A 57,671-nucleotide genomic window follows, 5' to 3' on the forward strand; every position below is an offset into this window, starting at 1 on the left:
GGGCGCCAGCGCCATCATCGCGATCCTGCTCGGCGCCACCATCCTGACGCCGGGCACCGCCGACAGCGCCTTCAAGGCCGCCCAAAGCTGGACCATCGACACGTTCGGCTGGTTCTACATCGCCTCGGTCGCCGCGTTCCTGGTCGTGGTGCTGGTGCTGGGCTTCGGTCCGGCGGGCAAGCTGAAGCTGGGGCCGGACGATGCCGAACCCGATTTCCCCTATGTCTCGTGGCTGGCGATGTTGTTCGCGGCGGGCATGGGCATCGGCCTGATGTATTTCGCGGTCGCCGAGCCGATCCAGCATTATATCGCACCGCCCGAAGCGCCGAGCGGCACGATCCTGGCGGCGCGCGAGGCGATGGCCATCACCTTCCACCATTATGGCGTCCATGCCTGGGCGATCTATGCGCTGGTCGGGTTGAGCCTGGGCTATTTCACCTATCGCAAGGGCCTGCCCCTGACCCTGCGGTCGGGCCTGTCGCCGATCCTGGGCAAGCGGATCAACGGCCCGCTGGGCGATGCGATCGACATCTTCGCGGTGTGCGGCACCGTATTCGGCGTCGCCACCTCGCTGGGCTTCGGCGTGTCGCAGATGACGGCGGGGCTGAGCTATAATTACGGGCTGGCCGACGGCACGACGACCAAGATGGTCGTGATCGTCGTGGTGATGACCGCCGCCACCCTGTCGGTGCTGAGCGGGGCGGATCGGGGCATCCGCCGCCTGTCCGAACTGAACCTGATCCTGGCCGTCCTGCTGATGCTGTTCGTGTTGGCGGTGGGGCCGACCCTGTTCCTGCTGCGCGCGCTCGTCCAGAATTTCGGCCTGTATCTCGATCACTTCGTCAAGCGCACCTTCACCCTCTATGCCTATGAGCCGCGGGCGTGGATGGCGGACTGGACGCTGTTCTATTGGGCGTGGTGGATCGCCTGGTCACCCTTTGTCGGCATGTTCATCGCGCGCATCTCGCGCGGGCGGACGATCCGCGAGTTCGTGATCGGCGTGCTGTTCGTGCCGACCGCCTTCACCTTTCTGTGGATGACGGTGTTCGGCAATACCGCCATCGCGCTCGACCTGGGGGCAGCGGCGGGCGGCATCGCCGATGCCGTGCAGGCCAATCTGTCGACCGCGCTGTTCAAGTTCCTGGAATATCTGCCCGCCGCGCGGTTCACCTCGGGCCTCGCCATCCTTCTGGTGTGCGTCTTCTTCGTGACCTCGGCCGATTCCGGGGCGCTGGTCATCGACACGCTCGCCTCGGGCGGCGTCGAGGATACGCCGCGCTGGCAACGCGTCTATTGGTGCGTACTGATGGGGACGACCGCCGCCCTGCTGCTGCTTGCGGGCGGGCTCGGCGCGTTGCAGGCCGCGACCCTGCTTGCCGCGCTGCCCTTCTGCTTCATCATGCTGCTGCTCGCCTTTGGCCTGGTCCGCCAGACCAATGCCGATCTGTCGGGCGAGACCCTGGCGCAGGACGCCCCCGCCATCGGCCAGCGCCTAAAGCGCCTGTTCGTGCCCGCGACCAGGGCCGAGATCATGCGCCAGATCGCGGCGAACGGCATGCCCGCGTTGGAGGCCGTCTGCCTTCGGGTGCGCGAGGAAGGCTGGGCCGACAGCCAGGTCGACCAGGACGAGAGCGGCGCAACCCTGACCATCCGCTTCGGCCCGGACCGTCAGCTTCCCTATCGCCTTGAGGCACGGTCGCGGCCGCTGGCGGCCTATAGCGCGCTGGAGGCCTCCGAACAGCGGCGGACCTCGGCCTGGTTCCTGGGCGCACGGGCCAACGACACGGGACGCTTCGCCGACCTGACCGGCTTTTCCACCGACCAGATCACGCAGGATGTGCTCGCCCAGCTGGAGCGCTGGCGGGAGCGGTGATCGGAGCGGATCGCGTTGACGGGATGGAATACGGGGCGCAGGCAGGGCGCATCATGAGCGATCCGCCTGCCCCTCTCCTCAAGGATATTCTCGGTCCCCAGGCCGTGACCGTCATCGCCGATGCCGGTGCGGCGGCGTCGGCGGATTTCGACCACACGGCCTTTTCCGACGCCGCGCTGGCCGGGCTGGACAGGTTGTCGATCATGGAGCGGGTGCGGCACATCGCCGACGCGCTCCACACCGCACTGCCGCCCGACTATATGACCGCGCTGCCGATCGTCCGCGCGATGGGGCCAAGGCTTACCCATGGTTTTCAGGCGATCGCCGTCACCGAATTCGTCGCGCGCCACGGTCTTGGGCATGTCGATCTGTCGATGGCGGCGCTGGCCGACCTGACCCGCTTCGGCTCGGCCGAGTTCGCCATCCGCCCGTTCCTGGCCCAAGATGACGACCGCACGTTGGCGCAGATGCGGCGCTGGACCCGCGATGACGACCCGCATGTCCGGCGGCTCGCCAGCGAGGGCAGCCGCCCGAGACTGCCCTGGGCGACGCGCGTGCCGGGGTTGAAGGACGATCCCACCCGCGCCGCGCCGATCCTGGACGCGCTGAAATCCGATCCCAGCCCTTATGTCCGCAAGTCGGTGGCCAACCATCTCAACGATATCAGCAAGGATCGCCCCGACTGGTTGCTGGACCATGTATCGGCCTGGCCGACCGGCGATCCCCATACCGCCTGGATCATCCGCCATGGCCTGCGCACGCTTATCAAGCAGGGCGATCCGCGTGCGCTGGCGCTGGTCGGGGCCCGACAGGACGTGGCGGTGCGCGTAGACCAGTTCACGGTCACGCCACCGATCGTGCATCTGGGCGAGCCGATCGCGATCATGGTCGCGCTTTCGTCCCTCGCGCCGGTCGGGCAGCGCCTGGTCGTCGATTACCGCGTCCATTATGCGCGCGGCCAGGGCAAGACGGCGGCCAAGGTCTTCAAGCTCAAGACCTTCGATCTCGCCGCCTCGGCATCGGCGGCATTCGGCATCCGGCAGGTAATTCGGGACTTCAGCACCCGGCGTCATCATCCCGGCCGCCATGCGGTCGAATTGCTGGTCAACGGCCAGACCATGGCACACGCCGCGTTCGAACTGGTCGTGCCGCCGCCCAATAACAACACGCGCCACTTGTGTAATGTCGGAGTTATCCGCTAGCGACATCGCCTTCGCCCCGCTCTATGGAGGGGGTCGAACAATAGGGCTCGACCGATCCTCTACTGGGGGCATGGCGGGCGATGGCAGAGGATGGAAAGATGCTTACCCGACGTTCATTCCTGGCTGGCGCGACGACGGCCATGGCGGTGCCGGGCATCGCAAAGGCGGTTACGGCCCCGACGATCGTCAACCCGGTGGTCCGCCAGCGCGCCGATGCGCAGGTGTTCCGGCACACCGACGGCTGGTATTACATGACCGCGTCGGTGCCCGAATATGATCGCCTGGTGCTGCGCCGGTCGAAGACGCTGGAAGGCCTGTCGACCGCCCCCGAGCGGGTGCTCTGGCGGCATCTGGCGAGCGGGCCGATGTCGGGCTTCATCTGGGCGCCGGAGATGCACCTCGTCGACGGGCGCTGGGTCATGTATTTCGCGGCGGGCCCCAGCGGCGGTGGCGAGGACGTGTTCCGCATCCGCACCTATGCCGTGGTCTGCGACGGCCCCGATCCGATGAAGGGCCAATGGTCGGTGCTGGGCCAGCTTCAGACCGAATGGGACACATTCAACCTCGACTCGACCAGCTTCATTCATAAGGGCCAGCGTTATCTGGCCTGGGCGCAGCGCGAACCGGGGATCGAGACCAACTCCAACCTGTATCTCGCGCCGCTCAAGACCGCCCTGACTCTGGCGGCCAAGCCGGTGCGGCTGTCGGTCCCGACGCTGGAATGGGAAATCCAGGGGTACAAGGTCAACGAAGCCCCCGCCCTGCTCGCCCGCAACGGCAAGCTGTTCATGACCTACTCCGCCAGCGCGACCGATTCCCGCTATTGCATGGGCATGCTGACCTGCGACGCCAAGGCGGACATCATGAACGCGGCGAACTGGTCCAAATCGCCCGAGCCGGTGTTCAAGACCTCGGTCGCGCACAAGGTCTTCGGGCCGGGCCATAACAGCTTCACCGTCGACGAACGGGGCCGCGACATTCTGGTCTATCACGCGCGCGACTATTCCGAGATCAAGGGCGATCCGCTGTTCGACCCCAATCGCGACACGCGGATGCAGTATTTCCGCTATCGCCCCGACGGCACGCCCGACTTCGGCGAGCCGGTCGCGAACGGCCCGTTGCGCCGCATTTAAGCCTTAATCAAGTAAAATACTCTGACAATTAACGCTAACATGACATGGGCATGACACGCCCATGTCATACGCGTCCTGCTTTGTCTGTCTGCCGAACTGCGATATTTCGGGCACATTGCGCAGAGAATATGGACTCCTCGCCCATATTCCACACAGCTCTCGGTGATTTTTGCTTGTCCGCCGCGACAGGCCTGCTACATCCCCTTTTCAACATGTCCGAGTAATGGGCGACATCAGAGCGCATCGGACAGGAAATATAGCCCAGGGGGAGGAATCCAGATGGCGTCCAGACTGCCGCTTCTCGCATCCGTTTCTGCCATGTCGTTGCTTGCCGCACCGGCCTTTGCCCAGAGCGATCCCGCGCCAGCCACGGTGCAGAACACGACGGCCGGCACCACCGCCGACACCAACACGCAGGACGCGGCCAGCCAGGACATCGTGGTCACCGGCGTCCGCGCCTCGATTGTCGGAGCGATCAACCGCCGCCGTAACTCCACCCAGATCGTCGACTCGGTCGTTGCCGAAGATGTCGGCAAGCTGCCCGACAACAATGTCGTCGAGGCGTTGCAGCGCGTCACCGGCGTCCAGGTCACCGATCGCGGTCAGGGCGAAGCGGCGGGCATCCAGATCCGCGGTCTGCCCGATGCGCTGACGACGCTGAACGGTCGTAACATCTTCACCGCCGCCGGTCAGTCCTTCTCGTTGCAGGACGTCTCGGCCAATCTCATCAAGCGGGTCGACGTGTACAAGACCCGCGCCGCCGACCAGATCGAAACCGGTCTGGCGGGCCAGGTCGATGTCGTCACCCGTCGCCCGTTCGACTTTGACGGTTTCGCCGTTTCCGCTCTCGCGCGTGGCATCTACGACCAGGAAGCCGACAGCTTCAATCCCAACGCCGCGCTGCTGGTCAGCGATCGCTGGGAAACCGGGATCGGCGATGTCGGCCTGCTCGTGAACGGCAGCTATACCCGCTCCAAGTTCCGCACCATGTCGACCACGGCGGGCGCGTTTGTCCCCTTCGCCACGCTGGCACCGCCGGCGGGCACGGGCCTGTCCGGCTTCCAGCGCATCTTTCCCGCGCCGACCGATCCGCGCACCGGCGCGTTCATCAACACGCCCGGCCTCGGCAACTGGCAGGTCGGCACCGAGACGGGCCTGCCCACCGCCCCCGGCTCGACCATTTCGGTCAACGGCATCGACACCCCCTATTGGCTGTCGCGCGACGCGGTGTTCAGCTCCGACCTGTACGGCAAGCGTGAACGCCCCTCGGTCAATGCGGCGCTGCAATGGGCGCCGAACAGCAGTTCGGTCTATACCGCCGAAGTCTTCTATTCGGGCTTCCGTGGCGACACGTTCAACAGCCTGCAATTCAGCTTCGTCGACTTCTGGGCCAATCCGCAGGCGCCGACCCTGTATGACGGCACCAACATCGTGAAGTCGCGCGTCGCCAACAGCGTCTATGGCTTCAACAGCGCCGATTATACGCGCAGCCAGACCGACAGCTTCGTCTATGCGCTGAACGGCAAATGGGACCTGGGCACGCGCGGCGGGATCGTCGCCGACGTCGCGTACCAGACCAGCCAGTACAAGACGGCCTTCTTCGCGATGCGCACCGACCGCGTCGCCAACCAGATCAGCGCGACCTTCAATGCGGGCGGCGGCATCCCATCCTATCATTTCGACAATGACGCGCTGCTGACCGATCCGAAGGTCTGGAACGTCGCCCAGCTCTACGACAATGCCAACCGCGACAAGGGCAGCGCGATCACCGGCACGCTCGATGCCTATTATACCTGGGACTCGGGCTTCCTGCGCCAAATCAAGGGCGGCTTCCGCTTCGACGATCGCCGCGCGTCGAGCGACATCCGCACCGCCGATGCCAATGGGCTGGGCCGTCCGCTGTCCAGCCTTCCGGCAGGCGCGACCTTCACCAATTCGGGCTTCTTCGAAGGGCGCGGCGACGTACCGACCAGCTGGGTGTCGGCCAACGGCTATTATAATTACGACCATGCCGACGAAATCCGTTCGCTTTACGGCTTGAAGACGTCCAACCAGCTGAGCATGACCCGCGTGTTCGACGTGGATGAGATCACGCTGGCCGCCTATTTGCAGGCGGATGGCCAGATCGACATTTTCGGCCGCCCGCTGAAGCTCCAGGGGGGCTTCCGCTATGTCACGGTCGATACCGACGCGATCTTCCGCGACCGCTTCAACAACGGTTCGATTTCGCGCGCTTCCTTGGGTTCGGAACGGCTGCTGCCCAGCTTCACCGCGCGCTACGAGATCACCTCGAACTTCCGGGCTCGGTTCAACTATGGCGAGACGCTGCGCCGTCCGAGCTTCAGCGACATCAACCCGAACTATTCGCTGACCGGCGACCTGACCAATGTCGGCTATGGCACCGGCACGGCAGGGACCGCCAATCTGAAGCCGACCACGTCGAAGAATTACGACGTCGCACTGGAATGGTATTTCGGCCGCAACAGCGCGATCACCGTCACCGGCTTCCGCCGGGACATCCAAGGGCTGGTCGTACCCATCCGACAAATGCAGTTTATTCCCAATAACGGCATCGAAGCGGGTAAGACGGACAACTTCGTCATTAATCGGCCAGCCAATGCCTCGAATGGCGTGCTGAAGGGTGTGGAAGTCGGCCTCACCTATTTCCCCACCTATCTGCCTTCGCTGTTGGACGGCCTGGGATTCCAGGGCAGCCTGACGGTGCTTAACTCCAGTCAGAACGTCCCGGTCTTCAACCTTGCGGCGCAGCAGATCGGCGAGCAGCGGTCGAGCTTCTTCGGCGTGTCCAATTTCTCGTACAACGCCACGCTGGCTTACGATAAGGGCCCGATCGGGGCACGCCTGTCCTATGTCTATCGCAACCCGTGGCAGGCTCGGTACGAGGCGGCCCTCTTCGCCAACCCGCTGGGCGTCTGGCGTCGGGCCGAGGCGAGCCTCGACTTCCAGCTGACCGCACGTCTGACCGATCGGCTGGGCCTGACCTTCGATGCGGTCAACCTGACGCGGATGAAGCAGCAGGAATATTATCGCTTCGGCAATGTCGGCGACAAGGATCGCTACAATCTGGGGACGGTGCTGATCCCGCGGACCTTCGCCATCGGCGCCCGCTACAGCTTCCACTGACATCATCACGGGCGGGCCGAACGGTCCGCCCGCTTCTTTTGGCAAGGATATCGCCCATGAAGCGCGTTTCCCCGATCCTGTTGCTGCTGCTCGCCTCGTCCTGCGGTTCGGGCGACGGCAACCTGTCCGCCTCACCCGCCATCTCGACCGTGCCGGGGCCGACGCCGACCCCCTCGCCCACCCCGTCGCCGACGCCCAGTCCCACCCCGACACCGACCGGCGGTACGCTCGCGCTGTCGGGGAACATCAGCGCGGTGCACGACCCCGCGATCCTGAAGGACGGCAACACCTATTATCTGTTCACCACCGGCAATGCGGGCGACACCGAGGGGCTGTTGGCGCTGCGCACCTCGACCGACCTCAAGGACTGGACGTTGCGCGGTGCCAGCTATCTGTCGCTGCCCGCCTGGGCGAAGGCCGCCGTGCCGGGGGCGACCGGCATGTGGGCGCCCGACATCTCCAAGGTGAACGGCCAGTATCGACTGTATTACTCGATCTCGACCTTCGGGAAGAACCAGTCGGCGATCGGCCTGGCCACGGCGACCAAGATCGATCCGAGCGCCCCGGCGGCCAATTGGGTCGACCAGGGTCCGGTCATCCAGTCGCAGACCAGCGACAATTTCAACGCGATCGATCCGATGGCCTTCACCGATGCGGATGGCCGCTATTGGATGGTCTTCGGCAGCTATTGGTCGGGGATCAAGCTGATCCGCCTCGACCCGACGACCGGCCTGCGGCTGGCGGGCGATCCGGCCCCGCGCGCGCTGGCCGAGCGCCCTGCCCCCGATGCGGCGGAAGGGCCGTATATCATCCGGCACGGCGACTATTATTATCTGTTCGTGTCGTTCGACGCCTGCTGTCAGGGGGCGAAGAGCACCTATTACACCGTGGTCGGCCGCTCCTCCGCCCCCGACGGCCCCTATGTCGATCGCGACGGCACACCGATGCTGAAGGGCGGCGGCACCGTCGTCCTCACCAATGGCCAGAGCGACGGCAGTCGCTTCGTCGGACGTGGCGGCGTCGCGGTGCTTCAACAGGCGGATGGCGACTATATCGTCTATCACGCCTATGACACGCAGCGGAACGGCATCCCGACGCTTCAGATCCAGCGACTGGGCTGGACCGCGGATGGCTGGCCCGTGGCGCAGTAACCGCGCGATTTCCATTGCGCCGACCCACCACATCGATAGCAAAGCGGTGTGGGGGCGGCGCAGGCCGAAGCATCGTCCCGTCCGGGAGAGACGATGCACCGCAATCTGATTATCGCCGCTTCGTTGCTGCTGACCAGCGCGTCCCTGCCCGCCCAGAGCGCCCAACCGCTGGGGGCGGACGTTGCGGCGGGACGGCCGCTACCGCTTCATATCGGGGGGCGCGTGGTTCGGACGGAGGACCCGGTCGGCTATCGCCGCCAATGGCCGGGCACCTATATCGAGGGGGCGTTCCAAGGGCAGGCGGTCGATCTGGGCGTCGGCCCCGGCGCGGTGTCGCTGCGTATTCGGGTCGATGACGGTGCCCCCATCCCGCTCGTCCGTCCCGCCCCCGGCCTGTACCGGATCGCCGCGAAAGGCGCGGGGCGACACCGCATCCGCGTCGACGTCGCCAGCGAAAGCCAGGACGGCGCGACCGAACTGCGCGGCCTGTTCGCGCCGACCGGCACGACGCCACTGCCCGCCCCGCGCCCCCGCGCACGACAGATCGAGTTCATCGGCGACTCCCACACCGTCGGCTATGGCAATACCGCCACCAGCCGCCAATGCAGTCGCGATGTCATCTGGCGGACCACCGACACCACCCTCGGCCCGGCAGGCGTCATGGCGGCGCGCTATGGGGCCGATTACCGGGTCAATGCGATCTCGGGGCGCGGCGTGGTGCGCAACTATGGCGGCTTCGCGGCACCGACCCTGCCCCAGGCCTATCCCTTCGCGCTGTTCGACGGGCACAGCCCGGCCGCGCCGCAGGACTGGCACCCGCAGCTCGTGGTGATGGCGCTGGGCACCAACGACTTCTCCACCGCGCTGAAGGCCGGGGAGCCTTGGCCGAACCGCGACGCGCTTCATGCGGATTATGAGCGGACCTATCGGGATTTCATCGGCACGCTGCGTCGGCGCTATCCGCAGGCCTTCCTCATCCTCTGGGCCACCGACATGGCCGATGGCGAAATCGCACGTGAAGTCGACACGGTGGTTACACAGCTACAGGCCCAGGGCGAGCACCGGATCGCCTTCGTCCCCGTCAACGGGCTGGGCTTCAAGGGGTGCGACGCGCATCCCGACACCACCGATGACCGCCGGATCGCGGCAGCGATCGGCCGCGTCATCGATGCCCGGCCTGACATCTGGAAGCGCACGAAAGCGATCCGGAAAAGGCCCGTGTCACCGGCCCCCTGACATAAACGTCAGCAACATTTTGTTACCTTTGACCTGAATCAGCGTTGTCACGGCACACACTGTTCAAGGCCCCCTCATTCATGCCCCTTCCCGCCGAGCGTCACGCCCTTCTCGAAGCCAAGCGCACCCTCAAGATGGCGCGATCCGCGCATGCCTATGTTCGTGGCAATACCGCCAAATTCTACGAATGGCTGGCCGCCTCCCCCGCCGCGCGGCGCGTGCCGCAGGGGCCCGCCATCTGGATTTGCGGCGATTGCCATCTGGGCAATCTGGGGCCGATCGCGAACGGTACGGGGTCGGTCGAAATCCAAATCCGCGATCTTGATCAGGCGGTGATCGGCAATCCGGCGCATGACCTGATCCGGCTGGGCCTGTCGCTGGCGACGGCGGCGCGCGGGTCGGACCTGCCCGGCGTCGTCACGATGCAGATGATGGAGGAGATGGTCGATGGCTATGCCGCCGCCATCCATGATCCGACCAGCGGCGATCCGGGCGTCGAGTCCGACATCGTGCGCAGCGTCGAGCGCGCGGCGCTGGGGCGGCGCTGGCGCCATCTGGCCAAGGAACGGCTGGACGCGGTCGAACCGCGCATCCCGCTCGGCAAGAAATTCTGGGAATTGACGCCCGAGGAACGCGACGCCCTGACCGCGCTGTTCGCCGACGAGCATGTCGCCGCGATGGTCCTGTCCTTGAAGGGCAAGCCGCGCGATCGCGAGGTCCGCCTGGTCGATGCGGCCTATTGGATGAAGGGGTGCAGTTCGCTGGGGCTGCTGCGCTATGCGGTGATCGTCGGGCTGAAGACCGGCAAGGGCAACTGGTCCTATGCGCTGGTCGACCTCAAGGAAGCGACCGATCCGATCGCGCCCGCCGTGCCGGGTGCCGCGATGCCGAAGGACAATGCCGAGCGCGTCGTCACCGCCGCCCGCGCCATGTCGCCCTATCTGGGCGCACGGATGATGCCCGTTTCCATGCTCGACCGCGCGCTCTTCATCCGCGAACTGACCCCGCAAGACCTGAAGCTGGAGGTCGACCAGTTCAGCCATGGCGAGGCGGTCCGCGCCGCCCGCCACCTGGCCTTCGTCGTCGGCAAGGCCCATGCGCGCCAGATGGACGACCGGACCCGCACGGACTGGCTGGCGGTGCTGGAGAAAGATCGGCGCGGGGCGCTCGATACCCCATCCTGGCTGTGGGAGAGCGTCGTGTCGCTGGCGGGAAGCCATGAGGCCGGGTATCTCGACCATTGTCGCCGCTATGCCATGGCCGCCTGACGCGTTTTACGGTCGGGCCCGAAACGGCACAGGGCTTCGTTTTGGTCCTTAATTGGCTATTGCGAGTCCATAGCATTAATGTATGTCCCCGGCGTAAGGGGGACTATCATGAAGACGATCACCAGCGGCCTTTTGGCGGCGGGCCTGACCATCGCATCCGCGGTGCAGGCCGCCCCGATCGACAGCGATACCGGCCCCGCAGCCGACGGCGCGATACAGGATATCATCGTGACCGGCCGCGCCTCGCCCGCGCCCAAGGCGGCAGACGATCGGTACAAGCCGACGCCCGATGCCTCGACGCTGCGCTCCTCGGCCGATCCGCTCGATACGCCGCAGGCGGTCAACATCGTCCCCGCCCAGGTGATCCGCGACCAGCGCCCCCGTTATCTTGACGATGTGCTGACCAATGTCAGCGGCATCACCCAGGGCAATACGCTGGCGGCCACCCAGGACACCGTGATGAAGCGCGGCTTCGGCGGCAATCGCGACGGATCGGTGATGCACAACGGCATGCCCCTGATCCAGGGACGCGGGTTCAACGCCGCCGCGCAGAGCGTCGAAGTGCTCAAGGGCCCCGCCTCGCTGCTCTACGGCATCATGGACCCTGGCGGGGTCATCAATATCGTCAGCAAGAAGCCGCTGCTCGATCCGCATCTGACCGTCGCGCTGACCGGCTCCAGCTATGCCGCGGCCCGCACCGGGCTGGAAGCGATGGCGGACCTGACCGGTCGAATCGCAGGCGATCTGGCCGGGCGACTGGTGCTCGATCATCAGGACGAGGATTATTGGCGCAATTTCGGCGAGCGGCGCGACACGCTGATCGCGCCGTCGCTCGGCTGGTATGGCGCCGCCACCCAGGCGGTGCTGTGGTATGAATATCGCCGCTTCGACACCCCCTTCGATCGCGGCACCATCCTCGATCCGCGCACGATGACGCCGCTTGCCGTGCCGCGCCGTGAGCGGCTGGACGACCGGAACAACCGGATGTTCGGCGACAGCCATCTGGTGCAACTCGCGCTCGACCACCGGCTGGGCGGCCCCTGGGCGGCGCATCTGGCGGCCAGTTTCAACAGCGAGCGCTATGACGCCGGACAGCTGCGCGTCACCGGGATCAACACGCAGCGCGGTACGCTGACGCGCCGGAACGACGCGACCGTCGGGGCGCTCGGCACCGACGCCTATCTCCAGGCCTATGTCGATGGCCGGTTCGACGTGGCGGGGATGCGGCATGACGTCATCCTGGGGGTGGAGGGCGAATATCGCCGCTATTATCGCCGCGACATGATCCGGCAGGCGACACGTACCAGCTTCAGCTATCGCACGCCCGTCTATGGCCGCGAGCCGTTCCCGACGACCGTCTCGCCCAGCGACAGCGACCAGACCGACCGACTCTACAACTATTCGCTTTTCGGGCAGGATTCGATCCATCTTGGGGACCGCTGGATCGTGGTCGCGGGCGGGCGACTGATCGGCTTCGACCAGCGCGCCGGGCGGGGACGCCCCTTCGTCGCCAACACCGATCTGTCCGGTTGGGAGTTCGTGCCGCAGGCCGGGCTGGTGTGGCACGCGGCGGATATCCTGTCCTTCTACGCCAGCTATACCCGCTCGCTCAAACCCACCTCGACCATCGCGCCCTTGGGCAGCGGCGTCACCCTCACCTCGTCCTTCGCGCCCGAGCGCGGCCGGTCGTTCGAGGTCGGGGCCAAGCTCGACATGCCCGATCGCCTCTCGGGCACGCTGGCGCTGTACGACATCGACAAGCGCAACGTGCTGGTGTCGCAGTTCAACCCGGCGACCAGCCTGACCGACTATCGCACCTCGGGCCGGGCGATCGCGCGCGGGGTCGAACTGGACCTCGCCGGACAGGTGACGCGGACCGTCAGCCTGATCGGCAGCTATGCCTATACCCATGCCCGCACGACCGAAGACCCGCTTTTCGCGGGCAAGCAGCTCGCCAATGTCGCGCCGCACACCGCCTCGCTGTCGGCGGCCTATGATGTGGGCGCGATCGCGGGCGACGACCGACTGCGGCTGGGTGCGGGCGGGCGCTATGTCGGGCGGCGGCCGGGGGACAGCGCCAACAGCTTCTGGCTGCCGGACTATGCCGTGGCCGATGCCTTCGTCACCTATGACACGCAACTGGCCGGGCGGCGGGTGACGTTCCAGTTCAACCTGAAGAACATCTTCGACAAGACCTATTACACCTCGGCGGTGAACCAATATGGCGTCGCGATCGGCGATCCGCGCCGCGCGATCGGCACGATGAGCGTCGCCTTCTGATATCGGTGATGGCGCCAAGTCCGCCTTCGACAAGGCGGCCCGCCATTCCGATCGTGGAACGAGATCGCCTTGCCCTTGTTTTCGTGGGCAAAGGAGACCCCATGAGCGCCAGTTCGCGCCTGACCGCCCTCACCCGGATCGGCTTTGCCACGCGCGGCCTGCTCTACCTGGTCATCGCCCTGCTGATCCTGCGGACCGGCAGGACCGAAGATCCGAGCGGCGCGATCGAGTATCTCGGCCGGGGCGGCGGCCAGGCGTTGCTGGGGATCATCGCGGTCGGGCTGGTCGCCTATGGCATCTGGCGGATCGCCGATGCGACGCTCGACATCGAACGGCATGGCACCGACCGCAAGGGCGCGATGGAGCGGGTCGGCGCGGGCGTCAGCGGGGTCGTCCACCTGTTCCTGGCATGGCAGGCGGTCACGGTGATGCGCGGCGCCGCCTTGTCCGGGGACGGCACGCAGGAGGGCGCGCAGACGGCGCTGCAACTGCCCGGCGGCTGGGCGCTGGTCCTGGTCGGCGCGCTGGTGCTGGCGGCCTTGGGCGTGGTCCAGCTCGTCAAGGCGGTGAAGGGCTCCTTCCTGCGCTACCTGGAGGCGTCCATCGCGACACGGCCATGGGTGCAGTGGAGCGGCCGCGCGGGATATGCGGCGCGTGGCCTGGTGTTCCTGATCGGCGGTTATCTTCTCGCCAGGGCGGGCCTGGACGAGCGGGCGGCCGAAGCGGGTGGCATGGCGCATGTCCTGTCCTGGCTGACCAACCCGTTCGATCTGATCGTCGGCGCGGGCCTGCTGGCCTTCGGCCTCTTCAGCCTGGTCGAGGCCCGCTATCGGCGGCTGCACGATGTGCCGGTCGACGCGGCGATCCGCCGCGCGACCCATTGGCGCTGACGATCATAAGCGGACCGCAGCACGCAGGAAGAACTGGCGCGGTGCGCCCGGTGTGATCCACAGCCGCGAATAGCTGTTGGGATAATAATGGCTGTCGAACAGGTTGGTGATCTCACCCGACAGGCGCACCCGTTCGGTGATGTCGAACGCACCGTGTAGCCGCGCCACGGTATAGGCGGGCAGTTCGAAGAACGAACCGTCGGGGAAGCGATAGCCGGTCTCGCCAAGCCGCCGCCCGACATAGTTCACCCCCGCCCCGAGCGTGAGCGTGCGGGCGCCGATCCGGAAATCCTTCGCGATCAGCGCGGAGCCGCTTGTCTTCGGGATATTGATGAGCGGATCGCCCACCCGCAGGGCAAAGCCGAAATTGGGCTCGATCGCGGCCTCGCGTACCTCTGCATCGATATAGGCGAAGGTCGCGGACAGGCGGAGATCGCCGGGCAGCGTCAGATCGGCATCCGCTTCGACGCCACGGCTGCGCGCCCGGCCCAGCGAGCGCGAAAAGCCGGGATTGACCGGGTCGGAGGTCAGCACATTGGTCTTGTTGGTCTGGAACGCCGCGACCGTGCCGGTCAACCGGTCGCCCAGCCCGACGAACTTCGCCCCCACCTCATAGCTTTGGGTATATTCCGGTTCGAACAGCGTCGCCGCGCCAGCGGCATTGGGGGCGCCGGTGCCGGTATTGGCGCGGAAGCCTTTGCCATAGCTGGCATAGAGCGTCACCGGCTGGGCGACCTCCCACGATAGGCCGACCTGCGGGCTGAAACGGCGATTGTCCTGGGCCGCCGCCAGCGGCAGCCGTCCCGCCGCGTTGGGGATGCGGAAGTCCAGCCGCCGTTCGAGATGGTCGAAACGCCCCCCGAACCGCAGCTTCAGGCGATCGGTGACATCGACCAGATCCTGCACATAGACGCCGTAGCTCCATTGCCGTTCGCGCTGGTTGGTGAAGGGCGCGACGGTCGGCAGATTGCCGTAGACGGGGTCGAAGACATTGATCGCGTTGGCCGCCCGCAATTGCGCCGGTGTCGCGGCCGATGTCAGCGCATTGGCGGTCGTCCCCGGCCTTATGCGATCCTCGCGCCGGTCCAGCACATATTCGTCGTAATCGGCACCGAGCAGCAGGTGATGCGTGAACGCTCCGGTATCGAAGCGGCCGCTGATCTCGCCGCGAAACACCATGTCGCTGGTCTGGTAATCCCGCAGCCGCCGCTGGCGCGACAGGATCGAGCCCGTCTGGACCGCATTGTTGCTGAGATAGGGCTGGCGCGCATCGGCATTTTCGGCCTCGGTCGAAAAGCCGCCGAAGCTGGTGTCGCGATAGGATGCGCCCAGCAGCACCGACCAGCGGCGTGAGAAATCATGCTGAAGCTGAACCTGGTGCCCCAGCGCGTCGACGGTCACATCGCCATCACCCGGCTCGCCCAGGAAGCGCGAACGCGGCAGGCCGCGCGGGCTGCCATTCACCTCGGCGATGCCGCGATCGAAGGGCAGTGCCTGGTGCACATATTCCAGCTCATAGGACAGGCTGGTGTCGGGCGCGGGGCGGAACAGGATCGACGGGGTGACCGTATATTTGCGGCTGTGCACGAAGTCGCGGAAGCTGTCGCCCTCGTCATAGGCGCCGGTGACGCGCACGCCGAGGCCGTCGGTGATCGGCGCATTGATGTCCGCCTCGCCCCGGAAGCGATTGAAGCTGCCATAGCCCGCCGTCATCCCGGCGGCGAAATGGTCGAGCAGCGGCTTTTTGGTGATGATGTTGATCGTCCCGCCCGGCTCGCCCCGCCCGAACAGCGCGGAGGACGGGCCCTTCAATATCTCGATCCGCTCGACATTCGAGGTGTCGCGGATACCGCCATAGCCGCGCGACGCATTGAAGCCGTTCAGCAGATAGGAGCTGGACGTCCCCTCATCGCCCGCGAAACCGCGAATGGCGAAGCTGTCGAACAATCCGCCGAAATTATTCTGTCGCGACACGGCACTCGCGAAATCGAGCGCATCGTCGAGCCGGGTCACGCCCGCCTCGGCCAGCTTGTCGGCGGAGAGAATCTGGACGCTTTGCGGCAGTTCGCGCAGCGGCACGTCGCCGCGATATTGCTGACGCAGGCCGGTGACGGTCACTTCCTGCGATTCAGCGGTCTCGGACGCATCGACCGGCGCTTCGCGTGTGGTGTCGGCCAGCGCCACCGCCGGATTCGCCAGCCCCATTCCCATCAGCGTCGCCCCCGCGAACGCCCGCGCCTGTGCCATGATCGTCATCGATGTTCCCCCCTGTGGCCCAAGCGTTTGGCGTGACTTTGCCCTCAACACAAGCGGAATGATATATTGTCTTATTGCTGCATATGCGGCAGCAGGCCGCTTCCATGCCATCGGTGATGGCAGACGACAGGATCATGATCGTGAAGCCATTTCGACTCCTCCCCCGCCATGCCTTGCGGGCGGGGACCATGCTCGGCCTGATGGCCGTATCGACCGCGCCCGCCGCTGCGCAGGACACGCTGTCCGCCAAAATCCTGCCGCCGGTGATGCCGTGGTCGGGTGCGAGCGAGCGCCTGATCGTCGCAGCGAACGATCCATGGATCACCCCGGCCGAGGCGGCGGGTTTCCGTACGACGCCGCGCTATGCCGAGGTCCGCGCCTGGCTGGAGCGGCTCGCCGCCGCATCGCCGCTCATCACCGTCAACAGCTTCGGGACGACGACCGAGGGGCGCGCGATGATCTACGTCCGCGCCAGCAAGGGCGGTGCGGGCAAGCCCGTGGTGCTGATCCAGGGCGGCATCCATTCGGGCGAGATCGACGGCAAGGATGCCGGACTGATGCTGCTGCGCGACATCGCGCTGCGCGGCAAGGACAGCCTTCTGGACAAGGTCGATCTGGTGTTCGTGCCGGTCTATAATATCGACGGGCACGAACAGCGCAGCGCCTATAACTACCCACATATCCGCGGGCCCGCCGAGAAGGGTCGCGATGCGAATGCGCGCAACATCGACCTGAACCGTGACTACGCCAAGCTCGATGCGCCGGAATCACGTGCCATGATCGGCCTGATCCGGTCGCTCGACCCGATCCTCTATATCGACTGCCATGTCAGCGAAGGCTTCGACATGCAGTATGACGTGACCTTCACCTATCCAGGCTGGGGGAAATATGCGCGGCATCGCGCGACCGCCGGATGGCTGGAAAGCCGCTTTGGCCCGGCGGTGTCGCAGGCGCTGACGGCGGCGGGGCATGTCCCGACCCTCTATCCCAGCCCGATCGACACACGCCAGCCCGACAAGGGCATCCGCTACAGTCCCGAAGGACCGCGCTATTCGACCGGCTATGGCGACTTCATCGGCATGCCGACGGTGATCGTCGAGAACCATATGCTCAAGCCCTATCGGCGGCGGGTTCTGGGCACCTATGTCCTGATGGAAGCGGCGCTAAAGATCGCGGGCACCGATGCCGCCAGGATCGCCGCCGCCAAGGCCGAGGATCGCGCCAGCCGCCCGACCGAATTGCTCACCCGCTGGAAGCCCGCGCCTGTGCCGATCGGCTGGGTCGAGGATTTCAAGGGCGTGGCGTTCGACACCTATCGCTCGCCCGCCTCGGGCCGGATGGAGCAGCGCTGGCTGGGCAAGCCGATCACCTTCCGCATGCCGATCATCGGCCAGACGCCGACCGAGACGGTGCGGCTGCCCAAGGCTTGGTGGGTGCCGCGCGAACAGACCGAGGTGATCGAACGCCTGCGCCTGCACGGCATCGCGTTCGAGACGATCACAGCACCTCGCACGCTGACCGTCGATCAGGTCCGGCTGATCGATCCGAAGGTGACGCAGCCCAAGGAGGGGCGCTATCCGATAACCGCCAGCTTCGCGCATGACCGCGCCGAACAGATGATGCCGGAGGGCAGCGTGCGGGTGCCCGCCGATCAGCCGCTCGGGCTGCTCGCCGCGGCGCTGCTGGAGCCGGAAAGCCAGGATTCGTTCCTGGCCTGGGGCTTCTTTCCCGAAATGCTCGGGCCCGCCCCCGATACGGACGCCTTCGTCGTCGCCAGGCTCGGCGAATATGTGCTGGTGACCCAGCCCAAGGTGAAGGCCGCGTTCGAGGCGAAGCTGCACGACGACCCGGCCTTCGCCGCCGATCCCGACGCCCGGCTGGCCTGGCTCTACGCGCAGGCCGGGCCGGGACATCCCTTCGTGCTCCGCTACCCGATCACGCGGGAGGTCGACTGACGCTCAGCCCCCGGCGCGGTCGTCGAAGCGTGGCGCGCGGTCGAACTCGGCCTTGCCGAAGGGCCGATCGTGGAAAACATAGCCATAATAGAAGGATCGCAGCCGCGCATGGAAATCGCGGATGCGATCCTGATAGGCCAGTTGCGCGGCCAGGTCGGTATGCGCCAGCCGGGTCAGCAGCGCCTGCACCCCGACCGAGGGCAGCACCCAGCCAAAGGCGCGGCCCGCCCGGTCGCGCTTCTCCAGCGCGGCACGATAGGCGCGGACCTTGGGCGCGACGGTCTCGTCGCCATTCTGGTGGAAGGCGAGATACCATTTATAGTGGAACGCCGTCCCCAGCGGTGGCGAATCCGACCATTCCGGATGCGCGGCATAGAAGCGCCGCATCGTCGCGTCGCGCGGTATGTCCCAGGCGTGGTTGACGACCTCGCGCTGCGCCAGCGCAATCTCCGCCCCCTGCCCGACCGGGATGAGCCGGTCGATCACGACATTGCCGAGCGTCGGCACGATCAGCACCAGCACCAGCCAGGCGGCGGCCAGTGTCGCGGCATTGGCGACCGACGACCAGCGCAGCCGTCCGACCAAGGCGGCGAGCGCGATCCAGAACAGCAGATAGGCGAGGATCACCCCCAGAACGAGCAGGACGACGCTGGCCGCCACCCCCTCGACCACCGCTGCGACGGCAAAAGGCAGGCCAAGCGCCGCCCAGAGCAGCGCGAGCCGCAGCCCGGTGCGCCGCCGCCACAGCGCCGCCCCACCCCGTGGCAACGCGTCGAGCGTGCGCTGCCGCCCCGCCTCCCGCTCGCCCGATTGCAGATCGTGGAACAGGGCGATCACGAATAAAGGCGCGAGGAAGACCAGCACGAAGGCGAAGTCGAACCGGCCCGGCAGCGCGATTTCGGGATTGAAGTTGTCGCCGTCATAGATTTGCGCCTCCAGCCCCAACGCGCGGACACGCAGGATATACGGCGCGACGTCGCGCATCCCCAGCGCGGCGAAGGCGAGCGGCGCGGGCGCGTCCCATGTGGGGTGGAAGCTGTAATAGGCCGCACTTCCGGCGTCCTTCGTCCGGTCGACATAATCGGCGACCGCACCGATATCCTCGGCTTGCGCGGCCGGGATCGCGGCGATGGCGGCGCGCTGGCGCGCGACCTCCGCCATGCCGGTGCCCAGCGCCGCGATCGTGAGCAGCGCGAGCAGGATCAGGGCGAAAATGCTCAGCCGCTGGCGCAGCAACAGGCGTAGTTCATGCCGCCACAGGGTCATCGGCGTGCTCCCAACCGGCGGGTCGCCAGCGCCAGCAAGGCGATGGCGGCGACCAGCCACAGGCCCAGGATGGTTAGGCCGGGCAAGGCTGCCCGCGCCAGCGTCGCCCCCGTCGGTGCGACGAAGTGGAAATCGGGGATCGCCTGCCAATGTCCCGCGCCGATCCGCTTGCGCCGGTCGGCCCCGGCGTCGGTGGCACTGTCATCGGCATAGCTGACGGCCTCCGCCTGCATCCGGTTCAGCCGCTGGACCAGCGCATAACGATAGGCCTCGGCCTGTTCGAGGAAGCGGCGATGCGCGGCGAAGTCGGTCCCTGCCGCTGCCATCGACAGGCCGCGCAGCGCGATGGCGGGGCTGAGCAGCCCGGCCGCATTCACCATTTCATTCTGCCGGGCCTGCGCGGCAAAGCTCCGCGCGGCATAGCGGTCGAACAGTTCGGAGGTCAGCCGCTCACCCTCTAGCGCCAGCGCGCCCTTATAGTTGAACGGCAGATCCTCGACCCGCGTGACATGATAGCGGTCGAGCAGCGCCTGCTTGAACTGCGCGAAATGCGCATCGTCGGGATTGTGGCTGTCCCCCATGCGGCGCAGGTCGCGCGCGACCGCGACATCGGTCTGCAGGCGGTTGTCCAGCGGCACGGTGCCGCTCGCCAGGTCGGGCACCGCGCGGGGCAACAGCACGGTGGTCACCGCCCAGAGCGCGACCAGCACCAGCAGCGCATCGCGACTGCGCCGCACCATGGCCGAGACGAGCAGGATCAGTACCACCCACAAGCCGAGATAGAGCAGATAGCCGAGCGCGATGACCAGCATCGGCAGCGCCAGCGCCCCCGGCTGTCCGGCGATGATCGCCAGGCCGAGCATCGCCGGGGCCGCCGCGGCCAGTGCGACGGTGCCGAGCGCGAGCAGCTTGCCCATCACCACCTGTCGCCGCGTCGCCCCCTGAAGCATCAGCAGGCGCAGCGTACCGCGTTCCGTCTCGCGCGCCAGACTGCCGAAGCCGAGGAAGACCAGCAGCAGGGGGGCGACGATCTGAAGCACGAAGGCGGGGGTCAGCTGGCCGAAGCGGATCAGCAGCGAGCTTTGCCGGACATCGCCGAAATTGGCGGTGTTCTGCCGATGCCCCTCCAGGAACATGCTGTTGCCGGTAAAGGCGTCGACGCCGGGATCGAAGGCGGCGAGCGGGCTGAGCGGGCGGAAGATGAAATGGCCATAGTGCACCATGCGGTGCGGATGCCGGTCCGGCTGCGCATCGAAGGCGTGTTCGGCCTCATGCTGGTGCCGGTCGCGCAAGGCGGCGACGCTGCGCTGGTGCGACCAGCTGCTCGCGACCGCGACCAGGGTCAGCAGCACGATCAGCGCAAAGGCGATCAGCGCGACGCGGTTGCGCAGCATCAGCCGCAACTCGTCGCGCGCGATCAGGCGGACGATCCTCATGCGGCCACCGCCGCGCCACCGACCTGGAAACGGGCGTGGAGCGCGCGCACGTCGAACCGCTCCGACCCGCTCGCCTGCACCTGATGCGTGACCCGACCAGCCTCCAGAAAGGCGATCTGGTCGGCGACATCGGCCGCGCTCAGCAGATCATGCGTCACCATCAGCACCGCCGTACCCCGCGCACGCACGGCGGAGAGCAGCGCGTTGAAATCCGCCGTCGCACGCGGATCAAGACCGGAGGTCGGCTCGTCGAGCAGCAGCACGGGCACCGCGCGCAGCAGCGCGACCGCGATCGCGACCTTCTGCCGCATCCCCTTGGAAAAACCGCCCAGCCGCTGGTCCCAGGCGCGCTCCTGCAAGCCGGCCGCGCGCAGGGCGTCGACGATCGCGTCCCGCCCCTGTCGCTCATCGCTGAGCGCCAGCAGATAATCGGCATTCTCGACCGCCGTCAGATGCTCGTACAGCGCCACATTCTCAGGGAGATAGGCGATATGGCGGCGTGCCTCATCGGGATGGGCACACGGATCGACACCGCACACCGCGACCTTGCCCGATTGCGCACGGGTGAAGCCCAGCAGCGTCGACAGGGTGGTCGACTTGCCCGCGCCATTACCCCCCAGCAGCGCGGTGATACTGCCAGCACCGACCGTCAGCGACAGGCCATCGAGAACCTTGTGATGGCCATAAGCGACCGTCAGATCCTCGATCAGGATCGGCGCGGAGGATGGGAGCGACATGAATACCTCGATGCTCTGATACCGGGCGTATGTGCATGATTAGACAAGACGAGACAACATATCATTGCGTTCGGGGATCATGTCCGTGATGCTTGAGGCGTTTGCGGCGCCGTCACGAGGTCCGGTGATAGCGCCGAGTGGGCGGTCTTATCGCCTCAACCGCCCCATCCCGCGGCTTCGATGATCCGGTGCGCGGCGCGCTCGGTTAATCCCGTCAGACGCTGACTGCGGCCCAGAAGCACGAACTCCACCGCCTCCAGCTCCGGCAGCGAAAAGGCCTGATCGACGACCCGCAATTCGCCGGGTGCTTTGTCGAGAAGCATCGGCGCCTGCGCCGATACGCCGAGCCCGGCATGGAGACCGGCATAGATGCCCGTCAGCGTTTCGGCGGAACATGCCATGCGCCAGGGCAGCCCCGCGCGCTCCAAAGCGGTGACGGCGGCGCGCGTCGTGATGCTACCGGTCGGATAGATGACCAGCGGCACGCGCTGCCCTTCCTCCAGATGGAAATCCCGATGCGCCAGCCAGGCGAGCCGCTCGCGTCGCACCAGCACGCCGCGCTGATCGCCCGCTCGCCGCTTGGCAAGCACGAGATCCAGATGCCCGCCGTCGAGCTTCGGATAAAGCATGCTCGTCAGGCCGATGGTGAGATCGATCTGGAGGTCCGGATGCGCCTTCGTAAGATGACGAAGGATTTGCGGCAGGCTGGTGAGCGCCAGGTCTTCTGAAATTCCCAGTCTTATCCGCGTCTGCTCATTGGCGCCCGCATAATAGGCCTTCGCCTGGTCGTCCAAGGCCAGCATCTCGCGTGCAAATCGCTCCAGCACCGCACCATTGGGGGTCAGGGCGACCGAATGGGTGTCGCGTTGGAACAAACGTTCGCCGGTCAGTTGCTCCAGTCGGCGGACATGCTGGCTGACGGTGGGTTGGCTTAACCCAAGCGCAGTCGCCGCACCGGAAAATGATCCCGCTTCGAGTATCGCGACAAAGGTTCGCACCAGGTGCAACTCCAGAAGCATCGGGAATCCCTATCACTGTTATAGCAGGCGCCGGTTTCCACATGCGCGTATCGGCAACCGTTCGACGCATGACATGGAGATGGTGCGATGATGGAGCCGTTGTCGAGACGCAAGTTGCTTGCGGCAGGCGCATTGGCGGGGGGTGTCGCCACCGCCGCTCATGCGACCCAAACGGGTGTTTTCGGCAACCCTGACCGGCCGCCCGAGGGGCGGATCAATAGCTCGCCAGAGGCCTTTCGCGAGCCGGGACCGAAAAATCCGGCGCTGGCCGCCCAGATGCCGTCGTTCCAAGATCCGCCGGCGACCGACGTGAACGGCATGGATCTGTTCTGGTCCTCGTTCAACATCGCGCACAAGCGCGTGCAGGCGGGGGGATGGGCGCGCGAAGTGACCCAGGCGGACTTCGCGATCTCGGACGCGGTGTCGGGCGTCAACATGCGGCTCGGGCCGGGCGGCGTGCGAGAATTGCATTGGCATCAGCAAGCCGAATGGGCCGTGATGGTGGATGGCAATTGCCGGATCACGGTGCTCGATGCCGAAGGCCGACCGGCCGTGCGCGATGTCAAGCAAGGCGACCTCTGGTATTTCCCGCCGGGCCTGCCGCATTCGCTGCAAGGCCTTGGAACGACCGGGGCCGAGTTCGTGCTGGTGTTCGACAATGGTCGAGCATCCGAGTTCAACACGCTGCTGTTGAACGAGTGGATGGCGCACACCCCGCCCGAGGTGTTGGCGGAGAATTTCGACCTGCCGGTCAGTGCGTTCAAGAATATTCCAGTCGACGATACCTGGATCTACCAGGGCCCGACGCCGATGCCCCTTGCCGCGGCACAGGCGGCGGTGCGCACCCCCTTGGGTGAGCCGGAGGAACAGTTCACCTTTTCGATGACGGACATGCGTCCGGACAAGGTCACGCGGGGCGGCAACGTCAAGATCATCGACACCCGGAACTTTCCAATTTCGAAAACGATCGCGGCGGCGCTGGTGACGGTGAAGCCGGGCGGCATGCGCGAACTCCATTGGCACCCCAATGCCGACGAATGGCAATATTATATCAAGGGCAAGGCCCGGATGACGGTCTTCAACACCGGGCCCAAGGCGCAGACCGCCGACTTCAACCCCGGTGACATCGGCGTCGTGAAGAAGAGCCTGGGCCATTATGTCCAGAACACGGGCACCGAAGACCTGGTGTTCATGGAGATCTTCAAGGACAGCCGCTATCAGGAGGTCTCGCTTGCCCAGTGGCTGGCTGGAACCCCTCCCGATCTGCTGGCATCGCACTTGAACATGGACCCCAAGCTCCTGCAGCGTTTCCGCTCGCCGCGCGTGGTCGTCCCCGGCTGATTGCCGCATTGGCCTGCCGAGCCGTAAGTCCCTGCGCGGCGGGCGGAAACAACATGTGTCACGAGGTCAATATTCTCGGCCACCGCGCCATGTCCGCGTCGACATAGTGCGGCGTGCCCATGTCTACGAGCGGGATAAGCGGACGGCCGATATAATAGCCTTGCACGGCATCGCAGCCGATCTGCCGACATAGGTCGATCTGCTCAATCGTCTCGACCCCTTCGGCATGGGTGATGACCCCCAGCTCGCGGCCCAGCGCCGCCGTCGCGCGCAGCACCGCCATCGAGCGCGGGTCGCTTGCTGCACGCAGCACGAAGCTGCGGTCGATCTTGATCCGGTCGAAGCACAAATCGCGAAGATGCGAGAGCGATGACTGGCCGGTCCCGAAATCGTCCAGCGCGATCTTGAAGCCCAGCTTGCGGATACGCTCCAACCGACCCGCGACCGCGGCGGGATCGCGGATCAGCGCGGTTTCGGTGATCTCGATCTCCAGCCGCTCAGGGGGCAGGCCGTTGGCGACGACCGCCTGTGCCAGGTGGTCGAGCAGCGCATCGGATGCCAGCTGCGCCGCCGACACGTTGACCGCGACATAGAGATGCGTCGACCAACCGGCCAGGTGGCGGCATGCTTCGGCGATCACCCATCGCCCGATCTCCTCGATCAGGCCCGCATCCTCGGCGATGGGAATGAAGACATCGGGTGCGATCCAGCCCTGGACCGGATGCTGCCAGCGCAACAGCGCCTCATAGCCACAGGTCATGCCCGACGTGAGGTCGGCGATCGGCTGAAAGGCCAGGCGGAAGCCGCCGCCATTAATGGCATCATGGAGGCCGTCGACGATCTCCTGCCGCCGCAACAGGGCCTCCGTCATGCCATGCTCATAGCAATGGGCACGGCGACGGCCGGCATGTTTGGCATCATACAGCGCAAGATCGGCGCGCTTCATCAGTTCTTCGCCCGACAGCCCCGGCACCCATTCCGCCACGCCGATGCTGCATCCGGGCAGCAGGCGATAGCCGTCGATGGTCACGGCCTCCGACATCTGGTTCACGACGGTCTGGGCGAATTCCGTGGCGGGGCCGATCGGCAAGGTCAGCACGATGGCCATCTCGTCGCCGCCCATCCGCGCGACGAAGCTGTCCGGGCCGACCAGCCGACAAAGGACGGCCGCACAATGGATCAGCAGCTTGTCGCCGATGCCATGACCGAACGTGTCGTTGACCTGCTTGAATTCGTCGAGATCGATCAGCAACAGGCTGAACGTCTCGGCCTTGTCGATCATCGCCGCCTTGCGCTCGCGCAGCGCCCGGCGGTTACCCAGGTCGGTCAGCGCGTCATGATGCGCATGGTAGCTCAGCTTGCGGCTGGCCTGCCGCTCGGCCGTCACGTCGTTGAAGGTCAGGACCACGCCCTGTCCGATCACCGGGCGGGACTGCATGACATAGGTGCGGCCATCCTCCATTTCGCATTCGCGGTCGAACGGCCCGTCCGAATGGACCCAGGCCTTCATCGCCTGGCCGACAAGCGTCCGTTTGTCGGGATGCCAATTCCGATACCGCGCGATGGTGTCGAGAAAGACGTCGATGGTCACGCCGGTCCGCAGCGCTTCGGGCGGCGTATCGAAGAGGGTCAGGAAATGCCGGTTGAACTGGCGGAGCCGCCCTGCCCTGTCGATGAAGACCAGGCCGTCCGACATGCTCTCGATCACGGCCTTGAGCGTCTGTGCTTCCCGCTCGCGCCGCAACCGTGCCTGCGACACGGACAGGACGCCCCCCAGACAGGCGACCGAGACGGCAAAGGCCGTGCAGGCCGCGACCAGGCCGGGCGACATGGCGCTGCCATTGATCATGGCCAGCGGCGCGGTCACGCCGTCTCCGGCCAGGCTGATGAAATGGATCGCGCATACCGCCCCGACAAAGGAAAGGCTGGTCGCCAGACGCGAAAAACGGGGTGAGCGACGGATTTGCCAAGCGATCAGGATCGCGGTGCCGATCAGCCCGCCGATCAGATTGGTGGTAAGTGAAAAATGGTGGCCGCAATCCATCAGTGCGGACAGGCCGACGGCATGCATGCACCAAATCCCGATGCCCGCGACAGTGGCCAGGACGATCCGCCTGCCCCGCCGCTCCACCCGAGCGAGTGCGGCGATCGGCAGGCCGACCATAAGAACGCCCACCGCCGCGGAAATCGCGGTGCGCCCCGGTGCATAGGTCAGGAACAGGTCGGGGCGATAGGCGGTCATCGCGCTGAAATGGGTCGCCCACACCCCCAACCCCGCGGCCAGCGCCAGCCCTCCATCGCGCCACCCGATCGGGGTGGTGCGGGCGTGGCGGACTTCGGCTGCCAGCAGTGCCACCAACCAGCCGGACGTCAGACAGATGCCGATGGAAACCGCCAGAAGATAAGCGGAATAGGGTAGGACAGAGGAGATCAAGGGAGCCGATCACAGCAGGGAGGAGTGGCGACGGCTATCCCACCCATGATTAACAATCTATTTTAGTTTGCCAGCCGGTGGCTGGCCGCCTGAGCGGAAATTGGGTCGAGTGTCCTTTCCCGTGCCGGTCATCGCGGCGCTATCGACATCCGACATAAATGAGATTGACTCTCATTAGCCAGGAAAGTAGCTGACCCATATTCGTGATGAAGGACATTGCGGACAGCTCTGGTCGGGAGCAGCGGGATGCGGGAATTGGGTGGATCAGCGTCGGTGGCATGGCCCGTTCCATGACGACCCTGCCATCGCTGACCGCGTTATTTGCCGACCAGCGACGACGGCTGGTCACCGAAGCGGCGCGGTTCACTGGCGATACCGATTCGGCCGAGGATGTCGTTCAGGATGCCTGGCTGCGATTGGCGCAGCGAGGGGCCGAACCGTCGCTGGTCGAACCGATCGGCTATATCCGGCGCGTGGTGCGCAATCTGGCGCTGGACGCCTATCGCCAGCGTCGGCGGCGGGAGGCGATCATGCCGCATGGCTCCGATACGGAAAGCGAGAAGATCGAGGCGGGGGTCGCCGATGCGGAGCAGACGGTGATCGCCGCCCAGCACCTCGCGCTGGTCGCCGCCGAACTCACCCGGATGCCGCAGCGTATGCGCCGGGCGGTGGAGCTGCATCGCCTGTCCGGCGCACCGTTGCGCGAAATCGCGGCGGAACTGGGCGTGTCGGTCACGACGGCCCATACGCTGGTGATGGAGGGGGTCGAGCGATGCCGTCGGGCGCTGCACCCATCGCCCTATCAGACGGACGACACCGAAAAAACGTCGCGCTTACGCGTCTAGCTCCAGAGAGAGAATAGGGGCGAGGCATCGTGACCAGGGACGAGGGCGACGAACGTCACCGGCGGGACGCGCTGGAGTGGATGATCGCATTGCAGGAACACCCCGATGATGCCGCGTTGCACGACCGGTTTCGTCTCTGGCGGCGGGCCCCGGCGCAGGACGCGGCATGGCGGGCGTTGGAGCATGTCAGCGCCGTGATCCGACAGGCGCCGTCATCGATCGAGGTCCCATGCGCTGCTCCGTCCGGTGATCGACGATGGCGGCGCGGTCGATGGCAGGTGACGGTATCCATGGCCATGGCGGCCTGCTTCACCGCGCTCATCATCGGGCCCCATCTGCTCCCGTCCATGCTGGCGGATGCGGCCACCGGCACCGCAGAGGTACGGACGCTGACGCTCGCCGATGGCAGCCGCGTCACCTTGGCCCCGCATAGCGCCGTGGCATTCGACAGCGGCCGCCATGCCCGGCTGCTGCGCGGAACCGCCTATTTTCAGGTCCGCCATGACGACGCGAAGCCGTTTCGCGTCATTGCCGGTGACACGATCGCCACCGATCTGGGAACCGCGTTCGAAGTCACTGTGGAGGGCCCCCTCACCCGTATCGCAGTCCGGGAGGGGCTGGTCGCTGCGTCCTGCGTCACGGGCTGGCGCGATCCCCTGCCCTTGCGTCCGGGCGAGGCGGAAGCGATCGACTGCGGATCGGGCAGCCATCGCCGAACAGCCATCGGGCCGTCGCGCATAGCCACCTGGGTCGAGGGCAAGCTCATCGTCATCGATCGCCCGCTGGCAGAGGCCGTCGCCCTACTGCAACCTTGGCATCGCGGATGGCTGGTCACGCGCGGCGCGGGCATGACCCGGCGTGTGACGGGCGTCTATGATCTGCGTCACCCCGACCGTGCGCTTGCGGCCATGCGCCAGTCTCATGGGCTCGGCATCACCAAGGTCACGCCCTGGATCACCATCGTCCACGCCGATTGAGCGGAGCGCCAAAGAAAATTCCGCCCACGCCTGAAAATCCATCGCGCCCAAACGTCTACCCAATGATTGCGAACGACATGCAATAGCATTTGTTGGTAGGATTCGGGGGACGACGTGACGAACAGATATATCGGGTTTCGATGGAAGCGGCTGGGTATCGCCATGATGCTGTCGGCCTCGCCCCTGGGTGTCATGGCGGCACCGTTGGCGGCACAGACCGGGCCAGCTTATGTCCGCTTCTCGATTCCCGCCCAGTCGCTGACGGACGCCCTGGCCACGTTTGCGCAACAGGCACAGGTTCAGTTGAGCGTCGATGCGACCTTGCTCGCCGGACTGCGTTCGCCGGGCGCGGCTGGCCGGATGGACCGCGCGCAGGCGCTGGACCGCCTGCTCGCGGGGACCGGCCTCGACTGGCAGTTATCGAACGGCGTTCTGACACTTCGGCGCCGCCCAACGACAGGCGGCGCCCAAACCCCGGTCGTGACCGACGCCCTGCGCGTCGAGGGTGACGACGCACCGCGCGATGTCGCCGAGACGCGGGCGCAGCGCGGCCATGACACGGTCTTCGACGCCGATTTCGCCAGCGGCTATAAGGACCGCGCCGAGATCGAGCGCTATAAGGGCGTCACCACCTCGGACCTGTTGACCGGCATGGTCAATGTGCTGAGCGGCGATGCGCGCAATAGCGGCGCGCTCGACCCCAGCATCCGCGGCATTCAGGGGCCGGGACGCGTGCCGGTCGTGATCGACGGCACCGAGCAGGCGCTGACGGTGTGGCGCGGCTATAATGGCGCGAGCAACCGCGCCTATGTCGATCCCAGCCTGATCTCCGGGCTTCAGGTGCTGCGCGGGCCGACCGATCAGGGCAATATTCGCAGCTCGACCGGCGGCACCGTCGTCATCAATACGCTGGACGCCGACGATGTGCTGCAACCCGGCCGGACCTTCGGCCTGGACGTTCGGCTGGAGGGCGGCAACAATTCCACCGACCCGCGCCTGCCGACCCTGCTGACCGGTCGCGACTATCGCACCGTGCCGGGCTTCCCGCAAAGCTCGCCCAGCTTCGCCCTGCGCGACCCGTCGCTGGTGATCGTCCCGCGCACCAGCGACGACAACCACGTCTTCTCGCTCGGCGATCGCGCCGTTCGGGTGGCGGGCGCGGTACGGATCGAGGGGCTCGATCTGTTCGGCGCCTATGCGTATCGCGAGCGGGGCAACTACTTCTCGGGCACGACCGGGGCGGGCTATTACGAGCAGAGCCAGCTTCCCGCCACCAATCTCAACCGTATCCGCCGCATGGCGCTGGGCTTCGCGCCGGGCAGCGAGGTGCCCAACACGTCCAGCGATCTGGAATCCGTGCTGCTGAAGGCGACCTGGCATATCGCCGACGACCAGTATCTGCTGGTCAGCCTGCGCGACAGCGTCACCCGGTACGGGGAAATCATGCCGTCGCGCATCCCGATCGACAAAGGCAATGTGCAATGGCCGCTCAGCAAGGTCCATACGCGGGCCTATAACGCCGAATATAAGTGGCAGCCGGAGAGCCGCTGGATCGACCTGAAGGCCAATCTGTGGGCCACCGATACCAACAGCGACACCTATAATTCCGGCGGCATGCCCAATTTCGCGACGTTCGACGATCCGATCCTCATCGACAATGCCCGCGCCAATGCGATCAACAACCGCTATGGCCTGAACGCCGCCAACACGGTTCGGTTCGGTTCGACGTTCGACCTCACGCTGAGCGGCAATTGGCAGCATGAGAAGCTGGGCTCGCGCGACATCTACGATCCGGCGCGCTTCCAGGGCTGGCGGCAGTTCCCGCGCGCCGGACGGCGGGAGGAATTCCTCGTCCGGCTGGACGGCGAGTGGCGGCCCGCCAGCTTCCTGAAGCTGAACGCGGGGGTCAGCTATGCCGGTTACTGGGCGGTCGATGATTTCGCCCGCAGCCAGATCGCCAAGGGCAATGAGAGCCTGAATTCGACCGTCTATCGCGGTTACGAATCCTACTTCAATGTCTCGGGCACGGGGGAGTCGTTCTTCAACCGATATTGGCGCAGCGAATTGGCCGGGGTGCCGGCGGAGGACGTCGACCAGTTCATCGCCATGATGCTGCCGGACTATCTGGCGAGCCCCTATGAACTCTCCTGGGAGGAAGCCGGGCCGACCTGGCGCCCCGATGCGCAGGGCCGCTATAGCCGTGCGGGCAATCCCTGTCTGAACGGAGCGATCAACAGCGTCCCCGGCAATGACGGGACGTGCCGCCTGCAAAGCATCGTCGAGACGGTGCCGATCACCGCGCCGCGTCGCTCGGCGCATCGCTGGGCACCCAGCTTTTCGGCCACGGTCTATGCCGACGAGCACACCCGCGCCTATGCCCGCTATATCGAGACATGGCGCTTTCCGAGCATGTTCGAGAGCACGCTGGGCTTTTCGGCCTCGTTCAACCCGCTCGCCCCGCTCCAGCCTGAACATGCCAAATTATACGAGATCGGCCTGGTGCGCGACCTGCGCAGCCTGCTGCACCTCAACCGGGAGGATCAGCGCGCCGACATCAAGCTGACCTTCTATCGCAACCATATCGCCAACGTGGTGGAGCGATCGACCAACCTTCAGTTCAGCAATATCCGGGAACAGACGATCGCGGGGATCGAAGCCGAAGCGCGGATCGATACGGGCGGCTTCTACACCCAGCTCGGCGCCGCCTTCATGACCACCAACCAGGTCTGCGACGAAAGTGCCGCCGCGCTGGCCGACAAGACGAATGGCAGCGTCCCCGATTGCGTCAAATATGGCTTTCCGGACGGCTTCCTGCTGACCCAGGCGACGCCGGAGCAGACGGTCAACTGGACGATGGGCGGGCGCTTCTTCGACAGGCGGCTCGAACTGGGAGGACGGCTGACCTATTACAGCCGCTACAACAATCCCTTTTTCGAGACGATCGCGAACCTGCCGCGCGCGCAGCAGCTTGATGTCTATTCGCTCAACATACCGTTCAGCTGGGGCGCGATCGTCACCGCCGACGCCTATGTCCGCTACCGCCTGAACGACCATTTCTCGGCCGAGCTGGTCGGGACCAACCTCAACGATCGTTATTATGCCGACCCGCTGACCCGCTCGCTGATGCCCGCCCCTGGGCGCACCGTTCGGCTGAGCCTGACGGGCCGCTTCTGATGATCCCGACATTCGACCCCGCCGCCTTGGTCCTTCCTGAAAGCCGGACATGGGCGACGGGGCCGGATCGATGCGCCCGAAGTGATCGGGCGCGCACAACCGCAGGAGTAATAGCATGACCTCCATCCAGTTGAAGACCATCCTTCTCGCTGGCCTCGCCACCGTCCTGACCAGCGGGGCGGCCCATGCCCAGTTTGCGGGCGGATCGAGCGACACCGACAAGGTGACCGTGGGTGCCAGCGATGTGAACGGCGGCCCCCATGTAGCGGGCCGGGCCGGGATCGGCGTGCCGGGCACCAATGGGCGGCGCGTCGACTTCCAGGGGCTCAGCCTCTACGCCGCGCCCGACCTGAACGGGGTGCGCCATCTGAACATGGCGACCAGCGACGTCGCCGATCACAGCAGCTATGGCGATTTCCGCTTCGCGCGGGTCGGCTCGGCCGACCTGTGGTTCGGGGAATGGTCGCAGACGGGCAATGCCTCGGCTGGCGATCACACCGTCTATTATGTCGGCAATACCAGCGGCACGACCGTCCCGACCAGCGGCACCGCGACCTATTCGGTCAAGGGGATCAGCGATTATGGCAACAAGGGCGCGCTGACCGGCACGCTGACCGCCAATTTCGGTTCCGGCACGTCGGGTACGCTCAGCGGCAGCCTGGCCAACGCCTCGACCGGCGCAGGCGTCAATATCGGCACGGCGCGGATCATCGGGGCCAGCTTTGCGGGCAACGGGGCCGTCGCCACCCAATCGGGTGCCACCGTCGCATCGGGCGGCGCGGTGAGCGGTCGCTTCTTCGGCGCCAGTGCGGCGGCACTGGCCGGGACCGTCAGGTTCGACGGTGCGCGTCAGCATGACACCGCGTTCGGCGGCACGAAGAACTGACGCGAAGGGCCGGGGCTCCCGTCTCTCCCTTGCGGGAGCCCCGCTTTCGTACCGATCCGATGCGCCACGCCGCCCTCCCTTATCTCCTGACGCCGGTCATGCTTGCGCTGGCCGCGCCCGTCTCTGCGCAGAGCGCGCGGAGCGAGGATAATCGCCTGCGCCTCGACCCCGGTATCGATCGCCGGGCAACGCCCCAGGAGCGCGAGGCGATCAAGGGCGCCGAGCCGCCCGACCGCATCACCATCGACGGACAAGTCTATACGGTCGGCAACAATCCGGACGATCTGGGCCGGGCCCTGTACCTGTCGGTCGCGCGCAGGGCCTGGGCCGATGTCCGCCGTTTCCTGCCGCACTATCTGGCGCTGGCTGGGCATGATGCCATGCTGGTCGCCTGGGCGCGCGGTGGCCTGGCGCGCAGCGAGGGACGGCTAAGCGAAGCGGAACGGCACTATCGCGCGCTGCTGGCGATCCAGCCGGACTTTCTTCCGGGCCAGCTCGAACTTGCCCGCCTGCTGTTCGAGAACCGCAAGGACCGCGCGGCGCGACGGCTGTTCCGCACGATCCGCGCCGAACTGGCGGGACAAGACGATCGCGCCGCCGGGGTGCGCCGGAATGTCGATGCCTTCCTTACCGCGCTCGACCGTCGCGATCAGTGGCAGGGCATGCTCGCCATCGGTCCGGGCTATAGCAGCAACCTGAACCAGAGCTCGGCCAGTCAGACCTGTCTGTTGACCGGCGAGGACGGCACCTGCCTGATCGACCGGACCCTGCCGCCCGCCATCGCATCGGTGGGGATCAATATCGAGGGCAATCTCAGCCGTCGTATCGCGTTGAAGGGCCAGGGCGGATTGCTCGCCCGCGCGCTTGTTTACGGCGATCTGTGGCCCGGTCATGGCGCGTTCGACCAGGCGACGTTGACCGCGCAGATCGGCTATGACCATCAGACCGCCAGACGCACCCTTACCCTGTCCCCGACCATCGATCTGGCGAGCCTGGGCGGCAAGCTGCTCTATGCCGCGCCCGGGCTGCGGGCGGAGGCGATGGTCACTCCGTCGCCCGACACGGCCCTGCGGATCGAGATCGCACGCCGGGTCTTCGACTATCGCCGCGACTTCGCCGATCTCGATGGCGCGCTGACCGAAGCGAACCTGACCGGCTGGTGGTCGCTGCCGCGCCGCTGGAGCCTGTTTGCGGGCCTGGACGCCGGAGACAAGCAGGCGGAGGCCCGGCCCAATGCGTATCGGCATGCCGGGGCGAGGCTGGGGCTGGTGCACGGGCTTGCCGACTGGGCGGAGCTGACCGTGATCGCCTCCGCCCGGCAGCGCGATTACCGCGCCTATAGCGCGTTGCTCGAAGCAGTCCGCCATGACCGCGAGACGAACCTCACCGCCGTCCTGCGCCTGCCCGGACTGCGCGTCGCGGGGCTGACCCCCAACATCCTTCTTCAGCACAATCGGGTGAAGAGCAATGTCGACTGGCTCTATTCCTATCGCCGCACCGCCGCCAGCATCCGGCTGGAACATGGTTTCTGACGGGACCTCTAGCGGCTCCGGCTATCGCCAGCCCGTCCAGGCGCGGGCTTTCGGCACGGGAACGCTGATCCTTGGCGGCATGGTCGTCGTGGTGCTGTTCGGCATCCAGCGGATCGCACCACCGATACGCTCGGTCGATGCCGGACGGGCGGCGGTGTTCATGGTGGAGTCCATTCCGCGCGATCCGGTCGTGGAACCCGGCAAGCCCTCCCCTACGCACCAGCCGCCATCAAAGCTCACGCCTCCGTCACCGCCTGCGACGACGATCGCACCCGCCCCGGTGTCACCCCCGCACGGCGAACCCGCCGCAACGCTTCCCGCGTCGCTGCCCGTCCCCGCGCGTCAGCCACAGGCAATGGGAGGGCCTATAGCGACGGCAAACGGAGACGCCCCCTCTCCGCCTTCCCTCGCGGCACCCGCCGACCGGGTTTCCTTGCCCGCAGCCGCCGCGGACTGGCGTGCGCGACTGCTCGGGCACCTCAAACGCTATCGGCGCTATCCCCGCCAGGCCGAAGCGACACGGCAGCAGGGCATCGTGCGCATCGCCATCACCCTGCGTCGCTCCGGCGAGGTGACGGCGGTCGAGCTGATACATGGCAGCGGCTACCCGCTGCTCGACCAGGAGGCGCGTGCGACGGCCCGCCGCGCTTCCCCCGTACCGCCCGTCGACGATGCCGTCCCCGGCGACCCCGTCACCGTGGAGGTGCCGATCGACTTCACGCTGCGACGCTGACTTCTCCCAGACCATGCAGGATATCCACCATGCCCCATAGCGCAATCGACACACCCATCCGTTCCGCCCCCCGGTCCCAGCGATTAATGGACGCTACACGCAGCGCGCATGACCGTCTCGACGCCCATATCATGGCGGCCGAGCCGTTTCGGGATCGGGATCGCTATGTCCGGCTGTTGCGGATGCAGTACCGGTTCCACCATCATGTCGATCCGTTCTACCTGATGCCCCTGCCGCTCCCCGCAGCGCTCGACATGCCCGCGCGCCGTAGGCTGGACCGCGTGCGACAGGATCTGGCGGATCTGGGCGAGGCCCCCCCGCCAGCCCATCACCATGGCCTGCCCGATCCACACCGGACCGATCCCATGACGGCGATCGGCTGGCTCTGGGTGGCGGAGGGATCGAACCTGGGCGCCGCGTCACTGTCGAAGCGCGCGGCGACACTGGGACTGGATGGATCATTCGGGGCACGCCATCTCGCCGCGCATCCGGACGGGCGCGGGGCTTCGTGGAAAGCCTTTACCAAGGCCGTGAACCAGCTCGATCTCGACCACGCCGACAATGCCCGCATGCTGCAGGGCGCGCGGGACGCCTTTGCGCATGTCCGGATGCTGGCCGATGCCGCCTTCTCGTGATCCCGCTCTGCGGCGGCATGTCGGGCGGGCGGTACGGCTGGGCTGGCTGATCGCCGGGACAATATGCGTGGGACTGGGCATCGTGGGCGCGATCCTGCCGCTGATGCCCACCACCATCTTTCTCATTCTTGCCGCGGCATGCTTTGCCCGGTCGTCCCCGGCGTTGGAGGCACGGCTGCTCAACCATCCGCATTTCGGCCCCACCCTGCGCGCCTGGAAGCAAAACCGGGCGATCGGCCCCCGCGCCAAGACCATGGCCTGTATCGGTATGGCGACCGGCTATGCCCTTTTCGTCATGACCGCCCATCCCTCCGCCACCGTCGCTGTTGCGGTAGCGCTGGCGATGACGGGTTGCGCAACATATGTCGCCACCCGACCAAGACAGCCATAATCGACCAAAGACTTACGACAGGTAAGTGGCGGAGAGGGAGGACACTCGCCATTCTCCTGAATATCATTAAAGCGGGATGACGTCAGTTTGACCCAATCCGTCATTGCGAGCGTAGCGAAGCAATCCAGGGCGTCTTGCCCGGACACTGGATTGCTTCGCTACGCTCGCAATGACGATTCCAGCTCATGTCATCCTTCTCTAGCTGTTCGTGCCGACCGGAACATTTGGACCGTGGGTCAGCGTCTTGTCCTTACTGTCCCGCAAACTACGCGGGCAATAGGAAGATCAGAAAGACCACGCCGCGCCGATCCTGATGGTTCGCGGTTGCAGGGGCGTCCACTGTGTCCGCCGCGTATAGGCCAGCGGGTTGCCCAGGGCGAAGCGGTTGCCCGCGACATCAAGCAGGTTGGAGACATCGAGGGTCAGCGTCCTGTGCCGGTGGGTCCAGGCCAGCCCCATATCCGCCTGCGCATAATCGCCCTGCGGCAGATGGAGCGGACCGACACCGACCCATGAGCGTCCGACATACCGAACCGAGCCGCGCAGCAGCAGGTCGTCACCGGTGGCAAGCGACCATCGCCGGTCCAGCGCCACCCGCATCGAAACCGCCGGCGTATTGGGGAGAGCCTGTTGCCGGGCGCGGACGAAGGGCGGAGCGGGATCGGTCAGGACGCTGCGGGTCAGGACGAGCGCGCCGGTCAGCCGGATGGTCCGAGCGGGCCGCCACTGCGCTGTCGTCTCCAGCGACCAGATCTGCCCATCACCGATATTGGCGGTGTGCGGTCCCGTCGGCCCGTAAAGGTCCGCCTGGATGCTGCGCCAGTTGGCGAAGGAAAGCGCCGTCCGCGCATGGAGGCGCGATGCGGGACCGCCGAAGCGCAGGCCCGCCTCAAAAGTGTCCAGCGTGTCGGGTCGAAAAACGACGGAGCCGTCGTCCGACGATGCGTCCTCGGGGTCGAGCGACACCTCGGTATCCAGGCCATAGCCGCCCACGCGCAGGCCGCGCTGATAGCGGAGATAGCCGGTCAGGCCGGGCTTCCAGTCCCAGCGCAGCGCGGCACTGGGCAGGAAGGTCACGTCGCCGCCATTGGGCACCTCCACCGCAAGCCCCTGCTCGCGCCCGCCGGGCAGGATGGTGGTGCCGAAAAAGTCGAGATAGGTCGCACGCAAACCCATGGTCGCCGCCAACCCATGCCCCAGCGCCAGGGTCGCTTCGCCGAACAGCGCCACGTCGACCACGCGGTTGCCGATACCGCGCAGCACCGTCCCACCGTCGCGACCGACGGTCGAATGGATCAGCCGGTCGTCGCTGACCGTGGCATAGCTGCCCAATACGAAACCGTTGCCGCTGTCGCGATGCCGGGCCAGGCGCAATTCCCCGGTCACGACCTGCGAGCTGCTTGTCGTCTCCAGCGCGGTGGCGTCGCGCACCAGCCCCGCCGCATCATAGCGCGCCATGACGTCGTTCCTGACCAGCGACAGCGCCGCCGTCAGCGTCTGTCCCCCCGCGCTGCGATGCTGGACGGTGACCGAGCCCATCCGAAAGTCGTTCGACGACGGCTCCGCGACCGGCACCGCACGGGTCAAGGGCGGGGCGGCGGCATCGATATATTGGGCGTCGCGATTGTCGATCCGCTGATAGACGCCGCCGATATCGATCGTCCAGGCATCGCCGGGGCGGATACGCAAGGTCGCCCGGCCACCGCCTATGTCGCTGCGGTTCACGCCCCTTCTGGCCCGGAGCGTATCGTCGATATAGCCCGGCGTGCGCGATCCATAGCCCAGGATGCGCAGCGCGGCGCGCTCGCCCAGCGGTGCGTTGAGGACCGCCATGGCATCGCCGCCGGTCCCGCCATGCGCGATCCCCGTCGCCCCCAGGCCGACCGTCCCCGACCAGCGGCCCAGTTCGGGCGGGTTGGGTGTGACGCGCATCACGCCGCCCAGCGCGCCGGTGCCGTAGAGCGTGCCCTGCGGCCCCTCCAGCAACTCGACCGAGCCGATGTCGTAGAGCGCGAGGTTCGGGTCGGGCGCGCTGTAGTTGAGCTGGATCTCCCCCAGATACTGGCCGACGGTCGCCTGGCTGCCGCCCACGAAACTGCTGTCCGCGATCCCCCGGACGAACAGTTTCTCGCGCCCCGGCCCCAGGCTGGTCGTCGTCAGCACCGGCAACAGGTTGGTCAAAGCGCGGGTGTCGGCATGGGTGCCGCTGCCGATCGTCAAATCGTCGGCGGTCAGCATATAGGCCGAACCGGGATAATCCTCGATCGGGACCCCGCGCTTGCTGGCCATCACGACGACCTCCGCGCCGACGACCGCAGGCGGCGGCGTATCGCGACGCGGCGGCGGCGGGGCCGGATCGACGCCATGACGCGCGCGCTCGATCCGATAGACATAGGGCGCGGTCCGCACCGCGACCAGGCCAGTGCCGGCCAACAGGCGGGAAAGCGCCTGTTCGACGGTCATCCGGCCCCGGATGGGCGCACGCAAATGCCGTTGCGCCAGGATCGGGTCGGTGCCCGCCACGCTGACGCCGCCTTGCAATCCGACCGTCACCAGGGCGCGCGACAGGGGCATGATCCCAATATCGAACCGGCGCACGTCGCCGGTCGCCGGACCTTGTCCAGCGGCGGCTGTTGCAGACAGGATCATCGGGATCGTCACCCCGACGGCATGTAAAGCCCTCACCGTCGCACAAGCTCGTCCGGCATCGGGTGCCCGTCCCCTGCTCTAGAGCGCGATGACGTCAGTTTGACCCGATCCATCTCATGTCATCCGTCTCTAGCGCGCCGGGACGAACGACAAACGGCCATGGATCGCCTTCACACGGATGGGCAGTGCCGCCTCGATCTGGCGGCGCAGCTGCGAGCGGTCGGCGACCAGGAAGACCGCGCTGACCTTCATGCCGCGCAGCGCCGGGTCCACTGCGATCGGCGCCCCCATATAGCGGGACAGGGTGTTCGCAACCGACTCGATCGGCTTGTCGGCGAACACCAGTTGCCCATGCTCCCAGGCCAGTGCCTGATCGGGATCGATCCGCTCGACCGTGTCGACCCGCGCGCCCGGCGCCCGGCTGAGCGCCGTTCCGGCTGGCAGCTTCGTGACGACGCCGCCGTCGGCCGCGGGCGAGACGGATACCAGCCCCCGGCGGACCGCGACCGCGAAGCTGCCCCCTTCGTCGAGTACGTCGAATTCGGTCCCCAGCACCCGCACGTCACGCCCCGCGGCCATCACCGTGAAAGGCCGCGCCGCGTCATGGTGCACGTCGAACAGGACTTCCCCGGTCGCGAGCGTCGCGGTGCGGTGGTCGTCCTCCAGCCGGACCGTCACCGCGCTGTTGCGATTGAGCGTCAGCCGCGACCCATCCGCCAGCGTTACGACCTTCGTCCCCTCGCCGCCGGTGCGATAGGTTTCGCCCGGTGGGTCGATCATCCGCGTGATCTGCGGGCCAGCCAGCACCGCTACCGCCGCAGCAGCCGCCATGCTGAGAAGTGGGAGCGCCCATCGCCGCGACCGGTTACGCTTCGCCCGGACATCGGCCAAGGAGACGACAGCCGCCCCCTCGCTCTCCGCGACAGGCGCCGCTGCATCGCGCAGATCATCCGCCGCAATCCACAGACTTTCGACCCTGGCATAGGCGGCGGCATGCGCCGGATCGGCCTGAAGCCATGCGAGATGCGCCTCCCATAACCGTTCGTCCTCGCAATCCTGCAGGCGAACGAACCACTGGATAGCCGCCTCGTCCGCATCATCGGTCGTCATTGGTGCCATCGCGCTGCCGCCCCGTCCTTCACTGGTCCCCCGATACCATGGACGAAGTCGCGCCCTAGGCTCCGCAATATCTTTCGATGTCCGCGCACGAGATTATCGGTCAAGGCGCTGCGAGAGGTGACGCAGGGCCGCCATCATATGCTTTTCGATCAGGCTTCGCGACACGCCCATCCGCTCGGCCACCTGCGCATGCGTCAGCCCGTCGATCTTGTGCAGCCGAAAACTCGTCTGCACCGCCTGCGGCAGGTCGGCGAGCGCCAGACGCATCCGGTGCAGTTGATCGCGGGCGATCAGCGCTTCGTCCTGCGGGACCGTGTCGCTGACCTCTTCGCCGCCGACCGAGGCATGATGATTCACCTCGCGCCAGTCGCTGTCCCGCCGCGCACGGGCACGGTCCTGACGCAGACGGTCGAGCAGGATGTTGTTGCCCAACCGATAGAGATAGCCGCCAGGGTGCAGCACCTCGACATCACCGCGTGCCGAAACGACGCGCAGATAGATTTCCTGGACGATGTCCTGTGCGTCCGCCTCCCCTATTCGGGCCGCGAAGTAACGGAGCAGCGCCGCCCTGCGCGCCAGAAAGGCGTCGAGCAGCGCCGTGGGCGGCGACGGGGGCGGCACGATGTCGGTCATCGGTGGCTTTTGCACAGGGAATTCAGGATGAGGACCAGCGGCTATCACCCCCGACGCGCGCGGCCAATGGAGCGCCGCACCATCTCCACATGGCCTCCACAGGGCCTCCACAAAAGCATTCGTTCCCGACGCAGGACGCGCGATGGCGTGGGTCACCGTGCGCTCTGCCAGTCCCGTATCCGCAGACGCTCGGCGAACAGCTCGCGCCGCGCGAACCGGCGGCCCAGCCAGCGGAAATAGCGATCCTTCAGCGCGAAGGGTGTCAGATGATAGGCCAGCCGTTCCATCAGCGTCCAGCGGATCGGCACCCGCCGCCGTTCGGACGGACTGCACCAATGGGACGGCGTCATGCGCTGGCGACCCAGTTTCATGACGCGGTGCATGACCTCGTGATCGCCCAGGACATAGGGCCATCGCAGCATGTCATAACCGCCCGCCGCCCGCAGCGCATCGGTGCGAAAGCAATGGCCCGCCGCACCGACATGGGTCTGGCGCGGCAACAGGCGGCTGGCGAGACATTGGTGCAGCGTCATCGCGACCGTTCGGGTTCCAGGGCTGCCCAGCGGCACGAAACAGGCCGACGCCGCCACCGTCCGCCCTCTGGGATCGTCGAGCAGACTCTCGGCCTGCGCCAGATAGCCAAGCGGATAGAAGGTATCGGCATCGCAGGTCGCGACGAACTCGGTCTCCACGCGCGCCAGCCCGGCATTGAGGGCGGCGGTCTGCCCGGCGATCTCGCCCTGGTGTAGAATGACATAATCAATGCCGCGACCGGCCAGGGCGCCATGGCAAAGCGCGACCGAGCAATCGGTCGAGCCATTGTTGACCAGAATCAGCCTGAACGGTCGGGTCTGGCGGCGAAGCTGCTGCAACGTCGCCACGATCGCATCGGCTTCGTTGTAGAAGGCCAGCAGGATCGTCCACCGCGGAGGGGCGGCGGCAGGGACAATCGGTTCATCCCACCAATCCTGACCAAAGGCGATCGGTTCGTCGTCGGGTTCATATCCTGCCATGCGCGATAGACGGAGACCACGCGCCCCCACCTCAAGCCAGTTCCCACTTTTTCGAACGACGGGGTTTGAGGTGGTCGTCCGACCGCGTCGTCTCTGGATCAGACCGATGGAAATGAAGGGCGTGTGCCGTTGCGGCACGAGCCGAAGGGGGACTGCGTTGATTGCTGCACCGTTGATGGCATTGCTGGCGACGACGACGTCCGCGCCCTTGCAAGGGACAGTTCCGCTGACCGGCGATTTCGACGCGGTCTCGATCACCGTCGCGCCGGTCCATGCGTTCGAGCCTCCGGACACCACCCCAGCCCCGCCCTCGACGAAAGAAGGCCCCGATACCGGCCCCGCCACGCGCGACGAGATCGTCGTCACGGCGAGCCGCCACCGGGCGGACGATCCTCTGCGCCAGGTGAATATGGCATCCTTCGCGCTGACCGAGACGGTGGACAATGCGGTCATGGCACCGGTCGCCCATGCCTATGAACGCACGACGCCGAAGCCGATCCGAACCGGCCTGCGCAACGTCTTCGCCAACCTGCGCGAACCTGTCGCCTTCGCCAATTTCCTGCTCCAGCTCAAATTCGGCAAGGCGGTGGAAACGGCGGGTCGCTTCGCGATCAACTCGACGCTCGGCCTGGCCGGGGTCATCGACGTCGCGCGCCGCTGCCCGTTCAACCTTCCCCGCCGCCCGAACGGCTTTTCGGATACGCTGGGCTTTTATGGCGTGAAGCCGGGCCCGTTCCTGTTCATGCCGCTGATCGGGCCGACGACGCTGCGCGATCTGGTCGGCGGCACGGTGGACGGCGTCGCCTCGCCTCTGATTATCGGCGGGCCGTTCCGCAACCGGGCCTATATCATCACGAGCAACATCTTCCGCACCCTCGATCGCCGCGCCGAGATGGACGAGGAATTGCGTGCGGCGCGCGCGCAGCCCGATCCCTATGTCGCACACCGGGATCGCTATCTCGATCGGCGAGAGGCGCGGGTTCGGCGATTGAAGGGGCTGATCGATGCCGGGACCGTGGTGGCGGAAACACCCTATGGCCGGGTCGATCCGTCGGCGACCGCCCAGACCTGCCCGCATGGCCGGGCCCATCAGAAGTAAGTAGGGCCGTCAGGCGCGGCATTTTTCCGACAGACGGATTGCGGAGCGGGCGCATCGACTTCGTCCATCGCTCATCACCCCCCTGTTTCGGGTGGATGGATGAAAGGACGAACGATGCGACTTCTTGCCTTTTGCCTGGCCTCTCTCCTTCTTTCGGCAACGCTGATCCCGAACACCGCACACGGGCAGAGCTGGCACTGGGACGGATATGATCGCAGCGGCTACCGCGACTATCGCGACGGCTATGACGATGGCGGCGCCGATGGGTATCGCGATGGTCATGGCGACGGTTACGAGCAGGGGCACGGCGATGGCTATCGTCGCGGCTATGCCGATGGCCGGGACGATGACCGCCCTGTCCACAATCCCTGCCGCGCCCAGGGTGGCACCGGGGCCCTGCTGGGCGCGGTGGGCGGTGGCCTGGCAGGCCATCTGGTCGCAGGACGCCGTGACAAGCTGATCGGGACGGCGCTCGGCGCGCTGGCGGGCGGGGTCGCGGGCGATGCCATCCACCGCCGGGACCGCTGCCGGTGATCGACACCCAATAAAAATAATGTTCCGGCCGGTTGAGGTGGTCCCCGAACCATTTCGTCACAGCATCGATGGACGATGCCATCGACCAATATTTCACGATACCGGGATTTCACCGACATGCCCAAAGTCTCTACGCTGCTGAGCCTGGCCGCTGTTGCTGCTGGAACCGCCCTTTCGACACCGGCCTTTGCCCAGACGACTATCGGCGGACCCTATATCGTCGGCCGCGTCGGTTCGCTGATCGATTCCGATTTGAAGATGAAGGGACCGGATACGGCGGTGCCCTCGACCTTCCCGGCGAATGTCGACTTCCGGCGCGGCAAGTCGCTTGAGGGCGGCCTGGGCTATGATCTGGGCGGCTTCCGGTTGGAAGCGACGGTCGGCTACACGGCGGCCCGCGCCAATGCCAAGCGGCTCGATACCGCGTCGCTGGTGTCCGATGGGCGGTCCAAGACGCTCAGCCTGGGCCTGGCGGGCTATGTCGATGTGCCGGTGGAAGGCCCGCTCCGTCCCTTCGTCGGCGGTGGCATCGATGTCGTCCGCGTGACCGAACGCCTGTCGCGCACGACGCGGACCGGCAGCCAGGGCAGCACCATGAACGGGCGCGACTGGGGCCTGCGCTGGCATGCCGATGCGGGCGTCGGCTATGCGCTGAGCGACAGCACCACGGTCGAACTCGCAGGTCGTTACGCACAGACCACCGGACTTCAGTTCGCGGGGCGGATGCCGCTCGCCAATGGCGGGACCGTCGCCACCAGCTACAAGCCGAAACTCACGGCGACCTCGATCACCGTCGGACTGCGTCAACGCTTCTGACGGTGCGGCTGGCGGACGGACCACTCCCTGCCGCCCGCCAGCCCCCCCCTCTTCATCACCCGAGCCGATCCCGGCGTCCCATGGCCTATCCTGGGGGCGTACCGTGCCCTGTCGGCTGCACCGTTCCCTTCAGCCCGGATGTTCGCTTCATGCCCGACACCCATTCCGTGGCCGCCCGGCGGCTGTCCCGGCGTACCCAAGTCGCCGTCATCGCCATCGCCGCCGGTCTGCTTGCGACCGGAACGGGAGCGCTTGCCGTATCGAACATGCTCACCGGCAAGGCGACGGCCCCCGCCATCCGCCGCCCGGAGGGTTTTCGGCCTACGCCACAGCAGCGCCGGTCGCTGACGATCGAGACGGTCGGCAGCACCCTGACACCCACCTCGGCGATCGAGGCGACCGGCACGATCGCCGTCGACGGCAATCGCAGCACGCCCGTCTCCCCGCCTTTCGGAGGCATGGTCACCCGGCTGCTGGTCGAACCCGGACAGCATGTCGCCAAGGGGCAGCCGTTGATGACGGTCAAGTCGGTCGAATATGTCGAGGCCCGCGACGCGCTGGTCTCGGCCAGCGCACAGCACCGCGCGGCGGTGTCGCAACTGCGCCTCGCACGGCAGAATGCCGATCGTTATGGCGAAATCTATCGGACGGCGGGCGGCGCGCTGAAGGATTATCAGCAGGCGCTGAGCGCGGTCGCCACCGCCGAGGGTGCGGTACAGGCCGCCGCCGCCAGCGTATCGGGTGCGCGTGGTAAGCTGGCGGTCTATGGCATGACGCCCCCGGCCATGCGGGCGCTGGAGGATCGTCAGGGTGCCGGTGCCGCTGAAACCATCGTCCGCGCGCCCATTGCAGGCGTCATCGCGCGGCGCGACGTGGCGGCGGGCCAATATATCGACGGCAAGGGGTCGGCGGCCTTCGTCATCACCGATCCGTCCGCCGTCTGGCTGATCGCGCAGATCGCCGAGCAGGACGCCGCGCATGTCCGCGTCGGCGATGCGGTGACGGTGACGACCCCGGCCTGGCCCGGCCGCCGCTTCACCGCGCAGGTCGCGCAGGTGGGGGCGGGCCTGGACCCCGCCTCGCACCGCCTGCCGGTCCGCGCGACGATCGCCAATGCCGATGGCGCGCTCAAGCCCGACATGTTCGCCAGCTTCACCATCCTGCCCGGCACCCCTGCAGGACAGGCCGCCCGGGCCACCGCCATGCTGATCCCCGCCAGTGCCGTGATCCGCGAAGGCGACGAGGCGCGGGTGTGGGTCGCCCGGCCCGACGGCACGCTGATCCCGCGCCGGGTCGCGACCGGCGAGCGGTCGAACGGCAAGGTCCGCGTCACAGCCGGGCTGCGCCCCGGCGAGCGCATCGTCACCGGCGGGGCGTTGTTCGTCAACGAAGCCGGGACGCAGGGCTGAACGCGCCCTCCCCCGTCCCTCCTCGCGTCATCCTCCCGCCAGCGAAAGCCGCATGAACCGCATCGTCGCCTTCGCGCTGCACCAGCGCACCCTTATCGTCATCCTGCTGATCGCGCTGCTCGGCGCAGGGAGCGTCGCGTTCAGCAAGCTGAATATCGAGGCTTATCCCGACCCCGTGCCGCCGATGGTCGAGATCGTGACCCAGAGCCCCGGCCTGTCGGCCGAGGAGATCGAACGCAACATCACGATCCCGATCGAGGTGCAGCTGGCGGGTATCCCGCATGTCACCGCCATCCGCGCCTCGACGCTGTTCGGTCTGTCCGACATCCGCGTCCAGTTCAGCTACGACTTCAGCTATGACGAGGCGCAGCAGCGGATCATCAACCGCCTGTCGCAGATGTCGGCCCTACCCTATGGGGCCAAGCCCGTCATCTCGCCCACCTCGCCGATCGGCGACGTCTTCCGCTATCGCGTCAAGGGGCCGCCGGGCTATTCGGTGATGGACCTGAAGACGGTGCAGGACTGGGTGGTCGAGCGGCGGATGAAGTCGGTGCCCGGTGTGATCGACGTCATTAGCTGGGGCGGCAAGACCCGCACCTATGAAGTGGTGATCGACAACGACCGGCTGGTCGCCAACGGCATGACGGTGCAGCAGGTGCTGGCGGCACTAGGCAAGAGCAACGCCAATGTCGGCGCGCAAACTATCGATTTCGGCCCCCAATCGGCGATCGTCCGCGGCATCGGCCTGATCCATACGCCCGAACAGGTCGGCGCGGTGCTGGTCGGCGACCGCAATGGCGTGCCGGTGATGGTGCGCGACGTCGCCAGCGTCCGGGTCGGCCATGTCCCGCGCACCGGCATTTCAGGGCAGGATGCCGATGACGACATCGTCCAGGGCATTGTGCTGATGCATCGCGGCGCGCAATCGACCCCGACGATCGCGGCGGTCAAGGCGAAGGTGGCGGAAATCAATGCCTCCGGCGCGCTGCCGCTCGGTGTCTCGCTGGAGCGTATCTATGACCGCTCCGGCCTGATCGCGCTGACCACGCGCACCGTGGTCCATAACATGATCGAGGGGATGCTGCTGATCTTCGTGATCCAGTGGCTGTTCCTCGGCAATCTCCGCTCCGCCGTGATCGTGGCGGTGACGATCCCCTTTGCCCTGTCCTTTGCCGTCCTCATCCTGATCGCGCAGGGTGAGAGCGCCAACCTGCTGTCGGTCGGCGCACTCGATTTCGGACTGATCGTCGATGCGACCGTGATCATGGTCGAGAATATCTATCGCCGCCTCGCCGAACGATCGCACGCCGCAGGTGCGAACCAGATAAGGTTCATGCGACGCAGCCGGTTGGACACCATCCAGGCGGCGGCGGGCGAGGTCAATCGCGGCATCTTCTTCGCAGCCGCCATCATCATCGCCAGCTTCATCCCGCTGTTCACCCTGTCAGGCGTCGAAGGCCATATCTTCGGTCCGATGGCCAAGACCTACGCCTATGCCATCATCGGCGGCCTGATCGCGACCTTCACCGTGTCGCCGGTCCTCGCGGCGATCCTGCTGCCCGAACGCCTGTCCGAGGTCGAAACCCGCGTGGTGCAGTGGCTCCGTCGCCTTTACCGCCCGGCGATCGGCTTCGCCCTCGCCAACCGGGTGCTGACGCTTGGCATGGCGCTGTTGCTGTTCGTCGGTGCGGGGCTGGGCGTGCGGTCGCTGGGTGTCGAGTTCCTGCCGCATCTCGAGGAAGGCAATATGTGGATTCGCGCCAGCCTGCCCTCCTCGATCTCGATCGCGGAGGGGCAGCATGTCGTCAACGACATCCGCCGTACGATCCACGGGTTCGGCGCGGTGGAGACGGTGGTGTCGCACCAGGGCCGCCCCGACGACGGCACCGACCCGTCGGGCTTTTCCAATGTCGAATATTTTGCGCCGCTGAAGCCCGCCGCCGACTGGCCCCAGCCTATCAGCAAGGAGGAACTGACCCGGCGGATGAGCAAGGCGCTGACCGACCGCTTCCCCGGCGTCGAGTTCTCGTTCTCGCAATATATCGAGGACAATGTCAGCGAATCCTCGTCCGGGGTGAAGGGGGCCAATGCGGTCAAGCTGTTCGGTCCCGACCTTCCGACGCTACAGCGGTTGGGCAATCGGGTCCGCGACGTGCTGGCCAAGGTGGAGGGCGTCGCCGATCTGGGCGCTTTCCCGTTGCTCGGCCAGCCGACCGTCCGGATCGACGTCGATCGCGACCGCGCCGCGCGTTATGGCCTCGATACCGACGATGTGAACGATGTCGTCCGCGCCGCGGTCGGCGGGCAGGAGGTCGGTCGCCTGTACGAGCGAACGACCGATCGCAACTTCCCCATCGTCGTCCGACTGAAACCCGAACAGCGTGACGGGCTGGAGAGCATCCGCCGGATCACCGTGGGCGCGCCCGCACCGGGCGGCGGCCTGCGCCAGGTGCCGCTGTCCGAACTGGCCGACATCCGCCTCACCTCGGGCGCGTCCTTCATCTATCGCCAGCATCAGGAGCGCTACATCCCCGTCAAGTTCGCGGTGCGTGGACGTGATCTGGGCAGCACCGTCGCCGAGGCCCAGCGTCGCGTGGCCACCGAGGTGACGCTGCCGCCCGGCTATCATGTCGAATGGGCGGGCGAGATGGGCAATCTCGACAGCGCCGTTGCCCGGTTGAAGGTCGTCGTGCCGGTCAGCCTGGCGCTGATCCTGCTGCTGCTGTTCGTCAATTTCGGATCGGCGATCGACATGCTGCTGGCCGCCTCTGTCATGCCGATGGCGCTGATCGGCGGCGTACTGACGCTGGCGGTGACGGGTACGCCCTTCAGCATCTCGGCGGCGATCGGCTTTGTCGCGCTGCTCGGTATCTCGGCGATGGACGGGATCATCGTGCTGACCGCATTCAATCAGGCCGTCGATGAGGGCATGGAGCGCGCCGCAGCCCTCGCCCATGCCTGTGAGACGAGCCTGCGGCCGGTGATGATGACGTGCATCGTCGCGGCGATCGGCCTGCTGCCCGCCGCCATGTCGACCGGCATCGGCAGCCAGGTGCAGAAGCCGCTCGCGCTGGTCGTGGTTGGCGGAATGATGCTGGCTCCCATCCTGATCCTGCTCGTACTGCCGGTCCTGATCGACATCTTTTCCCCGCGCGGACGCCGTGCGGCGGCATCCCCCCAGTCGGACATCCTCCTGATATGATCCGCGTTACGCTCCTGTCGCTGCTGATCCTGCCGCTCGGTGCCTGTGCGACGGTCGGCCCAAGCTTCCACGCCCCCGCACCGCCGGAAAGCAAGGGCTATCCGCTGGCCGAGGCGGGGGGCAGCCCAGTGACCGCATCCCAGCGGGTGCCGGGGGCCCATGTGCCGCAACGCTGGTGGACGGCATTCGGCAATCCCGCCCTCGACATGCTGGTCGACGAAGCCCTGCGGGCCAACACCGACATCGCCACCGCCGAAGCTAGGCTGCGACAGGCACAGGCGCAGACGTCCGTCGCGGAGGCCGCGCGCCTGCCATCGTTGGACCTGGGCATTCAGGGGGAAAAGACCCGCACATCGCGTTCCCTGTCCGGCGTCCTGGCCGATGACAAGCGATACCTCTACTCTTTGAGCACGACCCAGCTTTCGATCGCCTATCCACTCGACTTGTTCGGCGGCCTGCGACGGCGCGGCGAATCCGCGCGCGCTACGGCAGAGGTGCAGGCGCATCGACTGGCGGCGGCGCGATTGACCGTCGCCACCAACACCGCGCTCGGCATCATCCGGCTCGCGTCCATCCGCGACCGGATCGACGCCGCACGCCGCTCGGCGGCGCTTCGCCGCCAGCTGCTCGACATGTTTCGCCGCCGCCATGCCCTGGGGGATATCGGCCTGGCCGAGATCGAGGCGCAGCGCACCGCACTCGCGCGGGCGGAAGGCGCGCTGCCCCCGCTCTATAAGGCGGAGGCGCATGAGCAGGCCTTGCTCGACACGTTGTTGGGCCGCGAGCCGGGTGCGGTCGCCCAGCCGCGTATCCCGCTCGATGCACTGCGCCTGCCCGCCGATCTGCCGCTTAGCCTGCCATCCGAACTGGTGCGAAAGCGCCCCGACATCCTGGCCGCTCAGGCCCAGCTCCATGCGGCGAGCGCCGATGTCGGCGTCGCCATCGCCGCACGGCTGCCGTCGATCACGCTCAGCGGCAATGTCGGCGGGCGGGCGATCGAATTCGGCCGGATGTTCGCTGGCGGCAATCCATTCTGGACGATCGTCGGCGGGCTCAGCCAGCCCCTCTTTCGCGGCGGCGCGCTGCGACGCCAGCAGGACGACGCACAGGCGGCGTTCGACGCCACCAAGGCGCAATATCGCACCGTGGTCCTGGCGGCGCTGGTCGACACCTCCGACGCCCTGTTCGCGGTCCGACAGGACGGCGAGGCCGTGCGCACCGCGACCATCGCCAACGACGCGGCCGAGCATAGCCTGCAGCTTGTGTCACAGCAGGTACGACTTGGCGCATCGGGAACATTGGAGGCCATGAACGCAGCCGCCGCCAGCGCCGATGCTCAGGCCGAACTGATCGCGGCCCACGCCTTGCGACTGTCCGATACCGTTGCTCTCTTCCAGGCGCTCGGCGGGGGCTATTCGATCGACACGAAATGACGTCGACCAGAGGCGACCTGCTATCGTGCGGCCTCATGCCCGATCGGGATGGAGCAAGGCGGTATAGGCTCCGTCCTTTGCGATCAGCGCGTCATGGGTGCCGGATTCCACCACAACACCCTGCTGCATCACGACGATCAGGTCCGCCGAACGCACGGTGGAGAGTCGGTGGGCAATGGTGATCGTCGTCCGGTTCTTGGAGAGATTTGCAAGGGCGGCGCTCATCGCCTGCTGGGTGCGGGTGTCGAGGGCGCTCATAGGGTTAGGCCGACGAATATCGCGCCCGTCCGGCCACGATCCTGCGCCACCTCGAACGCCTCGTTGATCCGGTCGAGGGGTAAGCGATGGGTAATCAGTTCCTGCGTCTTGAGCAGCCCGCGCGTCACCAGGTCGAGCACCTCGACCTGTTCGGCATGGATGTCGTGAAAGGCGAAGCTCGCGCTGGGGATCAGGGTGATCTCGGACATCTGGATTCGTTGCCACTCCAGCGGGATGGCGATCGCGCCGGCATCGAAGCCGCCGACGATGATGACCTTTCCGCCGCGCCGCACCAGTTGCGTGGCCAGCGGCAATGTCTCGGGCATGGACTCTCCACCCGCGCATTCGAACACGATATCGGCGCCTCGATCGTCGGTTAGACCAAGCACCACATCCTGAGGGTTCTCGTCATCGGAATGGACGGTGCGGTCGGCGCCCAGCCGCGCCGCCAATGCGAGAGCGTGCGGCATCTTGTCGATGATCGTCACCGTCGCGCCGCTGGCCTTGGCGAGCATCAGCTGGCCCAGCCCGATCGGTCCCGCCCCGATGATCGCCACGCGCGACCCGATGGTCAGGCCGGACAGATGATGGGCATGCAACGCCACGGCATAGGTGTCGAGCAGCGCGGCGTCGTCGAACCCCACGCTGTCCGGCAGGCGGTGGAACTTGTGCTGCGGCCCGATGACATATTCGGCATAGGCGCGCGAGACGCTGGCGCGGCGGGTGGGATAGAGATCGGGGCAGCGATTATATTGCTGCACCCGACACCATTCGCAGTGGCCGCAGCCGAGGACGGATTCGACCAGCACCCGGTCGCCGATCGCGACACGCGTGACCGCCGGGCCGATCTCGACCACCTCGCCCGCCAGCTCATGGCCCATGATGCAGCAGTGCAGCTCCTCCTCCGCCTTTTCCCAATGGCGCAGGTCGGTGCCACAGATGCCCGCCATCCGCACCCGCACCTTCACCCAGTCGTCGGCGGGCAGGCCGGGTTCCTCGACATCGGTGATCTCGAAACGGCCATCGGCGGTCTTGCGCGCGGCTTTCATGGCATGGCTCCAGAATGGGCGGCGAGCGGCTCCCGCCCGGCCGCGATGATGGTGGATGTCAGGCCCCTGCCCCCAAGCGGAATCGCGCCCTCCGCCAGCGCCTCGGTCAGCGCGCGGCCGTCGCGCAGGCCCGCATCCCACCGCGCCCGCACCGAGCGAGGCGAGAAATCCAGCGCCTTGCCCGCAACTTCGTCCTGCTGCTCGGTATAGCGCAGCTGCACCAGCGTGACCGATGCCTCCACCATGTCGGGGGCGGTGGCATATTGACCCTGCCAGCGCGCAAGGGTCCGACGCGACTGGGCGGCGAAGACCAGATCCTGGGTCCGGCTGATCAGGCCGCCAAGCGTCGGCGCACGGGGGCCAGCCAATGGCAACAGGTCGACCGCGATGCACAGCAGCGGCGCGTCACCCGGCTGGGCCAGCACGGGGTCGAGCGGCAGATTGGCGGACACCCCGCCATCGACATAGCGCGCGCCGTCAATCGCGACCGGAGGAAAGGCAGGCGGCATGGCGCAGCTTGCGCGGATATGGTCGGGCATAACCGGGTGACGCGCGTTGTCGAACACGACCTCCTCGCCGGTATCGAGCGCAACGGCCTGCACCATGTAGCGGACCGCGCCGTCATTGAGCCGGTCGAAATCGACGAGGCGGGCCAGCGTATGCGCCAGCGGTGTCGTGTCATAAAGCGCGGGCGTGTCGCGCGCGGCCAGGGCGGTGCCCAGCGGCGCGAAAAGGCCCCGCCGCCCGCCGAACAGCGTCGCGATGACCTCGCCGCTGCGCCGCCAGCTCTCGATCATATCATCCCATGCCGAGGCGGCGATGGCGCCCGTCCATTCAGGCCGCCACAGGTCGGTCAGCCGCGACAGGCGGTCGGCCGGGGCGCTGCCCGCAATGATTGCGCCGTTGATCGCGCCCGCCGAGGTGCCGACAACCCAGTCGGGTGAGATACCGGCCCCATGCAGGGCCTCATAGACCCCGGCCTGATAGGCGCCCAGCGCACTACCCCCAGCCAGGACCAGGGCAATGCAGAGATCGGGCGGCAAGGGCAGCGTCATGGATCGACAAACCCGCGAACGCCGGGATGGTGGCGTGTTGCCTGATTCAATATCCTGAAAACTCAATGATATAGATCAGCCCGGATGGTTGTCGACAGCAACCCGTGCCGCGGGCGCGGCGTTGCCCCGATACCCATGCCCCTGAACCCGCAAGCCGAACTGACCACCGCCGACCGCGAACGCGGCTTGCGGCTGCTCGTCGTCGAGGCGGGGTTTTCGGGCGGCGCGGCCGCGCTGACCAGCGGCGTGATCCTGACCGCCTTCGCCCTGCATCTAGGGGCGTCGAACGCGATGGTCGGCATCCTCGCCGCGATGCCGTTCCTCGCGCAGTTGCTGCAACTGCCCGCCATCCAGCTGGTCGAGCGATGGCGGCGGCGCAAGCGGATCGCGGTCCTGTCCAGCCTGGTTGGGCGGACGATGTTGGCGGTCATGGCGGTGCTCGCCTTTTCCAGCGGGACGACCGCGCTGCTGATCTTCCTGGGCGCGCAGATGCTGCTCTGTGGACTGGGCGCGGTCGGCGGATGCGCCTGGAACACCTGGATGCGTGATCTCGCGCCCGACGATCGGCTGGGCGACGTCTTTGCCCGGCGGACGGTCTGGCTGACCGCGATCAGCCTGATCCTGGGGCTGGTCGCCGCACTGGCACTCGACTGGACGCCCGCAGGATCATCCGCGCGGGACATGGTGTTCGCGGCGATGTTCGCCACCGGCTGCATCACCGGGCTGATCAGCGCGCGGATCGTCGCGATGATGCCGGAGCCGCTGATGCCGCCCGCCCCCGGCCCGATCAAATTACGCGCCTTGCTGGCCCAGCCGCTGGGCGACCCCAATTTCCGCCGGTTGCTGGTCTTCGTGGCCAGCTGGCAGTTCGCGATCAACCTCGCGACGCCCTTCTTCACCGTCTTCATCGTCCGCCAGCTGCATTTCGCGGTCAGCTTCGTGCTGCTGCTCAGCGTCGCCAGCCAGGTCGCCAACATCCTGGCGCTGCGCCTCTGGGGGCGGCTCAGCGACCGGTTCGCCAACAAGTCGGTGCTGGCCGTGTGCGCCCCCGCCTATATCCTGGCGATCGTCGCGATGATCGGCGCATCGCAGCTGGGCGACCGGGAGGCGGTGAAGCTATGGCTGATCGGGCTGCACCTGCTCATGGGCGCGACCATCGCGGGCGTGACGCTGGCCAGCACCAATATCGCGCTGAAGCTGTCGCCCAAGGGGTCCGCCACCGCCTATGTCGCGGCCAATGCGATGACCACCGCCATCGCGGCCGGGATCGCGCCGATCCTCGGCGGCTTGCTCGCGCAATTCTTCGCCGCACGCCAGTTCGAGTTGGTGGCGCGGTGGCGCAGCCCCAACGGCATCTTCACCCTGCCGATCGTGCTGACCGCCTGGGACTTCTACTTCCTGCTGGCCGGGCTGATCGGCGTCTATGCCATTCACCGCCTGTCGCTGGTGCGCGAGCAGGGCGAGATCGAGCGGCGGGCCATGGTCGGGCAGGTGCTGAACGAGACGCGGCGCAGCATCCGCAACATATCCTCGGTCGCGGGCCTGCGCGCGGCGACCGATCTGCCCAGCGCATTGCTTCGCGATGCCCGCACCCGCATCCGGCTGAAACGCGCCCAGGCGGCACGGGCGGGACGAATGCACTGACCCAGTTTAGCGGACCGCCATTTGCCCGGAACTCCGTTCTTTCTGAGGAAGTTAGCCATAACCACCGTCCCCTTTTCGGAGTTGTGCCATGGCCCGAACAGCGACGGCCGAAGCGCCGCCCGCGATCAGTCCCCATCTGCTCGACCTGCGCGACCTGCTGCGCCGCGAACCCGCCCCGCTGGTCGCGTTCACGGTCGGCGACCTGATGATCGGACTACACCGAACGACGACATCGGTGTTCGCGATCGTTCGGCGCCAAGGCAGCGCCGGAGGTTTGGCAGTACGAGCCGCCTTCCTGCCGACCAGCTTCGACTGCGCGGTCTTGCCGCCCGAGGAGGGAGAGGTCGCCCGGCTTCGGCTGACCAGCGCCATGGGCGAGCATATCCTGTCCTGCCTCGCCGACCGCCTGGCGGTGGAGCGGCTCCGCATCGTGACGCGTTTCACCCCGGCCCGGCCGATCGTCCTGCCCCCCGCCCCGCGCGACCTCTATCCCTTTGGTGCGAACGACGATCCGTTGCGCGCGCAAGGGGTGGTCGAGGCGTCGCAGCGCGGGCTGAATACCGGTCTTCTCTATTTCCGCATCGAGGCGCCCGCCTTCGGCAATGTCCTCTACATTCAGAATTTCACCGCTTCGAACGACTATTTCCGTGTGACGGGCACGGTTCCGCGCGAGGCGGTGGCGGGTAGCTGGCCCGAACTGGGCTATGCGCTGCCGATCCCCGATGCCGACGCCGATCCCGCCAAGGTCGCCCTGCCGGCGGGAGAGAGTGTCACGCTGTCCGACACGATCCTGGTCTTCCGCCACCGCGCCCCTCCGCACGAACGCGAGTCCGCGCGCCAGTTCGTGCAGATGCTGGGCAGCGCCTATGACCTGCTCGATCCGCCACCGGTCGCCTATCGCGACTGGATCGACCGCGCCGAACAGGCCGCGCGCGATCTGGACGAAGCGCCCGATGCGACGATACGCCATTACGGTCATCGCTATGTCCATCCCTATACCGGTGCGGAATATCCCGACATCATGGTGCAGATGTCCGTCGTCGCCGCGCTCCACCGATGGGGCGATTGGCGGGGCGAGCCGCATCCCCTGGAAGCGGCGTTCAAGGCGGGGCTGCCGCGCTTCTTCGACGAAAAGCTGGGCACGTTTCGCCGCTATCTGCCCAATGTCGGCAAGGACAAGACGGCCGATGCGGTCGACAGCTGGTATCTCTATCACCCGCTGCTGAACCTCGGCACGCTGGCGCTGGACGGCGATGACGACGCACGAACGCTGTTCCTGAAGGCGATCGACTATGGCGTGCGGGTCGCGCGGCATTTCGACTATCGCTGGCCGATCGAATATGACGTCACCGACTTCTCGGTCATTACCGAGGAAGCCCCCGTCGACGGGCGCGGGCAGACCGATGTCGGCGGCATCTATGCCTGGGTCATGCTCCAGGCGTTCGAGCTGACCGATGACAAGACCTATCTCGACGAAGCGCGCGCCGCGATCGACGCCGCCATCGGGCTGGGCTTCAACCTCAACTATCAGGCCAATCTGACCGCCTGGGGTGCCGCCGCCTGCATGAGGCTGTGGCGGATCACCAATCGCGATGTCTATCGCGAGCAGAGCTATGTCTATCTGGCCAGCTTCCTGCACAACGCCGTGCTGTGGGACAGCCGGATCGGCCATGCCGCGCATTACGAGACGTTCCTGGCGGTCACCTGTCTCCAGGACGCGCCCTATATGGCGATGTACGAATGTTTCGACAGCTATGTCGCGTTCGAGCGCTATCTGGACGATGGCGGCCCCGACCTCGATCCCGAGGCGCGGATGCTGATCGGCGAATATTGCCGCCATGCCCTGTCGCGCGCCTGGTATTATTATCCCGACGCGCTGCCCCCCGAAGCGATCGCCGAGGAACAGCGCGAGGCCAATGGCCATATCGACAAGACCCTCTCCTTCCCGCTGGAGGATCTTTATCCCGATGGCCAGCCCGCCGGGCAGGTGGGACAGGAGGTGTACGGCGCGGGTGCGGCGTTCATCTTCGCCACCAGTGCCTTCCACCCCGTGGAGGGCGCGCCCTTCCACCTCTATTGCGACATGCTGGTCCGCGCGGTCGAGCGGATCGGCGACCATGCGCTGTCGATCGTGCTCGACGGGGGGGAGACGCGCACCGCCTGGCTGCGCCTCGTCCGATTGAAGCGACGCACGCTGACCGACAGCCGCGTCACCACCGCCAGCGGCGAAACGATCGCCCCCGATGCCGTCAGCGCCGACCGGGTCGATTACTGCGTGCCCGCGCAAGGTCGCCTGATCCTGACCTGGGAGTAACCGATGACCAAGAACCCCACCATGTTGTCCGGCCGCCGCATCCTGCTGACCGGGGGCACCACCGGTATCGGCCGTGCCGCGCTGAAGGCGCTGGCGAACGAGGGCGCGCGCATCCTGACCTTCGGGCGGCATCAGGATGCGCTCGATGCGGCGCTGGCCGAGATCGACGGCGACGTGATCGGGATCGTCGAGGATGCCGCGGCGCGCGAGGGCATCGACCGGGTATTCGCCGCCGTCGACGACCGGCTGGGGGGCATCGACATGCTGGTCGCCTGTGCGGCGCTCGGCGCGCAGCCGATCCATGAGATGGCGGACGACGACTGGCGCTATGTCGTCGACGCCAATCTGACCGGCTATCTCGCCTGCGCCCGCGCCGCGATCCTGCGCATGCAGGAGCAAGGCGGCGGCCATCTGCTGTTCGTCGGGTCGATCAGCACCGAGATCAAGGCGGCGGGCGAAAGCGTCTATGCCGCGACCAAGGCGGGCATCCAGGCCTTTGCCGAGACGCTGCGCAAGGAGGTCGCTGACAAACGCATCCGGGTCAGCGTGATCCAGCCCGGATCGGTCGATACCGAAATGCAAGAATGCAGCGCGGAAGAGAAGCAGGCCGCCGTCGCGGAAGGCCGGATGCTGCCCGCCGAGGATGTCGCCGACGCCATCCTGTTCGTCCTCAGCCGCTCGGCCAATTGCGATATCGTCAACCTGCGGATCGAGCCGTTGATCCAGAAAACGGCCTGAGGCGCTCATAGTCCCTTCGGCTTGAGCCGTGCCATACAGACCGCCACCATCGCGGTAAGCCCGGCAATCAGCCCGATGATCAGCCTGGCGAACCGATAGCTGTCCGGCCCCAGAAACACCGGGTCCGTGACCGTGGCCGGATAGGCGGAATGGAGGAACAGCTCATGACATTGGATGTGCCCAAGGCTGCACGGCGGCACGGATGGGAGCACAAGATCTTCGTTTTGGATTTTACCCTGTAAAATCAACGATATCTGGCGGAGAGGGAGGGATTCGAACCCTCGGTACCGTTGCCGGCACGCCGCATTTCGAGTGCGGTGCATTCGACCACTCTGCCACCTCTCCGCGAGGACGATCCGAGCGGTCTGGGACCGCATGGGGCTGATCGATTGGAGGCGCGCTCCTAGATCAGCTTTTTGCGTATTGCAAGCGCCTAAACTTGTGCGACGCGACAAAGACATTAAATCGGACTCATGGACCCGATCGACACCCTCCCCCTCACCTCGCGCCTGGACGTGGAGGCGCCCATGATCGCAACCGCGCGGTTTGCGATCGGGGACGTGGTGCGCCACCGCATGTTCGACATTCGCGGTGTCGTCTTCGACGTCGATCCCGTCTTCGCCAACAGCGACGAATGGTATGACGCGATTCCGGAGCAGATCCGCCCTGCCAAGGACCAGCCCTTCTACCATCTGCTCGCCGAGAATGCCGAGTCGAGCTATGTCGCCTATGTCAGCCAGCAGAACCTGCTGCACGACGACAGCGACGAGCCGATCGAGCATCCGGCGATCTCCGGCCTGTTCACCGGCTATGCCGATGGCCGTTATCTGCTGAAACGCGAACACCGGCATTGATCGCGGCGGCCGGGTCCTCGGGCCCCGGCCGCCCCACATCGTCAGAAGCCGACCGACG

At 66.6% G+C, this 57,671-nt stretch carries 42 protein-coding genes, 1 tRNA gene and 1 pseudogene (2 of these 44 running past the window's edge); 29 read left to right on the plus strand and 15 right to left on the minus strand.

The window, feature by feature from the left end:
- From U1H82_RS06650 to U1H82_RS06690, 9 genes and pseudogenes are all read left to right on the plus strand, one after another.
- On the plus strand, nucleotides 1-1,873 hold the 3' portion of the coding sequence (locus tag U1H82_RS06650) for a BCCT family transporter (protein WP_322964135.1). Its footprint begins 20 nt before the window's first position; 1,873 of the gene's 1,893 nt are visible here — the last part of the coding sequence; the start codon falls outside the window, past its left edge; its stop codon occupies nucleotides 1,871-1,873.
- Nucleotides 1,874-1,926: 53 nt separating this feature from the next.
- Complete coding sequence (locus U1H82_RS06655) at nucleotides 1,927-3,075, plus strand: DNA alkylation repair protein (protein WP_322964136.1); 1,149 nt, start codon at nucleotides 1,927-1,929, stop codon at nucleotides 3,073-3,075.
- Nucleotides 3,076-3,215: 140 nt separating this feature from the next.
- A pseudogene (locus U1H82_RS06660) lies at nucleotides 3,216-4,196 on the plus strand (glycoside hydrolase family 43 protein); the annotation flags it as partial.
- A gap of 291 nt (nucleotides 4,197-4,487) precedes the next feature.
- The gene (locus U1H82_RS06665; RefSeq protein WP_322964137.1) at nucleotides 4,488-7,352 is read left to right on the plus strand and encodes a TonB-dependent receptor; all 2,865 of its coding nucleotides are present in this window, start codon (nucleotides 4,488-4,490) and stop codon (nucleotides 7,350-7,352) included.
- Between the two features lie 56 nt (nucleotides 7,353-7,408).
- A complete protein-coding gene (locus U1H82_RS06670) occupies nucleotides 7,409-8,503 on the plus strand; it encodes an arabinan endo-1,5-alpha-L-arabinosidase (RefSeq protein WP_322964138.1) in 1,095 nt (364 codons plus the stop codon).
- Between the two features lie 93 nt (nucleotides 8,504-8,596).
- Nucleotides 8,597-9,739, plus strand: coding sequence for an SGNH/GDSL hydrolase family protein (locus U1H82_RS06675; RefSeq protein ID WP_322964139.1), 1,143 nt, complete (start codon nucleotides 8,597-8,599; stop codon nucleotides 9,737-9,739).
- A gap of 80 nt (nucleotides 9,740-9,819) precedes the next feature.
- Nucleotides 9,820-11,007 carry a DUF2252 family protein gene (locus U1H82_RS06680; protein ID WP_322964140.1) on the plus strand — a complete coding sequence of 396 codons (1,188 nt, stop codon included), beginning with the start codon at nucleotides 9,820-9,822 and terminating at the stop codon, nucleotides 11,005-11,007.
- 108 nt (nucleotides 11,008-11,115) lie between these two features.
- On the plus strand, nucleotides 11,116-13,287 hold the full coding sequence (locus U1H82_RS06685; protein ID WP_322964141.1) for a TonB-dependent siderophore receptor: 2,172 nt from the start codon (nucleotides 11,116-11,118) through the stop codon (nucleotides 13,285-13,287).
- A 101-nt stretch (nucleotides 13,288-13,388) separates the two neighbouring features.
- Nucleotides 13,389-14,177, plus strand: a complete 789-nt coding sequence (locus tag U1H82_RS06690; RefSeq protein ID WP_322964142.1) for a DUF1206 domain-containing protein — start codon at nucleotides 13,389-13,391, stop codon at nucleotides 14,175-14,177.
- Nucleotides 14,178-14,180: 3 nt separating this feature from the next.
- On the opposite strand, the gene U1H82_RS06695 is transcribed toward U1H82_RS06690, so the two are convergent.
- A complete protein-coding gene (locus U1H82_RS06695) occupies nucleotides 14,181-16,433 on the minus strand; it encodes a TonB-dependent siderophore receptor (protein WP_322964143.1) in 2,253 nt (750 codons plus the stop codon).
- A 188-nt stretch (nucleotides 16,434-16,621) separates the two neighbouring features.
- Here U1H82_RS06695 and U1H82_RS06700 point away from each other — a divergent pair, with 188 nt between their 5' ends.
- On the plus strand, nucleotides 16,622-18,388 hold the full coding sequence (locus U1H82_RS06700; RefSeq protein WP_375339511.1) for a M14 family metallopeptidase: 1,767 nt from the start codon (nucleotides 16,622-16,624) through the stop codon (nucleotides 18,386-18,388).
- A 3-nt stretch (nucleotides 18,389-18,391) separates the two neighbouring features.
- On the opposite strand, the gene U1H82_RS06705 is transcribed toward U1H82_RS06700, so the two are convergent.
- From U1H82_RS06705 to U1H82_RS06720, 4 genes are all read right to left on the minus strand, one after another.
- Complete coding sequence (locus tag U1H82_RS06705) at nucleotides 18,392-19,654, minus strand: DUF3526 domain-containing protein (RefSeq protein ID WP_322964144.1); 1,263 nt, start codon at nucleotides 19,652-19,654, stop codon at nucleotides 18,392-18,394.
- On the minus strand, nucleotides 19,651-21,090 hold the full coding sequence (locus U1H82_RS06710) for an ABC transporter permease (RefSeq protein ID WP_322964145.1): 1,440 nt from the start codon (nucleotides 21,088-21,090) through the stop codon (nucleotides 19,651-19,653). Before U1H82_RS06710 ends, U1H82_RS06705 begins: the two co-directional genes overlap by 4 nt.
- Nucleotides 21,087-21,827 carry an ABC transporter ATP-binding protein gene (locus tag U1H82_RS06715; protein WP_322964147.1) on the minus strand — a complete coding sequence of 247 codons (741 nt, stop codon included), beginning with the start codon at nucleotides 21,825-21,827 and terminating at the stop codon, nucleotides 21,087-21,089. The genes U1H82_RS06710 and U1H82_RS06715 overlap by 4 nt, the downstream gene beginning before the upstream one ends.
- A gap of 155 nt (nucleotides 21,828-21,982) precedes the next feature.
- Nucleotides 21,983-22,846 carry a LysR substrate-binding domain-containing protein gene (locus tag U1H82_RS06720; RefSeq protein ID WP_322964148.1) on the minus strand — a complete coding sequence of 288 codons (864 nt, stop codon included), beginning with the start codon at nucleotides 22,844-22,846 and terminating at the stop codon, nucleotides 21,983-21,985.
- An 87-nt stretch (nucleotides 22,847-22,933) separates the two neighbouring features.
- Here U1H82_RS06720 and U1H82_RS06725 point away from each other — a divergent pair, with 87 nt between their 5' ends.
- Complete coding sequence (locus U1H82_RS06725; RefSeq protein WP_322964149.1) at nucleotides 22,934-24,187, plus strand: cupin domain-containing protein; 1,254 nt, start codon at nucleotides 22,934-22,936, stop codon at nucleotides 24,185-24,187.
- Nucleotides 24,188-24,245: 58 nt separating this feature from the next.
- Here the strand turns inward: U1H82_RS06725 and U1H82_RS06730 are convergent, their stop codons facing one another.
- Nucleotides 24,246-26,543 carry a bifunctional diguanylate cyclase/phosphodiesterase gene (locus U1H82_RS06730; protein WP_322964150.1) on the minus strand — a complete coding sequence of 766 codons (2,298 nt, stop codon included), beginning with the start codon at nucleotides 26,541-26,543 and terminating at the stop codon, nucleotides 24,246-24,248.
- Nucleotides 26,544-26,911: 368 nt separating this feature from the next.
- Between U1H82_RS06730 and U1H82_RS06735 the strand changes: the two genes are divergently transcribed.
- From U1H82_RS06735 to U1H82_RS06770, 8 genes are all read left to right on the plus strand, one after another.
- Entirely contained in the window at nucleotides 26,912-27,466 is a 555-nt protein-coding gene (locus U1H82_RS06735) for a sigma-70 family RNA polymerase sigma factor (protein ID WP_322964151.1), read from the plus strand.
- Between the two features lie 29 nt (nucleotides 27,467-27,495).
- Nucleotides 27,496-28,443 carry a FecR family protein gene (locus U1H82_RS06740; protein ID WP_322964152.1) on the plus strand — a complete coding sequence of 316 codons (948 nt, stop codon included), beginning with the start codon at nucleotides 27,496-27,498 and terminating at the stop codon, nucleotides 28,441-28,443.
- 114 nt (nucleotides 28,444-28,557) lie between these two features.
- Nucleotides 28,558-31,617, plus strand: coding sequence for a TonB-dependent receptor (locus tag U1H82_RS06745; RefSeq protein ID WP_322964153.1), 3,060 nt, complete (start codon nucleotides 28,558-28,560; stop codon nucleotides 31,615-31,617).
- A 115-nt stretch (nucleotides 31,618-31,732) separates the two neighbouring features.
- On the plus strand, nucleotides 31,733-32,503 hold the full coding sequence (locus tag U1H82_RS06750; protein WP_322964154.1) for a Slam-dependent surface lipoprotein: 771 nt from the start codon (nucleotides 31,733-31,735) through the stop codon (nucleotides 32,501-32,503).
- A 59-nt stretch (nucleotides 32,504-32,562) separates the two neighbouring features.
- A complete protein-coding gene (locus U1H82_RS06755; RefSeq protein WP_322964155.1) occupies nucleotides 32,563-34,035 on the plus strand; it encodes a surface lipoprotein assembly modifier in 1,473 nt (490 codons plus the stop codon).
- Nucleotides 34,025-34,768: an energy transducer TonB gene (locus U1H82_RS06760; RefSeq protein ID WP_322964156.1), complete on the plus strand. Its 744-nt coding sequence runs from the start codon at nucleotides 34,025-34,027 to the stop codon at nucleotides 34,766-34,768. The genes U1H82_RS06755 and U1H82_RS06760 overlap by 11 nt, the downstream gene beginning before the upstream one ends.
- Nucleotides 34,769-34,854: 86 nt before the next feature.
- Nucleotides 34,855-35,403, plus strand: coding sequence for a biliverdin-producing heme oxygenase (locus U1H82_RS06765; RefSeq protein WP_322964157.1), 549 nt, complete (start codon nucleotides 34,855-34,857; stop codon nucleotides 35,401-35,403).
- Nucleotides 35,387-35,794, plus strand: a complete 408-nt coding sequence (locus U1H82_RS06770) for a YbaN family protein (protein ID WP_322964158.1) — start codon at nucleotides 35,387-35,389, stop codon at nucleotides 35,792-35,794. Before U1H82_RS06765 ends, U1H82_RS06770 begins: the two co-directional genes overlap by 17 nt.
- A gap of 285 nt (nucleotides 35,795-36,079) precedes the next feature.
- On the opposite strand, the gene U1H82_RS06775 is transcribed toward U1H82_RS06770, so the two are convergent.
- The 4 genes from U1H82_RS06775 to U1H82_RS06790 all read right to left on the minus strand — a co-directional run bounded on the left by U1H82_RS06775 (nucleotide 36,080) and on the right by U1H82_RS06790 (nucleotide 41,208).
- Nucleotides 36,080-38,443: a TonB-dependent receptor gene (locus U1H82_RS06775; protein ID WP_322964159.1), complete on the minus strand. Its 2,364-nt coding sequence runs from the start codon at nucleotides 38,441-38,443 to the stop codon at nucleotides 36,080-36,082.
- 129 nt (nucleotides 38,444-38,572) lie between these two features.
- Nucleotides 38,573-39,562 carry a FecR family protein gene (locus U1H82_RS06780; RefSeq protein ID WP_322964160.1) on the minus strand — a complete coding sequence of 330 codons (990 nt, stop codon included), beginning with the start codon at nucleotides 39,560-39,562 and terminating at the stop codon, nucleotides 38,573-38,575.
- Between the two features lie 93 nt (nucleotides 39,563-39,655).
- A complete protein-coding gene (locus U1H82_RS06785) occupies nucleotides 39,656-40,195 on the minus strand; it encodes a sigma-70 family RNA polymerase sigma factor (protein ID WP_322964161.1) in 540 nt (179 codons plus the stop codon).
- Between the two features lie 152 nt (nucleotides 40,196-40,347).
- Nucleotides 40,348-41,208 (minus strand): glycosyltransferase family 2 protein, encoded by an 861-nt coding sequence (locus U1H82_RS06790; RefSeq protein WP_322964162.1) that lies wholly within the window; start codon nucleotides 41,206-41,208, stop codon nucleotides 40,348-40,350.
- Between the two features lie 157 nt (nucleotides 41,209-41,365).
- Here U1H82_RS06790 and U1H82_RS06795 point away from each other — a divergent pair, with 157 nt between their 5' ends.
- From U1H82_RS06795 to U1H82_RS06820, 6 genes are all read left to right on the plus strand, one after another.
- Nucleotides 41,366-42,307, plus strand: a complete 942-nt coding sequence (locus tag U1H82_RS06795; RefSeq protein WP_322964163.1) for an MlaA family lipoprotein — start codon at nucleotides 41,366-41,368, stop codon at nucleotides 42,305-42,307.
- A 114-nt stretch (nucleotides 42,308-42,421) separates the two neighbouring features.
- Nucleotides 42,422-42,841 (plus strand): glycine zipper 2TM domain-containing protein, encoded by a 420-nt coding sequence (locus tag U1H82_RS06800; RefSeq protein ID WP_322964164.1) that lies wholly within the window; start codon nucleotides 42,422-42,424, stop codon nucleotides 42,839-42,841.
- Between the two features lie 117 nt (nucleotides 42,842-42,958).
- Nucleotides 42,959-43,657 carry an outer membrane protein gene (locus U1H82_RS06805; protein ID WP_322964165.1) on the plus strand — a complete coding sequence of 233 codons (699 nt, stop codon included), beginning with the start codon at nucleotides 42,959-42,961 and terminating at the stop codon, nucleotides 43,655-43,657.
- A gap of 149 nt (nucleotides 43,658-43,806) precedes the next feature.
- Complete coding sequence (locus tag U1H82_RS06810) at nucleotides 43,807-45,066, plus strand: efflux RND transporter periplasmic adaptor subunit (RefSeq protein WP_322964166.1); 1,260 nt, start codon at nucleotides 43,807-43,809, stop codon at nucleotides 45,064-45,066.
- A gap of 52 nt (nucleotides 45,067-45,118) precedes the next feature.
- The gene (locus U1H82_RS06815) at nucleotides 45,119-48,268 is read left to right on the plus strand and encodes an efflux RND transporter permease subunit (protein ID WP_322964167.1); all 3,150 of its coding nucleotides are present in this window, start codon (nucleotides 45,119-45,121) and stop codon (nucleotides 48,266-48,268) included.
- Nucleotides 48,265-49,701, plus strand: a complete 1,437-nt coding sequence (locus tag U1H82_RS06820) for an efflux transporter outer membrane subunit (protein ID WP_322964168.1) — start codon at nucleotides 48,265-48,267, stop codon at nucleotides 49,699-49,701. Before U1H82_RS06815 ends, U1H82_RS06820 begins: the two co-directional genes overlap by 4 nt.
- 33 nt (nucleotides 49,702-49,734) lie before the next feature.
- Here U1H82_RS06820 and U1H82_RS06825 read toward each other — a convergent pair whose 3' ends face one another.
- Genes U1H82_RS06825 through U1H82_RS06835 form a run of 3 tightly spaced genes read right to left on the minus strand, consistent with a single transcriptional unit; the run spans nucleotide 49,735 to nucleotide 52,063 of the window.
- A complete protein-coding gene (locus U1H82_RS06825; protein ID WP_322964169.1) occupies nucleotides 49,735-49,959 on the minus strand; it encodes a hypothetical protein in 225 nt (74 codons plus the stop codon).
- Nucleotides 49,956-51,008, minus strand: a complete 1,053-nt coding sequence (locus U1H82_RS06830; protein WP_322964170.1) for a zinc-dependent alcohol dehydrogenase — start codon at nucleotides 51,006-51,008, stop codon at nucleotides 49,956-49,958. Before U1H82_RS06830 ends, U1H82_RS06825 begins: the two co-directional genes overlap by 4 nt.
- Nucleotides 51,005-52,063: a patatin-like phospholipase family protein gene (locus tag U1H82_RS06835; protein ID WP_322964171.1), complete on the minus strand. Its 1,059-nt coding sequence runs from the start codon at nucleotides 52,061-52,063 to the stop codon at nucleotides 51,005-51,007. Before U1H82_RS06835 ends, U1H82_RS06830 begins: the two co-directional genes overlap by 4 nt.
- A gap of 84 nt (nucleotides 52,064-52,147) precedes the next feature.
- On the opposite strand from U1H82_RS06835, the gene U1H82_RS06840 reads away from it, so the two are divergent.
- The 3 genes from U1H82_RS06840 (at nucleotide 52,148) to U1H82_RS06850 (ending at nucleotide 56,759) form a co-directional block, all read left to right on the plus strand.
- Complete coding sequence (locus U1H82_RS06840; RefSeq protein WP_322964172.1) at nucleotides 52,148-53,707, plus strand: MFS transporter; 1,560 nt, start codon at nucleotides 52,148-52,150, stop codon at nucleotides 53,705-53,707.
- 88 nt (nucleotides 53,708-53,795) lie between these two features.
- A complete protein-coding gene (locus U1H82_RS06845; protein ID WP_322964173.1) occupies nucleotides 53,796-56,021 on the plus strand; it encodes a hypothetical protein in 2,226 nt (741 codons plus the stop codon).
- 3 nt (nucleotides 56,022-56,024) lie between these two features.
- Complete coding sequence (locus U1H82_RS06850; RefSeq protein ID WP_322964174.1) at nucleotides 56,025-56,759, plus strand: SDR family oxidoreductase; 735 nt, start codon at nucleotides 56,025-56,027, stop codon at nucleotides 56,757-56,759.
- A 255-nt stretch (nucleotides 56,760-57,014) separates the two neighbouring features.
- On the opposite strand, the gene U1H82_RS06855 is transcribed toward U1H82_RS06850, so the two are convergent.
- Nucleotides 57,015-57,104: transfer RNA gene (locus tag U1H82_RS06855), tRNA-Ser, on the minus strand.
- Between the two features lie 182 nt (nucleotides 57,105-57,286).
- Here U1H82_RS06855 and hspQ point away from each other — a divergent pair.
- Nucleotides 57,287-57,613 carry a heat shock protein HspQ gene (gene hspQ, locus U1H82_RS06860; RefSeq protein ID WP_322964175.1) on the plus strand — a complete coding sequence of 109 codons (327 nt, stop codon included), beginning with the start codon at nucleotides 57,287-57,289 and terminating at the stop codon, nucleotides 57,611-57,613.
- Between the two features lie 41 nt (nucleotides 57,614-57,654).
- On the opposite strand, the gene U1H82_RS06865 is transcribed toward hspQ, so the two are convergent.
- Nucleotides 57,655-57,671: the 3' portion of a TonB-dependent receptor plug domain-containing protein gene (locus U1H82_RS06865; protein ID WP_322964176.1), read on the minus strand. It continues 2,587 nt past the right edge of the window; 17 of the gene's 2,604 nt are visible here — the last part of the coding sequence; its start codon lies off the right edge, out of view; its stop codon occupies nucleotides 57,655-57,657.

This window comes from Sphingomonas fuzhouensis, from assembly GCF_034659795.1.
GTDB classification, from domain to species: Bacteria; Pseudomonadota; Alphaproteobacteria; order Sphingomonadales; family Sphingomonadaceae; genus Sphingomonas; species Sphingomonas fuzhouensis.

Bases quoted from the DNA above. Each gene is read 5' to 3' on its own strand.
- U1H82_RS06655 (WP_322964136.1), top strand. From the start codon at position 1,927: ATGAGCGATCCGCCTGCCCCTCTCCTCAAGGATATTCTCGGTCCCCAG.
- U1H82_RS06665 (WP_322964137.1), top strand. From the start codon at position 4,488: ATGGCGTCCAGACTGCCGCTTCTCGCATCCGTTTCTGCCATGTCGTTG.
- U1H82_RS06670 (WP_322964138.1), top strand. From the start codon at position 7,409: ATGAAGCGCGTTTCCCCGATCCTGTTGCTGCTGCTCGCCTCGTCCTGC.
- U1H82_RS06675 (WP_322964139.1), top strand. From the start codon at position 8,597: ATGCACCGCAATCTGATTATCGCCGCTTCGTTGCTGCTGACCAGCGCG.
- U1H82_RS06680 (WP_322964140.1), top strand. From the start codon at position 9,820: ATGCCCCTTCCCGCCGAGCGTCACGCCCTTCTCGAAGCCAAGCGCACC.
- U1H82_RS06685 (WP_322964141.1), top strand. From the start codon at position 11,116: ATGAAGACGATCACCAGCGGCCTTTTGGCGGCGGGCCTGACCATCGCA.
- U1H82_RS06690 (WP_322964142.1), top strand. From the start codon at position 13,389: ATGAGCGCCAGTTCGCGCCTGACCGCCCTCACCCGGATCGGCTTTGCC.
- U1H82_RS06695 (WP_322964143.1), bottom strand. From the start codon at position 16,433: ATGACGATCATGGCACAGGCGCGGGCGTTCGCGGGGGCGACGCTGATG.
- U1H82_RS06700 (WP_375339511.1), top strand. From the start codon at position 16,622: ATGCTCGGCCTGATGGCCGTATCGACCGCGCCCGCCGCTGCGCAGGAC.
- U1H82_RS06705 (WP_322964144.1), bottom strand. From the start codon at position 19,654: ATGACCCTGTGGCGGCATGAACTACGCCTGTTGCTGCGCCAGCGGCTG.
- U1H82_RS06710 (WP_322964145.1), bottom strand. From the start codon at position 21,090: ATGAGGATCGTCCGCCTGATCGCGCGCGACGAGTTGCGGCTGATGCTG.
- U1H82_RS06715 (WP_322964147.1), bottom strand. From the start codon at position 21,827: ATGTCGCTCCCATCCTCCGCGCCGATCCTGATCGAGGATCTGACGGTC.
- U1H82_RS06720 (WP_322964148.1), bottom strand. From the start codon at position 22,846: ATGCTTCTGGAGTTGCACCTGGTGCGAACCTTTGTCGCGATACTCGAA.
- U1H82_RS06725 (WP_322964149.1), top strand. From the start codon at position 22,934: ATGATGGAGCCGTTGTCGAGACGCAAGTTGCTTGCGGCAGGCGCATTG.
- U1H82_RS06735 (WP_322964151.1), top strand. From the start codon at position 26,912: ATGACGACCCTGCCATCGCTGACCGCGTTATTTGCCGACCAGCGACGA.
- U1H82_RS06750 (WP_322964154.1), top strand. From the start codon at position 31,733: ATGACCTCCATCCAGTTGAAGACCATCCTTCTCGCTGGCCTCGCCACC.
- U1H82_RS06755 (WP_322964155.1), top strand. From the start codon at position 32,563: ATGCGCCACGCCGCCCTCCCTTATCTCCTGACGCCGGTCATGCTTGCG.
- U1H82_RS06760 (WP_322964156.1), top strand. From the start codon at position 34,025: ATGGTTTCTGACGGGACCTCTAGCGGCTCCGGCTATCGCCAGCCCGTC.
- U1H82_RS06765 (WP_322964157.1), top strand. From the start codon at position 34,855: ATGGACGCTACACGCAGCGCGCATGACCGTCTCGACGCCCATATCATG.
- U1H82_RS06770 (WP_322964158.1), top strand. From the start codon at position 35,387: ATGCCGCCTTCTCGTGATCCCGCTCTGCGGCGGCATGTCGGGCGGGCG.
- U1H82_RS06775 (WP_322964159.1), bottom strand. From the start codon at position 38,443: ATGATCCTGTCTGCAACAGCCGCCGCTGGACAAGGTCCGGCGACCGGC.
- U1H82_RS06780 (WP_322964160.1), bottom strand. From the start codon at position 39,562: ATGGCACCAATGACGACCGATGATGCGGACGAGGCGGCTATCCAGTGG.
- U1H82_RS06785 (WP_322964161.1), bottom strand. From the start codon at position 40,195: ATGACCGACATCGTGCCGCCCCCGTCGCCGCCCACGGCGCTGCTCGAC.
- U1H82_RS06790 (WP_322964162.1), bottom strand. From the start codon at position 41,208: ATGGCAGGATATGAACCCGACGACGAACCGATCGCCTTTGGTCAGGAT.
- U1H82_RS06800 (WP_322964164.1), top strand. From the start codon at position 42,422: ATGCGACTTCTTGCCTTTTGCCTGGCCTCTCTCCTTCTTTCGGCAACG.
- U1H82_RS06805 (WP_322964165.1), top strand. From the start codon at position 42,959: ATGCCCAAAGTCTCTACGCTGCTGAGCCTGGCCGCTGTTGCTGCTGGA.
- U1H82_RS06810 (WP_322964166.1), top strand. From the start codon at position 43,807: ATGCCCGACACCCATTCCGTGGCCGCCCGGCGGCTGTCCCGGCGTACC.
- U1H82_RS06815 (WP_322964167.1), top strand. From the start codon at position 45,119: ATGAACCGCATCGTCGCCTTCGCGCTGCACCAGCGCACCCTTATCGTC.
- U1H82_RS06820 (WP_322964168.1), top strand. From the start codon at position 48,265: ATGATCCGCGTTACGCTCCTGTCGCTGCTGATCCTGCCGCTCGGTGCC.
- U1H82_RS06825 (WP_322964169.1), bottom strand. From the start codon at position 49,959: ATGAGCGCCCTCGACACCCGCACCCAGCAGGCGATGAGCGCCGCCCTT.
- U1H82_RS06830 (WP_322964170.1), bottom strand. From the start codon at position 51,008: ATGAAAGCCGCGCGCAAGACCGCCGATGGCCGTTTCGAGATCACCGAT.
- U1H82_RS06835 (WP_322964171.1), bottom strand. From the start codon at position 52,063: ATGACGCTGCCCTTGCCGCCCGATCTCTGCATTGCCCTGGTCCTGGCT.
- U1H82_RS06840 (WP_322964172.1), top strand. From the start codon at position 52,148: ATGGTTGTCGACAGCAACCCGTGCCGCGGGCGCGGCGTTGCCCCGATA.
- U1H82_RS06845 (WP_322964173.1), top strand. From the start codon at position 53,796: ATGGCCCGAACAGCGACGGCCGAAGCGCCGCCCGCGATCAGTCCCCAT.
- U1H82_RS06850 (WP_322964174.1), top strand. From the start codon at position 56,025: ATGACCAAGAACCCCACCATGTTGTCCGGCCGCCGCATCCTGCTGACC.
- hspQ (WP_322964175.1), top strand. From the start codon at position 57,287: ATGATCGCAACCGCGCGGTTTGCGATCGGGGACGTGGTGCGCCACCGC.